This is a genomic window from Pseudomonas sp. CC6-YY-74, from assembly GCF_002025205.1.
In the GTDB taxonomy this organism is placed as follows: Bacteria; Pseudomonadota; Gammaproteobacteria; order Pseudomonadales; family Pseudomonadaceae; genus Aquipseudomonas; species Aquipseudomonas paeninsulae.
This window is the reverse complement of the sequence record NZ_CP019947.1, coordinates 4,464,930-4,520,353: the sequence shown is the minus strand read 5'-3', so window position 1 is coordinate 4,520,353 and position 55,424 is coordinate 4,464,930. Positions and strand designations below refer to the sequence as shown.

The following is a 55,424-nucleotide window of genomic DNA, read 5'->3' as shown; positions in this document are numbered from 1 at the left end:
CACCGGGCCGGTGAACGGATGGAAAGTGCCGGCGCGCATCTCGGCTTCCAATTTATCCACCAGCGCTTTGACATCGGCCGGTACCGAGGGGTTGAGCGGCACGATCTCGATCATCTCGTCCTTGATCCCGCCCCAGGTGGAAGCCGGTTTCCAGGTGCCGTCCAGCACGCTTTGGGTGGTATCGGTATAGAACTTGCCCCACTGGTGGGTGGTGCCGGAGAGCTGCGCCTTGGCGCCGTACTTGCTCATGTCCGAGTGGTAGGAGAAGGCATTCACGCCCTTCTCTTCCGCAGCCTGGACCACGGCGGTCGAGTCGGTGTGGTGGGTGAGCATGTCGGCGCCCTGGGAGATCAGGGTCAGCGTGGCTTCGCGTTCCTTGCCTGGGTCGTACCAGCTGTTGACCCAGATCACCCGCACTTCGGCATCCGGGTTGACGCTGCGCGCGCCACGGGCGAAGGCGTTGATGCCCATCACCACTTCGGGGATGGGGAAGGCGGCGACATAGCCCAGCACGTTGGACTTGCTCATCTTGCCGGCGACCACGCCATTCAGGTAGCGGCCCTCATAGAAGCGCGCGTTGTAGTTGCCGAAGTTCTTGCCCGTCTTGTAGCCAGTGGCATGCATCAGGGTCACGTTGGGGAACTGCTTGGCGACCCGCTCGACGTAGTTCATATAACCGAAGCTGGTGGCGTAGATCAGGTTGTAGCCGCTACTGGCCAGCTCGCGGATGACCCGTTCGGCGTCGGCGCCTTCGGGTACGTTCTCGATGTATTTGGTTTCGACCTTATCGCCCAGGGCCTTTTCCATCTGCAAGCGCCCTAGATCATGCTGGTAGGTCCAGCCGGCGTCGCCGATCGGGCTGATATAGACGAAGCCAACCTTGAGCGGGTCGGCCGCCTGCGCCGCACCCAGCAGGCCAAAGCCCAACGCGGTTGCCATTGCCACACCACTTGCAGCCTTGATGAAATATCTGCGATTAGCCATCAGTTCCTCTCCTAGCGTTCATGCTCTGGTTGTTTTTGTTGTCGGGGGAAATAAATGCAGCGGACCCTTCCCCCTAAGCGCCCGCCAACGGATCAGGCGTCCGGCCGGTAAGGCTGGCCGAGCGACATCGGCGAGTTCAGCCGGATGGTCTGTTGATTACGCGAAATCAGTACCAGCACGAAAATAGTCGCCAGATAAGGCAGCGCCGAGAGCAACTGCGACGGCACCTCGATCTGCAGGCCCGAGCCCTGGATAAACAACTGGCTGATCATCACCCCGCCGAACAGGTAGGCCCCGGCCATCACCCGCAGCGGCCGCCAGGTGGCGAACACCACCAGCGCCAGGGCGATCCAGCCGCGGCCCGAGACCATGCCCTCGACCCACAGCGGGGTGTAGAACACCGACAGGAAGGCGCCACCGATACCGGCCATGGCGCCGCCGAAGATGGTGGCCAGGTAGCGGATGCCGATCACCGAATAGCCGATCGAATGGGCCGACGAGGGCGACTCGCCGACGGCGCGCAAGATCAGGCCGGCGCGACTCTTGTAGAGGAACCAGATCACCCCGCCGAGCAGGGCCCAGGAGAAATAGACCAGGGACTGCTGGTTGAACAGCGCCGGCCCGAGCAGCGGAATATCGGCCAGCAGTGGAATGCGGATCGCCGGCACGGCCGGCAGGGTCAGCGACTCGAAGGGTTTGCCGATAAAGGCCGAGAGGCCGACGCCGAAGATCGTCAGCGCCAGACCGGAGGCCACCTGGTTGGCCATCAGCGTCAGGGTCAGCAGGCCAAACAGCAGGCTCATCAGCGCACCGGCTGCCATGCCGGCCAACACACCGAGATAGGGGTTGCCGGTGTAGTAGGTGGCGGCGAAGCCGGCCACCGCGCCCATCGCCATGGTGCCTTCGGCGCCCAGGTTGAGCACCCCGGATTTTTCGGTGATCAGTTCGCCCAGGGCCACGATAATCAGCGGCGTGCCCGCCACCAGGGTGGCGAACAGTATCGAGGTAATCAGACTCTGCTCCATGTCAGTCTCCCGCCTTGGCCAGGGTCAGCCGCACGCGCAGCCGGTAGTTGATAAACAGGTCCGAACCGAGCAGGAAGAACAGCAACATGCCCTGGAACACCTTGGAGATCGACGCGGGCAGGCTCAGATACAACTGCGCCTGCTCGCCGCCGAGAAACAGCAGCGCCATCAACAGGCTGGCAAAGAAGATCCCGATGGGATTCAGCCGCCCGACGAAGGCCACGATGATGGCGGCGAAGCCGTAGCCGCTGGCGACCTTGTCGGTCAGCTGGCCCATGGGCCCCGCCACCTCGGCCATGCCGGCCAGGCCCGCGCAGGCACCGCCCACCAGCAGGCCGATCCAGATCATCCGTTTGGCCGAGAAGCCGGCATAGCGCGCCGCATCTGCCGCCTCGCCGGCCACGCGCATCTTGAAGCCCAGGTAGCTCTTGTGCATAAACACATAGCCGATCAACAGCACCCCCAGCGCCATCACGAAGGCCAGGTTGAGCCGCGTGCCCTCGAACAGGATCGGCAACAGCGCCGAATCGGCGAACATCTTGCTCTGCGGGAAATTGAAACCATCTGGGTCCATCAAGGGGCCGAACACCAGCCAGGACACCAGCAATTGAGCGACATACACCAGCATCAGCGAGACTAGGATCTCGTTAGCGTTGAAGCGGGTGCGCAGCAATGCCGGGATCGCCGCCCAGGCGGCACCGCCCAGCGCCCCGGCGGCGACCATCGCCGGCAGCACCAGCGGGCCGCTGTAGTCGCCAAAGGCCAGCGCGACCCCAGTCGCGGCACAGGCGCCGAGGATGAACTGGCCTTCTGCGCCGATATTCCACACATTGGCCCGGAAACCGATGGCCAAGCCCACCGCGATGAGCATCAGCGGGACGGCCTTGAGCAGCAATTCGGCCACGCCGTACCAGTAGCGCAGTGGATTGAGGAAGAACACCTGAAAGCCTTCCAGTGGGTCTTTACCCAAGGCGGAGAACAACAGCAGCCCTCCGAGCATGGTCAGTACCACCGCAATCAGCGGCGACAGATAGCTCATGGCGCGCGAGGCTTCGGGGCGGGTTTCAAGCTTGAATGACAGCATGGTGCGCGTTCCCTTGTTATTGGTTGCTGGTCGATGTGGCAGCGCTCTCGCTGCCGGGCCACATGCCGCTCATCCACACGCCGATATCCTCCACCGAGGTCTCGGCCAAGGGCCGCATCGGCGACAAACGCCCATCGGCGATCACCGCGATACGGTCGCAAATCTCGAACAGCTCATCGAGTTCCTCGGACACCACCAGCACCGCGCAACCGGCGTTTCTCAGGTCGATAATCTGCTGGCGGATAAAGGCCGACGCGCCCACGTCCACACCCCAGGTGGGCTGGGCAGCCACCAGCAGTTTGGGGGCCTGCATGATTTCGCGACCCATGATGTACTTCTGCAGATTGCCACCGGACAGCGAGCGGGCCTGCGCCGCCGACCCACCGCACTTGACGTTGAAGCGCTCGATGCATTCGCTGGCAAAGGCCTTGGCCGCGCGAAAATCGATCAGGCCACGCCTGACCAGGCCTTTCGACACGGCGGCGGTGAGAAGCGCGTTGTCGCTGAGCGACATGCTCGGCACCGCGCCACGGCCCAGACGCTCTTCCGGCACGAAGCACAGGCCGATCTGCCGGCGCTGGTCGGGCGACAAGCGTCCCGCCGCGTTGCCGCAGATCTGCACCGGGCCTTTCTCGCTCAGCGGGGTCTCCCCGGAAATAGCCGCCAACAGCTCGGCCTGACCGTTACCCGAGACCCCGGCGATGCCGACGATCTCGCCGGAGCGCACCTCCAGCTGGATGTCCTTGAGATCGGTGCTGAACGGATCAGGCGAGACATGCGACAGGCCGTCCAACTTCAAGCGAATCTCGCCGTCAGTCGGCGCGGCGCTGTGCTCGCAGGCCGGCAGGTCCTTGCCGATCATCAGCCGTGCCATGCTCTTGGGGTTTCCTCGGCAGGAATGCAGGCGCCCGTGACCTTGCCACTACGCAACACGGTGGCGCTGTGGCACAGCTCCTGGATTTCGTCGAGTTTGTGACTGATGTAGAGGATCGAGCAGCCTTCGCTGGCCAGCCGGCGCAGGGTCTCGAACAGGACGCGTACCGCCTGCGGGGTGAGCACCGAGGTCGGTTCGTCCATGATCAGCAGCCGAGGGTTTTGCAGCAGACAGCGGACGATTTCGACCCGCTGGCGCTCGCCGACGGACAGCGCATGCACATGCCGACGCGGGTCGACCGGCAAGCCGTAGCGCGTGGACACCGACTCGATGCGCCGCGCCAGATCCATCAGGTCGGGCTTGCCCGGCAGGGCCAGGGCGACGTTTTCCAGCACGGTCAGGGTCTCGAACAGCGAGAAGTGCTGGAACACCATACCGATGCCCAGGCTACGGGCATGGGCGGGGTTTTCCACCGTGACCGGCTGGCCCTCCCAGAACATCTCGCCGGCGGTTTGTCGGGTCACCCCATAGATGATCTTCATCAGGGTCGACTTGCCGGCGCCGTTCTCCCCCAGCACGGCATGAATCTCGCCGGGCATGACGCGCAGGTCGATGCCATCGTTGGCGACTACCGCGGGGTAGACCTTGCAGATGCCCTTCAAGACCAAGCGTGGCTGGGCATCTGAGGCGGCTGTGGCCTGCTCTTGCTGCATTGGCTTTTCTCCTATCTTCCGATGACCTTAGCAGCTCAAGCGAGCGGGTATCGGCGTTTTATTATTGGAGAGGAGCAGCGCCTTGCGGGGCCTTGCACCCTTCTGGTTAGCCACCCGCAAGACGGCAAGTCAGGGCGGATGCGGAGTCTTGTGTACTACGTTTCTACAAGGCTGCGCAACACAATGTGAACAATCCTATAAATATATGTAAACAATACTGTCGACAGACGAAAGCCCTGCTGCTAGCCGAGCCGCTCTAAATTGATGCTGTTGTTTGCGCGCTAATGGGCAATGGGCCACTAGCGCTCAACATGCCAGGCAAGCACTTAGCGCGCGACTGCGTCTGCCTGAGCAAGATATAGGCCGGGTCGCGCAAAACCCAAGCCACCGGCGCTTACGCTGGCCAGAAAAGCCAACAGCCCCAGACAACCTGTAGGGCTGCCCGGGGCTGGACGCGGGATGGCGCCTGGGTTGGCGCGGAAGGCGAGCGGCGATCAGGGCGTCAATTTATGCCGTGCGGCGTACAGGCAAAGCATTTCCATGGCCAGGGTGGCGCCGGCCAAGGCGGTGACTTCTGCATTGTCATAGGGCGGCGCCACCTCTACCACGTCCATGCCGACCAGATTGATGCCGCGCAGGCCACGGAGGATTTCCAGCGCTTGGTGGCTGGACAGGCCACCGCACACCGGGGTGCCAGTGCCGGGGGCGAAGGCCGGGTCGAGGCAGTCGATGTCGAATGTCAGGTACACCGGATGGTCGCCGACCCGCGCGCGGATCAGTTCGGCGATCTGCTCCGGGCTGCTGCGGTGCACCTGGCGGGCGTCGAGCACCTGGAAACCCATCACGTCGTCGTTGCTGGTGCGCAGGCCGATTTGCACCGAGCGCGCCGGGTCGACCAGGCCCTCGCGGGCGGCGTGGTAGAACATGGTGCCGTGGTCGATGCGCGCCCCCTCCTCGTCCGGCCAGGTGTCGCTGTGCGCGTCGAAGTGGATCAGCGCCAGCGCGCCATGTTTCTTCGCATGGGCCTTGAGCAGCGGGTAGCTGATGAAGTGGTCACCGCCCAGGGTGAGCATGGCGCAGCCGGCCGCGAGGATCTTGTCGGCATGCGCCTCGATCAGCGCCGGGGTGTCCTGCGGGGTGCCGTGGTCGAAGTAGCAGTCGCCATAGTCGATGCAGGCCAGCAGGTCGAACGGGTCGAACTCCCAGGGAAAGTGCCGCGCCCAGGCCGACTGCACCGAGGCGGCGCGAATCGCCCGCGGACCGAAGCGGCTGCCCGGTCGATTGGTGGTGGCGGTGTCGAACGGCACCCCGCTGACCACCAGGTCGACACCGCGCAGGTCGCGGGTATAGCGGCGGCGCATAAAGCTGGTGATGCCGGCGTAGGTCGGCTCGGCGCAGGTGCCGTACAGGCTGTCGCGGGTGATGGCCTGGTCGTTGTCGAAGGCGTGATCCATGGTCGGGTCCTCAAGGATGGCGAGCGTGAGTTCAATACTGGCTACGGAAGGCGGTCCACAGGCGGTTGCGCTTGCGCTGGTCCTTGAGCGTCATGGTCTGCTCGGGAAACAGCAGGGCGCGCACCGCGGCGCCCGGGTAAATGTCCGGATCGCTGCTGACCGCCTCATCGAGCAGCGGGGCCGAAGCGGCGTTGGCATTGGCGAAATACAGTTCGTTGGTCAGCTCGGCAATCGACTCGGGCTTGAGCATGTAGTCGATAAAGGCGCGGGCGGCCTCTGGATGCGGCGCGTCCTTGGGGATGGCCATGGTGTCGAACCAGATCAGGGTGCCCTCGCGGGGGATGCGATAGACCACCTCGAACGGCTGCGGGGTTTCAGCCGCCCGCGCCGCGGCCATGCCGACATCACCGGTGTAGGCCAGCGCCAGGCATACGGTGCCGCTAGCCAGGTCGTTGATCTGCCGGGCGGAATTTACATACAGCAGGTTCGGCTGCAGTTTCGCCAGCAACTGCTGCGCGGCCTCCAGGTCCTCGGCCGCGGCACTGTAGGGCGCCTTGCCCAGGTAGTTGAGGGCCACGGCAATCACTTCCTGCGGCGAATCCAGCACGGCGATGCCGCAATCCTTGAGCTTGCTGGCGTACTCCGGCTTGAACAGCAGGTCGAGACTGTCCAGCGCCACGCCCGGCAGCCGCTGCTCGACCGCCTGCCGGTTGATGCCCAGGCCGACGGTGCCCCAGGTATAGGGCACACCGTACTGGTTACCGGGATCGACACCGGCCAGTTTTGCCAGCAGCTCGGGATCGAGATTGACGGCGTTGCTCAGCGCGCCGATCGGCTGCAGGGCCTGGGCCTGGATCGCCCGGGCCAGGCCACTGGAGGCTGGAAACACGACGTCGTAGCCGCTGCCACCGGTGAGCAGCTTGCTGTCGAGCACCTCGCCACTGTCGAAGGTGTCGTACTTGACCCGTATCCCGTTCTCGCTCTGGAAGCGCTTGAGCGCTTGCGGCGCCACATAATCGGCCCAATTGTAGATGTTCAGCACGCGCTCCTCGGCCTGCAGCGGCAGGGCGAAGACGATCATTAACACACTCGTGGCGAGACGCATGGCGATACCCTCATTCAAATTGGCTCGGCAATGACCCCTGTAGCAGCGGGTTAGGTAGAGCCATGCTGCGCTGCGACTTGCTTCGGATAAATATGAAGTAATCTACCCTGGCATCTACTTTCATCAATGTTTGGAGCCGCCATGCTCAGCCAAGTCCGCGACCTCGACCTGCAACTGCTGCGCCTGTTCATCACCGTGGTGGAGAGCGGCGGCTTCAGTGCCGCGCAGGGCGAACTGGGGGTCGGTCAGTCGACCATCAGCACGCAGATGGCCAAACTGGAGACGCGTCTGGGTTTTCGCCTGTGCGAGCGCGGCCGGGCTGGCTTCCGCCTGACGCCCAAGGGCGAGCAGGTGCTGCTGGCCACGCGCAAGCTGTTCGCCGCCCTCGAAACCTTCAAGGGCGAAGCCCAGGGCATGGCCGACAAACTGCTGGGCACGCTCAGCATCGGCCTCTCCAAAGCCCTCGACGCGCAGGTGCTGAGTCGCGTCGGCGCAGCCATCGGCCACTTTCGCCGGCGCAACCAGGCAGTGCAGATCGAACTGCTCAGCGCCATGCCGGCCGAACTGGAACGACGCCTGCTGCAGGATCAACTGCACCTGGCGATCGGCTACTTCTCCGGCGCCCAGGCCGCGCTCGACTACGTCCCGCTATTCGAGGAGGCACAAGCGTTGTACTGCGGCGTCGGGCATCATTTATTCGCTCGAACCGAAGTGAGCCTGGAACAGTTGCAGGGCGAAGACAGCGTGCTCCACCCCTACCGTTTCATCCAACGCGACGAACCCTGGCAAACCACCGCCAGCAGCGCCCACAGCGAACAGGTCGAAGGCACTCTGGCCTTTGTCCTGTCCGGCGCCCATATCGGCTACCTGCCCCGACATATCGCCGCCCCCTGGCAAGCTAGCGGCCTGCTGCGCGCGCTGTTGCCGGAACAGCTCGGCTTCAGCGTGCAGTTTCACCTGGCCAACCACCGCGGCCGTCAACCGAGTGAGGCGCAGCTGGCCATGGTCGAGGATTTGCTCACGACCTTCAGCTGAGCAAGGCCCGCCAAGACCTTCGGCGCCGGGGCGGTCTATAGTTTCAGTTCACCCCGCTACCCGCTCTCACTGGCAAGGAGTCGTCATGAGCAAGGTTCACCACGTCGCCGTCCTCGTCGGCAGCCTGCGCAAGGCATCGATCAACCGCAAGCTGGCCCTGGCGCTGGCCGAACTGGCGCCCGCCTCGCTGAAGCTGGAAATCATCGAGATCGGCGACCTGCCGCTGTACAACGAGGATATCGACCAGCAACAGCCGCCCGAGGCCTACCTGCGCTTTCGCGCCAAGCTCAAGGCCGCCGACGCGCTGCTGTTCGTCACCCCGGAATACAACCGCTCGGTGCCGGCACCGATGAAGAACGCCATCGACGTCGGCTCGCGTCCCTACGGCCAGAGCGCCTTTAGCGGCAAGCCGGGGGCCGTGCTGAGCGCCTCGCCGGGTGCCATCGGCGGCTTCGGCGCCAACCAGCACCTGCGCCAGTCCATGGTGTTTCTCGATGTGCCGATGATGCAGCAGCCGGAGGCTTATCTGGGCGGTGCCGGCAGCTTCTTCGAGGAGGCCGGCATGCTCGGCGACGGCATCAAACCGTTCCTGCAGAAGTTCATCAACGCCTATGCCGAGTGGGTGGAGCAGCAGATAAAAGGCTGACCCGCGCGAGCCAGCGCGCCTCCACCACCAGCCGAGCAGGAAGTCCCGAGAGGGTTGCCCGATGGCCGCAGCGCACGGCGCGGCAGCCTGCTGGCAGGATGCCGCCGTGGACAAACGCCGGATCGGCTGAGAGGTGGTGGAAAAACCCGCCTGCTGCGACCAATGACCTCGCGCAACCCACGATCCGCAGGCTGTCTCGCGGCGCCTCGCGATATGCTCAGCACCTCTGACGCCTTGGCTTACAGCCCGTATTTCGCCTTCAGCGCAGCGACCGCCTGCCGCTCGCTGCGCAGGAAGGCATCGAAGCGCTGGATCAGCTCGGGATGGCGGATGCTCGACAGGTAATAGTGGCTGTCGCTGGACTGCAACAAGCTGGGCTCTGCCACCAGGGCGTGCGGCCGCTCAAGTTGGCCCAGGTGGTAGCGCGCAACCTGGCGGGCCATGTTGGCACCGTCGATGTAGCCGGCCAGGGTCATCCGGATCAGGCCCTCCGGGCTCGGCGCCCGGTGGATCTCCACGGCGCCTGCGGCAATCTCGGCGTGAAACTTCCAGGGAGTGAAGCCGCGGACGAAGCCGAGCTTGCGAAAACGCTCACGCGGCTGGCCCACCCGTGCCGGCAGCACCAGCACCACGTCCTGGAAGGTCAGCAGCGGCTGCGAGTAGGTAATCACACCGTGCGGTTTACCGGCCTCATGCCAGCGCGGACTGTCGGGAAAAACCAGGTCGAGCCGACCCGCCCAGTACTCGTGATAGAGCCGGCGTACCGGCAACGGCACATAACGCAGTTGGATATCCGCGTGGGCGGCGAACAGGTCGAGCAAGTCGCGGGCGTAACCGCGGTACTGGTGGTCCGCCGACACCGCAAAAATGGGGTAGTAATCGACGTCTTCCACACCCACGCGGTATAGCTGCGCGCCGGCCACTGGCTGGATAGTGCTCAGGCCCAACGCCGCGAGCAGCAGCCAGACGGAGCGGAGCGATGGTGGAAAACACTGGGCAAGCTGGATCGGCATGGCGAGGCTCGACGCGTACAAAGTCGTTACAGTTTACTGCAGGTCGCCATCGACTCGACTGACCCGCCCCCGTCGACGTCTGGATGCCGTGGCGGCTGCCCCGCGGTGAACCATCACGCTAGTGAAGATTGACGCGGCAGAAGTGCCGCACTGGGCGAACGCCCAATAAAAGAAAGCCCCGCTGATGCGGGGCCTTTGCAGACTGTGTACTGACATCCGTGTTGCGCGCACCATCCTGGCGGCTATCCTGCGTGTCCCTTTTAGTTTTTTGCGCTTCCTGCGCTACGTCCATGGCCAGAAGATTAGCCGCCCAGCGCCGATCACAGTAGTGGCGATCGACGGCACGCCATGTAAGCCAAAGCTTACATGGCGCCAATCTTTCGGCTTGCTCATGTGCCGCGGGTCTTGTTAGATGCGGCCACTCTAAAAAAACAACAGACCCCGAACACGGCGGTCAACGGAGTCTTATCATGCGAGCAGTCGTTATTGCCCTCGGTTGCCTGGCAGCCAGTTTCAGCCTGCCGATTCTGGCCAATGGTCAGAGTCAGATTGACGACCCGCAAGTCCGCGACCACTTGTTCTGGGATGAGCTGTATGGCGCCGGCGGCACCTCGCTGTATTGCGCCAAGGCCTTCACCGGCGAAGGTGGCGGCGGACTGCTCAGCATCAGCCCGATCTACAGCAGCAAGCAGCTGAAAAGCGCCCTGCGCTGCATCACCGATCGCCAGTGCAGCATCATGAGCCCACGCTATGCCTATATGGCCGCCGACCTGCATAACCTCTATCCGGCGCTGACCCGCGCCGAACAGGTGCGGCGCAACGCGCAGTTCGGTTTGCTGGACGCCAGCGAGGAGAGCACGCTCGCCGACATCGGCTGCGACCTCAAGAGCCACCTCAAAGTGCTGGAGCCGCGCGACGCCGCCAAAGGCAATATCGCCCGGGCGATCTTCTACATGCACATCGAGTACGGCCTGCCCATCGGCGGCGACGCGCGGATGTACAAGCAGTGGCACCGGATGGACCCGCCGGATGGCGAAGAAAACGCCCGCAACGAAAAGATCGGCAGCCTACAGGGCACACGCAATCGCTTTATCGACGACCCGGCCCTGGTCGACCAACTGATCGCCGACTGACAACCCCGCGCCGCGCCAGTGAGCCATGCTGCACTGCCTGCGGGTAGGGCGGCCTCGGAGCGCAGCGACAGCCCGCCAGCTTTTGTGCCGCGCCAGCGAACCAATGGTGCACTGCCTAAGGCGAGTGTCACCCTACGGCTCGCGGCTTGCTCGAGGTAATGGGTCCGAGCGCAGGGTGCCTGGAGGCGGCTGCAGTAGCCGAGCGTCAGTCCAGCGCGCGGGCCAGCTGGATCAGCTCGGCGCGCCATTCGACGGCCGCCGGCAAGGCGAGGAAGGAGGGGTTGAGCAAGGATTCGCGCGCTTCATAGGTCAGCACGGCGCCCTGCAGGGTCAGCACTTCGCCGCCGGCGCCTTCCAGCACGCCTTGGGCGGCGGCGGTGTCCCACTGCGAGGTCGGCGCCAGGCGCGGGTAGCAATCGGCATTGCCTTCGGCCAGTTGGCAGAACTTCAACGAGCTGCCGACGCTGGCCAGTTGCAGGTCGCCAAAGCGTTCGCTCAGGCCCTCCAGCAGACGCTCCTGCGCCGGGCTGGTGTGGCGCCGGCTGGCGACCACGGTAAACGCTTCGTCCGGGTTCAGACGCACGCTGATCGGCTGCTCCGCACCATCGGCCTCGGCGCGCCAGGCACCCAGGCCGGCGCCGCCGTAGTAGCAGCGACCATTGGCGGGAATCCCGACCACGCCGAACACCACCCGGCCCTGCTCGATCAGCGCGACGTTGACGGTGAATTCTTCACTGCCGGAAATGAATTCCTTGGTGCCATCCAGCGGGTCGACCAGCCACCAGCGACTCCATTTCGCGCGCTCGTCGAAGGCGATATCGGCGGCCTCCTCGGACAGCACCGCAATGCTCGGATCGAGCGCGACCAGGCCATCGTTGAGGATGTGATGGGCGGCCATGTCGGCGGCGGTCACCGGCGAGGCGTCGGCCTTCTCGGTCACCAGCACACCGGCGCGCCAATGCGGCAGAATCGCCGCGCCGGCTTCGCGCACCAACTGGATTACCGCCGGAATCAGGGGATGGCTCATAGCACGAAGTCTCCACGCTGGGTCAGCAGGTCGCGCGCCAGGTAGAGCGCGGCCAGGGCCCGGCCCTCGCTGAATTGCGGATGCTGCACCAGGCTCGAGAGCTCGCGCAGGTTAACCTTGTCGACCCGCATCGACTCCGGTTCGTCGCCGGGCAGGCGCTCCGGGTACAGGTCCGTGGCCAGCACCACCTGGATTTTCTGGCTCATATAGCCGGGCGACAGGCTCAACTCGGTCAGGTGCTCGAGTTGCCGCGCGCCGAAACCGGCTTCCTCCTTGAGTTCACGGTCAGCCGCCGCCAGTACGTCCTCGCCCGGTTCGATCAGCCCCTTGGGCAGCGACAACTGGTAGTCGTCGGTGCCGGCGCAGTACTCCTCGACCAGCAGCACATGCTCGGCATCGACCAGCGCCACAATCATCACCGCACCGTAACCGACACCCTTGCCGACCAGGCGCTCATAGGTCCGTTCCACACCGTTGGCGAAGCGCAACTGCAGCTCCTCGATACGAAACAAGCGACTGCTGGCGACTATCTCACGGGCGAGTACGGTGGGTTTCTGAGGCATGGTGCGGCTCCTGAGAGTGGCGGGGCGAGTTATCATACCGCGCCTTTTCCGATTAGCCCCGCCGGAGATTGCGCGATCACGACGTCAGTCGGCAGATTCGCGACACCCTCCGCACTCAGCACACAAGAAGCCACCATGCCGTCATTGCCCTGGAGCGAGATCGATACCGTACTGCTGGACATGGACGGCACCCTGCTCGACCTGCATTTCGATAACCACTTCTGGCTGGAGCACCTGCCGCAGCGCTATGCCGAGCTGCACGGCATCAGCCGGGCGTTGGCCGACGCCGAGTTGCTGCCGCTGTTCCATGCACATGCCGGCCAGCTCAACTGGTACTGCACGGACTTCTGGAGCCGCGAACTGAACCTGTCGATTCGCGACCTCAAGCGCGAGGTGGCCCACCTGATTGCCCTGCGCCCGGACGCCGACACCTTCCTCGCCGCGGTGCGCGCCGCCGGCAAGCGCGTGGTGCTGATCACCAATGCCCATCGCGACTCGCTGTCGCTGAAGCTGGAACGCATCGAACTGGCGCCCTACTTCGACCGTTTGATCAGCTCCCACGACTACGGCTTCGCCAAGGAAGCTCAGCAGTTCTGGTTCGCCCTGCAGCAGGACCTCGGCTTCGCTGCGGCGCGCAGCCTGTTCATCGACGACAGCCTGCCCGTGCTGCGCAGCGCCCACGCCTATGGCATCGGCCACCTGCTGGCGGTGCGCCAGCCGGACAGCCGCAAAGGCCCGAAGGACACCGAGGAGTTCGCCGCGGTCGGTGATTACCGGGAGCTGATCGAGGGGCTGTAACGGCTTCGCGGTCAAGACCGCAGCCACGCTAGCGCGCCGGGCTGTATACCCGTGGTGCGCTGTGATGCGGCAGGTGGATCAGGTTGAGGCGATGCTCGCGCGCCCAGCGCACGCTGAGGTTGGTCGGTGCCGAGAGGCTGACCAGGGTGGCAAATTCGCCGCGCACCGCCTTGTGAATCAGCTCCAGGCTGCAGCGACTGGTGATCACCACGAAGCCTTGGTTCGCGCTACGACCCTGCTGACGCAGCGCGCCGATCAGCTTGTCCAGCGCGTTGTGCCGCCCGATATCCTCGCGGCACAGGTTGATCTCGCCGTGCTGGTCGACGAATAACGCGGCATGCAGGGCACCGCTGTAGCGCGCCAGGCTCTGCGCGCTGGCGATGCGCGTGCGCAAGTCATGCAAGTGTTCGGCGGGCGGCAACGGGCTGGACGGCAGAACCGCGAGTTGCGGCAGCGCCTGCTCCAGCGCCGCCACGCCACACAGGCCACAACCGCTGGTGCCGGCCAACTGGCGACGTTGCTGCTTGAGCGCCCAGAAGGCGCGATTGCTGATCTGCACCTCGGCGTTGAGGGTGTCGCCATTGCGCTGAACGCGCACGTCATAAATTTCTTCGACGCCGCTGACCACCGCACTGCTCAGGCTGAAGCCGATAACGAAGTCTTCCACGGCCGAGGGCGACACCATCATCACCGCATGGCTGATGCCGTTGTAGGCAATCGCCAGGGCACACTCCTCGGCCAACATGGCGCTGCCGCGCACCGCCGCGTCATCCAGCTCGACATAGGCATAAGCATCCTGCGCCTGGCTGGTTGATGGCTCGCCCGAGACAGGGGTGGCGGCGTTGCGTGACATGGGCGAAGACTCCAAGGGATCAGGCCCCAGCTTAAGCCGGTCGGGCCAGCGGTTCGATCTGCTCACGCAGACCCTGCATCGCCTCCAGGGCAAAGGCGCTGAGGTCTTCGCCGGCGGTGGCATCGATATGGGCATAGAGCGCGATGCGCATCTGCGGGTCCCATTGTTTCTTCAGATGCAGGGCGAAATCCGCACGGGCCTGCTCAGGGTTGGGTTGCGAGGCGAAGAAGGCGCCGATCTGGTTGGCCATCTTAATCAATTGTGTGGCGTTCATGCCCATCTGCGAACCTCTGGCAGTCGAGGAGCTGAAAAACAATGGCGCCGAGCGATCACACGGATCGCCCGCCGCCAGCGGCGCTTAGAGCTGGGTCAGCTTGATCCGCGGCAGCAGGTCGAGTTGCTCCTTGGTAAAGGCATGGAACTCGTCCTGCCATTGCGAAGGTGTTTCGACCTTGCTGATCTGCACGGCGGTGACCTTGTACTCGGGGCAGTTGGTCGCCCAGTCCGAGTTGTCAGTGGTGATCACGTTGGCGCCGGACTCCGGGTGGTGGAAGGTGGTGTAGACCACCCCCGGCTGCATCCGCTCGGTTACCACCGCGCGCATCACCGTCTCGCCTGCGCGGCTGTTGATCGCCACCCAGTCGCCGTCGTTGATTCCGCGATCCTCGGCATCCACCGGGTGCAACTCGAGGACATCCTCGGAATGCCAGGCACTGTTTTCGGTACGCCTGGTCTGCGCGCCGACGTTGTACTGCGAGAGGATCCGCCCGGTGGTCAGAATCAGCGGACGCTTGCGCGAGGTGCGCTCCTCGGTGGGAATGTACTCGGTGATCATGAAGCGACCCTTGCCGCGCACGAAGGCATCCTCGTGCATGATCGGCGTGCCTTCCGGCGCGGCGTCGTTGCATGGCCACTGGATGCTGCCCAAACGCTCCAGCTTGGCGTAGCTGACCCCGGTGAAGGTCGGCGTCAAGCTGGCGATTTCATCCATGATCTGCGACGGATGACTGTAGATCATCGGGTAGCCGAGGGCATTGGACAGCGCCACCGTCACTTCCCAATCTTCCTTGCCGGCCAGCGCCGGCATCACCTTGCGCACCGGCGAGATACGCCGCTCGGCGTTGGTGAAGGTGCCGTTCTTCTCAAGGAAGGAGGCGCCGGGCAGGAACACATGGGCAAACTTGGCGGTTTCATTGAGGAACAGGTCCTGCACCACCACGCACTCCATGGCCCGCAGCGCGTCGGTGACGTGCTGGGTATCCGGATCGGATTGCGCCGGGTCTTCGCCCTGGATGTAGATGCCCTTGAAGGTGCCGGCATGCGCCGCAGCGAGCATGTTGGGAATACGCAGGCCCGGCTCGTCGAGCAGGCTGACGCCCCAGGCCTGTTCGAACTGCCCCCGCGCCAGCGGATCGGAGACGTGGCGGTAGCCGGGCAGCTCATGGGGGAAGGAGCCCATGTCGCAGGAGCCCTGCACGTTGTTCTGTCCACGCAGCGGGTTGACCCCGACGCCGGCGCGACCGATGTTGCCGGTGGCCATGGCCAGGTTGGCAATCGCCATCACGGTCGAGGAGCCCTGGCTGTGTTCGGTCACACCCAGGCCGTAGTAGATCGCCGCGTTACCGCCGGTGGCGTACAGCCGCGCGGCGCCGCGTACTACGGCGGCCGGCACGCCGGTCAATTCTTCCATGGCCTCGGGGCTGTGCCGCGCCTCGGCGACGAAGGTGCGCCACTGCTCGAAGGCTTCGCCCTCGCAACGCTCGGCGACGAAGGCCTCGTCCACCAGGCTCTCGCTGACGATGACATGGGCCAGGCTGTTGAGCAGGGCGACGTTGCTGCCGGGACGCAGTTGCAGGTGGTAGTCGGCCTTGACGTGCGGGCCGCGCACCAGATCGATGCCGCGCGGGTCGGCAACGATCAGCTTGGCGCCCTCGCGCAGACGACGCTTGAGCTGCGAGCCGAACACCGGATGGCCGTCGGTAGGGTTGGCGCCGATCACCAGCACCACGTCGGCAGCCAGCACCGAGTCGAAGTCCTGGGTCCCGGCGGATTCGCCGAGGGTGACCTTGAGGCCGTAACCGGTCGGCGAATGGCAAACCCGTGCGCAGGTGTCGACGTTGTTGTTGCCGAAGGCGGCGCGCACCAGCTTCTGGACCAGATAGGCTTCTTCGTTGGTGCAGCGTGAGGAGGTCAGGCCGCCGACCGAGTCGCGGCCGTACTGCGCCTGGATGTCCTTGAAGCGCTTGGCGGTGTAGCTGATCGCCTCGTCCCAATCGACCGTGCGCCAAGGCTGGTCAATGCTGTCGCGGATCATCGGCGCGGCAATGCGATCCGGGTGGGTGGCGTAGCCCCAGGCGAAGCGGCCCTTGACGCAGGAGTGACCGTGGTTGGCGTGGCCGTCCTTGTTCGGCACCATGCGCACCACTTCATTACCCTTGATCTCGGCCTTGAACGAGCAGCCGACACCGCAATAGGCGCAGGTGGTGGTCACGCTGCGTTCAGCCTGGCCCATCTCGATCACCGACTTTTCCATCAAGGTGGCAGTCGGGCAGGCCTGCACGCAGGCGCCGCAGGACACACACTCGGAATCGAGGAAGTCTTCGTTCTGCCCGGCGCTGACCTGCGAATCGAAGCCACGCCCGGTGATGGTCAGGGCGAAGGTGCCCTGCACTTCTTCGCAGGCACGCACGCAACGATTGCAGACGATGCACTTGGCCGGGTCGAAGCTGAAATAGGGGTTGGACTCGTCCTTGGTCTCGGCCAGGTGGGTCTTCACCGGGTCGTAGCGCACCTCGCGCAGGCCGACCACACCAGCCATATCCTGCAGCTCGCAGTTGCCGTTGGCCGAGCAGGTCAGGCAGTCCAGCGGGTGATCGGAGATGTACAGCTCCATGGTGCCACGGCGCAGATCGGCCAATTTCGGGCTCTGCGTGCGCACCTTCATGCCGGTTTCCACCGGGGTGGTGCAGGACGCCGGGAAGCCGCGGCGGCCTTCGATTTCCACCACACACAGGCGGCACGAGCCGAAGGCTTCCAGGCTGTCGCTGGCGCACAACTTGGGCACGGCGATGCCGGCCTCCTGGGCCGCGCGCATCAGCGAGGTGCCGGCCGGCACGGTGATCGCCTGACCGTCGATTTCCACCGTTACCGGGGCGCCGGTACGGGCGGGGGTGCCATAGTCGAGTTCACGAAACAGGGCCATGTCGGTGTCTCCGGTTCAGCGGGCTGCGGCGGTGTCTGGCGACACCCCGAAGTCTTCAGGAAAGTGATTGAGGGCGCTCAGCACCGGATAGGGTGTCATGCCGCCGAGGGCGCACAGCGAACCGCCGAGCATGGTGTCGCACAGGCTCTTGAGCAGTTCAATGCGCCCCGGCTGCGGACCTTCCGAGCGGGCGACGATGATCTGCTCGAGCAGCTCTTCGCCGCGAGTCGAACCGATCCGGCAGGGCGTGCACTTGCCGCAGGATTCGATGGCGCAGAATTCCATGGCGTAGCGGGCCATCTCGGCCAGGTCGACCGTATCGTCGAACACCACGATGCCGCCGTGGCCGAGCACCGCGCCGAGGGCGGCGAAGGTCTCGTAGTCCAGCGGCGTGTCGAACTGCGATTCCGGCAGGTAGGCGCCCAGCGGGCCGCCGACCTGCACCGCGCGGATCGGCCGCCCGGTGGCCGAACCGCCGCCGTAGTCATAGAGCAGTTCGCGCAGGGTGATGCCGAAGGCCTTCTCGACCAGGCCGCCGCGGGCGATGTTGCCGGTCAGCTGGATCGGCAGGGTGCCGAGCGAACGGCCCATGCCGTAGTCCTTGTAGTAGGCGCCGCCCTTGTCGAGGATGATCGGCACCGAGGCCAGCGAGATCACGTTGTTGATCACCGTCGGCATGCCGAACAGGCCCTCGATCGCCGGCAGCGGCGGCTTGGGTCGCACTTCACCGCGCCGGCCTTCGAGGCTTTCCATCAGCGAGGTTTCCTCACCGCAGACATAGGCGCCGGCGCCGCGGCGCAGGTGCAAATGGAAACGCTGGCCGCTGCCGAGAATGTCATCGCCCAGGTAGCCCTCGGCATAGGCCGTGGCCATGGCCGCGGTGAGCGCCGCCTCGGCGTGCGGGTATTCCGAACGCAGGTAGATGTAGCCCTCGGTGGCGCCGACGGCCAGGGCGGCGATGGTCATGCCCTCGATCAGCACGAAGGGGTCGTCCTCCATCACCATGCGGTCGGAGAAGGTGCCCGAGTCGCCCTCATCGGCGTTGCACACGATGTACTTCTGTGCGGCCGCGCAGCCGGCCACGGTGCGCCACTTGATCCCGGTGGGAAAGGCCGCGCCGCCACGCCCGCGCAGGCCGGAGTCGAGCACCTCGGCGATAATCTCCTCGGCGCCGATTTCCAGTGCGCGTTTAAGGCCGCGGTAGCCGTCATGCTCGATGTAGTCAGCCAGCGACAGCGGATCGGTGATCCCGGCGCGGGCGAAGGTCAGGCGCTCCTGGCGCTTGAGGTAGTCGATTTCTTCGGTCAGACCGAGTGCCTTCGGGTGCTCGCCTGCGCCGAGGAAGCCGGCATCGAACAGCCCGGCGACATCGCGCGCCTTGACCGGGCCATAGGCTACGCGCCCGGCCGGGGTGGCGACCTCGACCAGCGGCTCCAGCCAGAACAGCCCGCGCGAACCGTTGCGCACCAGGCGCACCTCGAGATTGCGCGCCTTGGCTTCGGCAACGATGGCCCGTGCTACCGCGTCGGCGCCCAGGCTCAGGGCGCTGGCGTCACGCGGGACGTAGACGGTGATGGCTTGGTTCAACTGGCTCATGCGCGCGCCTCCTGTTCTTCCAGCAGGGCCAGCAGGCCCTCGACATCGACCCGACCGTGCAGCTCGCCGTTGAGCATGGCACTCGGCGCACAGGCGCAGTTGCCCAGGCAATACACCGCCTCCAGGGTCAGGCTGCCGTCGGCGCGGGTCTCGCCCAGTTCGAGGCCAAGCTTGCTCTGCAGCTCGCCGGTCAGCGCCTTGGCGCCCATCGACTGGCAGGCTTCGGCCTGGCACAGCTTAAGGTGCAGGCGGCCGGCCGGGCTGGCGCGGAAATCGTGGTAGAAGCTGACCACCCCGTGCACCTCCGCGCGCGACAGGCAGAGGTCTTCGGCGATCATTGGCAGCACCTCGGGCGGTACCGCGCCGAGACGCTCCTGGATGTCGTGAAGAATGGGCAGCAGGGCGCCGGGTTCGTCCCGGTGCGCCGCCAGCACCGCGCGGGTGACGGCCTGGTACTGCGGGAAATCGGCATGCTGGGCAAGCTTGGCCATGTTCGAGGCTCCGGCCGCTGTGCGTGGTGGTGGCCGCCAGCAATCGCCGAAACTATCCGGCGAACGGCTGGGCGACTTCTTTGCCGCACAACATATGAAATTGAGTTCTTATTTGCGGATCATGAAAACCGCGTAAAGCAAGCTAACATGGCGTAACGCCGCATCAAATATGAAGTAGAGGACATATGATCCGTATCGAGATCCAACCGCGCTGGCGCTTTCACCAGACCGATGGCAGCAGCCTCGACCCGCAGGGCCTGAGCCTGCTGCAAAACGTCCACGATACCGGCAAGCTGACCGAGGCCGCAGCCCGCAGTGGCTACTCCTACCGGCACGCGTGGAACCTGCTGGGCAAGTGGGAAGCCTTTTTCGGCAGCCCGCTGATCGCCCTGGAGCGCGGCAAGGGTGCGCACCTCACCAGCCTCGGGGAAAAACTGCTGCGCGCCGACCAACGGATCCGCGCGCGCCTGAGCCCGCAACTGGATAACCTCGCCGGCGAACTGGAGATCGAGCTGAACCGCGCGCTGCAGGAAACCCGCCCCGGCCTGCGCATCCATGCCAGCCATGGCTTCGCGGTGGCGGCGCTGCGCGAGTGGCTGGAACTGGATGGCCGCTGGCAGTGGGAGTTGCAGTTTCGCAGTGGAGTCGAGGCGATGCTTTCACTGCACCGCCGCGACTGCGACCTGGCGGGCCTGCATGTACCTGCCGGTCCGCTGGGCAGCCTGAGCATGGCGCGCATCCAGCCCTGGCTACGTACCGAGCATCGGGTGATCACCTTCGTCGTGCGCACCCAGGGGCTGATCCTCGCCCCCGGCAACCCGCTGGGCATCACCGGCCTGGCCGATCTGCAGCGCAGCGGCCGACGCTTCGTCAACCGCGAACAGGGCTCGGGCACGCGCATGCTCCTGGAAAGCCTGCTGCAACAGGCGGCGATCGATAGCGTCGACATCGACGGCTTCTATAACGAGGAATACACCCACGCGGCCGTGGCCGCCTACGTCGCCAGCGGCATGGCCGATGCCGGTTTCGGCGTGGAGGCGGCGGCGCGCCTGTTCGGCCTGGCCTTCATCCCCATGGCCCGCGAGCACTACTGCCTGCTCTGCCATCAAGACAGCCTGGCCCTGCCGGCCATGGGCGCGCTGCTCGAGGTGCTGCAGAACCCCGAGTTCCAGGCGCGCATCGCCGAGTTACCCGGCTACGCCCTGAGCCGCCCCGGCGAGGTGCTGCCACTGGCCCAGGCGCTGGAACAGTGGAGCCGCGAGAGCCTGCTGGAGTAGGCCCCACGCGCGGAACGCCCGATCCCGCCGCCGTCGCCGACCGGCGCCGGCAGGGCCGGGCGTGCTCTCAGCGGTGGTGAAAAGATCGAGCACCGCAGCGGGCGTTGGCAGGCGGCCGCAGTAGGCGAGTTTTTCACAAGCGCTCACGGCATGGGCGCTGGCATTGCCGACTCCGGCGCGCCTTGCGCCCAACGCAGGCGTTTGCGACCGGGCATCTCGACCTTGGCCAGGCTGTCCTGGTCGAGCACGGCGGTCGCGTCCAGCAAGCCATTCAGGTGCAGGATATAGGCTGTGAGGGCATACACCTGATCATCGCTCAGGCTCTTCGGCGCGTAGTGCGGCATGGCCCGGCGGGTGTAGTCGAAAATGCTGGTGGCGTACGGCCATTGACCGCCGACCGAAAACAACAGCAGTGGATGCTCGCTGATTCGCAGGATACGCAGCGGGTCATCGACGCTGAAAAAGCCGTCGCGACCAACCAGGCGTGCAGCTGGGCCTTGTTTGCCGTTGGCGCTGTGGCAGCTGGCGCAGCGCTCGGCATAGAGTTCGCCACCGCCGCGCACACTGCCCTGGCCAGGGGGCAGGTTGCGGCCATCGGGGAATACGCTGATGGCATAGCGCTGGATAGTCTGCGCCGCTAACGGCAGGCCGAACCCGATCACCGGCTGCGCCGCCGCACTGCTTGCCAGCGCGAGCAGCAGCCACAGGCTACGCATAGACATTCTCCACCTCGCCGCTGCTGCGCACGCGCCAGGCCTGGATGGCGTTGTAGTGGTTGAACGAGTGAGCCGCATAGCGGCTGCGCCATTCGCTGCGGGTCGGTTGGGTGTTGCCCAGTTCGTCGGTGGCGCGACTGAGCAGAGTGCTGGCCGCACCTGTCCACTGCCAGGGGATGCTGAAGCGGGTCAGCGCCTTGTCCAGCACCGGCGCCTGCAACTGCGCCAGCGCCCAGGTGCGACCGTTGTCGGCGGAAACCTCGACCTTGGCGATGCGCCCCATGCCGGACCAGGCCAGCCCGGATACCTCGTAAAAGCCTTTGAGTTCGGGCAGTTGCTGCTGTCCACTGGGATGGCTGATCACCGACTTGACCTCCATGGGGAAGCCGAACGCGAGAATGTCACCGTCGCTGAGAATGCGCGTATAGAGGCCTGACTCGTCCTTGCTGAAGACCGGGCTGTCGCTGACTTCCAGGCGGTGCAGCCACTTGACGCTGACATTGCCTTCCCAACCCGGCACGAACAGGCGCAGCGGATAACCCTGGGAGGGTCGCAGGCGCTCGCCGTTCTGGTAGAAGGCGATGATGGCGTCATCCAGCAACTTGGCCAGCGGCAGGCTGCGGCTGTGCGAGCCGCCATCGGCACCCTCGCAGATCACCCAGCGCGCCGCCGCCTTGACCCCCGCCTCGCGCAGCAGGTAGGACAGCGGCACGCCGGTCCATTCCGAGCCCGATACCTGGCCGAACAATTCCTGACAATCGGCATTGCGCGCGGTCGGCGAGATGGCATTGGCGGCGGTGTTGCCCGCGCATTCGAGAAACTGGATGCGCGAGACCATGGGGTAGCGCAGCAAGCGCTCCAGGTCGAACTGCAGCGGCCGCTCGACCAGACCATGAAGCAGCACCTGATGGCGCTCGGGGTCGATGGCCGGAATGCCGTTGTGGTGCACCGCGTAGTGCAAGCCGCTGGGGGTGATGCTGCCGCGCTGGTGCTGTAATGGCGAATGCCAGCTGCTGAAGCCAGCGGTTTGCGGAGTAGAGGGCTGGAGCTGGCGCAACACCTGCCGTTCATGGCTCGCGGGGCTGCCGTACTCGGTGTCGGCGCCGCCCAGGCGGGTCATCCAGGCGGGCATGGGCGGCTCGCTTTCGGCCAGTACCCGGCCTGCCGGCGACAAACCGATGGCAGTGGCAAGCGTGAGGCCGTAACCGCTCTTGAGAAAGGCGCGGCGATCGAGCAGGCCGTTACCGGCGACGAAACGCAAAGCTGACTTATTCACGACAGGCTCCCGGACGGCAGGCGCCGTCGCTTCACTTAATGACGACATAACTAGACATCTAGTTATATCGTTGCATGCCGTTGATCGCTTGTCTATTCTCCGCGCCATGGAACTCAATGAAGTCGCATCTTGCCTCGAGGCGCTGGGAAATCCGCTGCGCCTGCAGGTCTTTCGTACGCTGGTCCGCAGTGGCCCGGACGGGCTCAACTTCGGCCAACTGCAGGAGCGCATCGGCATTCCCCGCTCGACCCTCGCCCATCACCTCAACACCATGGTGCAGGCCGGCGTGCTAACCCAGCAGCGCGATGGCCGCGAAGTATTCAACCGGGTCGACTTCGCTCGGTTGCAGCAGGCCCTGAGTTTCGTGATGGCCGAGTGTTGCCAGGACGGCGGACCCGCCTGACCACCCCGGTAGCGGCCCGCCCCATCCTGCGGTTTCCCTGAGCGCCTCAGTTTGCGGCGCGACAGCGCTTCGTCGAAGACGGCGGGCGAACGCCTAGCGACTTGCCTGGAACCTGCCAGGCCAGGGAAGCCTTCTTCACCAGCGCGCCTGGCTGCTGGAGCCCGCGTGCTACGGTCCGGCGACCCGGCGTCCCGCTGATCTATGGCTCAACCTGCCCCCGGGCATTGGCTATTCCCCGCGCCTCTGGGGCCACCAACAGCGCCGGCATAAGCCGCCGAAGGTGCCCTCGAAAGGCCTGAAAAACGCCCTGACTTGCCTGGAGCAATGAGCTATGACCGCCCGATTCCGTAAAAGTTCTCCATTCAAAACAGCTACTTACACAACCTTTACATAAGCACACCGCTCGTCGGCAGATGCTTGCCAGGCCTGCTCGCCAACCCCAGCATCGCCACCGACTTAACCACTGAGAGAACTTCTCCATGAAGTACATTTCAATGTTGCTACTGAGCCTCGGCCTCGCCGCAGGACAGACAATGGCAGGCGATAACATGAGGGCCGGTGTCGGCGGCGCGCTGGGCGGGGTATTGGGCTCGGTGGTCGGCCAGCAGATCGGCGGCAGCACCGGCGCGGCTATCGGCGCCGGCGTCGGTGGCGCCGCGGGCGGCTCGGTCGCCGCACGCCGCGGCAACAAGACCGAAGCAGCCATCGGTGGCGGCCTGGGTGCGGCCGGTGGCAACGTCCTCGGCCAGCAAATGGGCGGCACCACCGGCGGCCTGATCGGCGCGGCGCTCGGCGGCGGTGCCGGCGGCGCCATCGGCAACAACTATGGCGATGCCAGCCGGGATGACGACCGCTACGATCGTCGCGACCGCGGTTATTACCGTGACGACCGCCACCACGGTCATCGCCGCCACCACGGCAAGCGCCACAAGCGTAAGCACCACGGTCACGGCTGGCGCGACTGACAGACAGGACGAGCCGGCAAGCGCTGAAGCCCTCGCAGAGGCATGCGGCGGGCTAAAACCTAGCCTGATATGGATTGCGAATTGTTCCAAATTCTGCGACTTGTCCGTAGGGCGGCTTCGGAGCGCAGCGACAACCCGCCAGCTTGGCGTTGCGCCGATAAACCATGGTGCACTGCCTGCGGCGAGTGACACCCTACAGAACGGTGAACGCTGCGCGCTTTAGCCGGGGATAGCGCAACGAACATTTGCGCGGCAGGGAACCAAAGCCCGCCATGCGCCTCTACATCTGTGCGATGTAGCGAAAAGCCATCAGTTGCAATGCAGTATGCTCGCCCCCTTATTCAGCAGGACTCAAACCATGCGCAAAACCCTCGTAGCGTTCGCTCTCAGCAGCCTTATCGCCGCACCATATGCCTTGGCTGGCGACTCCGGAAAAGTCGCCATAGGCAGCGGTGTTGGCGGTGTCCTGGGCAACGTCATCGGCCAGCAGGTCGGCGGTAGCACCGGCGCGGCGATTGGTGCCGGGGTCGGTGGCGCAGCCGGCGGAGTAATTACCGCCCGCGACGGCAACAAGACCGGCGCTGCCCTTGGCGGCGGCCTGGGCGCGGCGGGCGGTTCGGTGCTCGGCGGCCAAGTCGGCGGCAGCACCGGTTCGACCATAGGCGCAGGCCTGGGTGGCGCAGCCGGCGGCGCGCTCGGCAATGAAATAAGCAACGACAACCGCTATGACAATCGCTATGACGGCGATGGCCACTCCCATGGCCACAAGCACAAGCACAAGAAGCACAAGAAACATCGCCACCATTGAGTAATGGTGCGCCATGCGCACCTGCCGCCCAGCGCCTTGACCCACGACACCAGCCGCTCACTTAGCCAAGTGAGCGGCTTTTTTCCAGGCTCAATCCAGGTGACCTTCGCGGATAACGGTTAGGCGCGCCCTCTTCGCGCCTACCGGGCTCGATACCCATGCGACACCTGACCGGGACGCCGAACTGTTGCTGGCCCGGATGCAATCCGGGAGGATCTGCCGCCGACCAACCCTTCCCGGATTTCGCTGGGCCTCTTGGACTAGGGTCGCTGATTGCAGCGATTACACGCCAGCACTTGTCGGATGCGATTGAGCCTGGCACTACCCATCGACGAGCAACGAAACAGCGCTTTCCAGGTTCGCCAGCGCCCCCTCAGCCCGCCAGCAGCAGCCGATCCGGTTCGCCCAGGCGTTGCAGCAACTCGGCCCGCGCCTGGTCGCGCAACTTGATTGCATCCAGCCAATCGTGGCTCTGCGCCAGCAGTTGGGCGCAGATGTGCAGGTGGATTTGGCCACGATGGGCAAACCACTGACCGTCACGCAGCACCATGCGCGAACCAGCGATGGCCACCGGCACCAGCGCCACGTCGGCGCGCGCGGCGAGGACGAAGGCGCCCATGCGAAATGGCAGCAACCCCGGTTCGCGGCTCAGCGTGCCTTCGGGAAACAACACCAGCGACTGCCCGGCCTGCAAGGCCGCCGCCAGGCGTTCGGCATCGGCGGCACTGCGCTGCAGGTCGAAGCGCTCGACGAAGCAGGTGCCGATCTTGCGCAGGAAGTGCCCGGCGATACGCTGTCCGGCCAACTCGCGTTTGGCGACGAAGCTGAACTCGGGCGGCAGAGCCGCGCAGAGCAGCAAACCGTCCAGGTAGCTGGCATGGTTGGCGACCAGCACGCGCACGTCCTGCCGGCGCAGCCTGTCCAGGCCCTCTATCTGCAAGGAGATGCCCGCCAGACGCAGGAACAGGCGGGCCGCGGCCCCGCTCAAGCGGCGCCGCCAAATCAGGCGCGGCAGCAGTGCCACGGCCGTCCAGGTCAGGCTGCCGAGCAGCCCGAGCAAGGCCCAGAAATACCCGGCATAGAGTGCGGCCCGAACGCTGCGCCAGACGCGGCCGAGTTGCGCCCGCGCCGCCGACTGCAGCAGCCGCAGCAGTTGCCGCCACACCGGCCGCCCCGGCCGACCCACTTCGCCGCGCTCGTACAGTTCGCGACTGGCGGCGCGACGGATCTTGCCACTGGAGGTTTTCAGCACGCTGTGCGGCGGCGCCAGGACGATATCGTCCGGCGGTACCCCGGTCAGGTCGATGGCCACCCGGGCAATCTGTTGTTGCAGGCGTTGCCGCACGCGGGGTCCTTTTCGCTGGTCTCCGCCAGCACCACCAGACGCTCGCTGGCGCTGGCCGGTTCGCCACTGCCGAACACCGCGACGCAGCCTTTGCGCAGGCCCGGCAGGCTGCCGACCGCGGTCTCCACGTCATAGGGGTAGATGTTGCGCCCGCCGCGAATGATCAGGTCCTTGGCCCGCCCGCTGAGGTAGACCTCGCCGGCGGCCATGTACGCCAGATCGAGCGAGTCGAGCCATTCGCCATGGCGCACCCGCTGGCTCTCCTGCGGGTTATGGAAATAGCCACTGCTGGTCGACGGCCCCTTGAATTGCAGATGGCCCTCGCTACGTTCGGGCAGCTCGATGTCGTGATCATCGACGATGCGTACCTGATGCCCCGGCAGCGGCTGACCGCAACTGACGAAACGCAGCGCATCGGTACTCCCCGGCTCGGCGCGCAGGGCCTGGCCCCGGGCCTGGAACGACTCGCGCTGGACCCAGTCGAGCAGCGGCGCGCGGCCGATCGGCGGGAAGACTACGCCCAGGGTCGCCTCGGCCAGGCCGTACACCGGGGCCAGCGCACCTGGCTGCAGGCCATAGCGGCCGAAGCGCTCGGCGAAGCGTTGCAGGGTGTCCGGGCTGACCGGTTCGGCGCCGTTGCAGGCCAGGCGCCAACTGCTCAGGTCGAGGCCCTGGAGCTCGCTGTCGGCGAGCTTGCTCAGGCACAGCTCGTAGGCGAAGTTCGGTGCCGCCGACAGCGTGCCGCGGTAGCGCTGGATGGTCTCCAGCCAGTGCGCCGGCCGGGCGAGAAAGGCCAACGGCGACATCAGCACCAGGACGAAACCGTAATACAGGCTGCCGAGCCAGGCGCCGATCAGGCCCATGTCGTGGTACATCGGCAGCCAGCTGACAAACACATCGTCGGCGCTGACGCGCAGCGCCGTACCCATCGCCCGCAGGTTGGCCAACACATTGGCATGGCTGACCATCACTCCCTTGGGCTGACCGGTACTGCCCGAGGTGTATTGCAGGAAGGCCAGGTCCTGGGGCTGCCGCTGCGTCGCCAGGAAGCTGCCTGGCTCGGCGCACAACTCGGCCACTGTAGCGATCTCGCGCAGGCTCGGGATTTGCGGCTTGAGCAAGCGGGCGAGCAGCTTGGCTTCGCTGACGGTGAGCAGCATCGTCGCCTCGGCATTGGCGAGAATGCCGGCCTGACGGCGCAGGTGCTCCTCGATCTGCGACAAGCGCATGGGCGGATAGATCGGCACCGGCACGCCGCCGGCGAGGAGGATGCCGAAGAAGCCGAAGAGGAAATCCAGGCCGGTCGGCAGCATCAGCGCCACCCGCTGCCCGGCCTGCAGGCCGCGTCGCTGCAACCCGCAGGCAACCGCCCTGGCCCCCTGCTGCAAGGCCAGGTAGCTGATGTCTTCGGGGATATCGCTTTCGCCCAGCAGGCGCACATGAATGCGCTGCGGATGGCGCTGCACATGCCAGTCGAGCACCTCGATCAGGGTCTGCGCGGCGTCCGGCGTGAGCCGCTCCTGCGGGCCGACGGGCAAGCGCTCGACGCTACCGCGCGGCCCCGCCGCAAGTGTCGGCCCGCATGCCAGCAGCGCCTCAAGCACATCGCCCGGAGTCTCCGCCGAGGCGAACAGCGCCTGGGGCAGACGCACGCCGAACTCGCGCTCGACCCGTGACCACAGCTCGACCCGAGCCAGGCTGTCCAGCCCCAGATCGCTGTCGAGTACGCTGTGCAAGCTGACGGACGAATCCTGCGCCGCATAGGGGCGCAATTCGGCAACCGTCTGGCGAACGATCCGGAGCAGGCGCTGCGCCGCAGCCGCTGCAGCGGGCTGGGCGCTTGGTGCATGAGGCAGACGACTCATCGGCGACCCTCAGCGGCTGGGCAGTCTCGACCACCACCCTCGCTGAAAAACAATAAGCCTTTGCCGCCACTGGCGATAATAACCTCTAGCCCATAGCAGGCCGGCGGTTATAGCCCGGACGTCTCTAGCCGAGCGGACTGCTAGGCTTGCGTGAGCATCATTGCGCGCCGCCAACCGGCGCGCGCCAACGGAGTGCTCGCCATGCCCCCCAGCCTCGCCCCCGGAGTCACGCGCCGCGAAGCCTGGGCCTGGGCGATGTACGACTTCGCCAACTCCGGCTACACCACGGTGGTGATCACCGCGGTATTCAACGCCTACTTCGTCGCGGTAGTGGCCGGCGGCGCGACCTGGGGCACCCTGGCATGGACCAGTGCCATCGCCCTGTCCTATGCCTTGATCATCGTCAGCGCACCAGTGCTCGGCGCCTATGCCGATGCCTATGCCTGCAAGAAGCGCCTGCTGCTGCTCTGCACCCTCGGCTGCGTGCTGTTCACCGCCGGTTTGGCATTGGCCGGACCGGGCGCGCTGGTCATCGCCATCGTCTTCATCGTGCTGTCCAACTTTTGCTTCGGTAGCGGCGAAAACCTGATCGCCGCGTTCCTCCCGGAAATCGCCCGCGAGGATGCCATCGGCCGGGTCTCCGGCTGGGGCTGGGGCTTCGGTTATATCGGCGGCCTGCTCAGCCTCGGCGCCAGCCTGGCCTATGTCAGCTGGGCGCAGGCCCAGGGCCACACGGCGGCGCAGTTCGTGCCGGTGTGTATGTTGCTCACCGCGATCCTGTTCGCCCTGGCCAGCCTGCCGACCTTCCTGTTCCTGCGCGAGCGCAGTCAGCCGCAGCTGCAACCTAACGCCCGCCACGGCGTGCGGCTGGCGTTCGCCCGCTTCGCCCGGACGGTCCGCGAGGCCAGGCGTTATCGCGACCTGCTGCGCTTTCTCGCCTGCACCCTGTGCTACCAGGCCGGGATCGCCGCGGTGGTCACCCTGGCCGCCATCTACGCCGACCAGGCCATGGGCTTCACCACCCAGGACACCCTCAAGCTGATCCTGCTGGTGAATGTCACCGCCTCGATTGGCGCCGTGTTGTTCGGCTATGTGCAGGATCGCCTCGGACATATCGTCACCCTGGCCCTGACTCTGCTCGGCTGGCTGCTGATGATCGGTCTGACCTGGGCCGCCGAGGGGCCGCCGCTGTTCTGGCTGGCAGCCAACATCGCCGGGCTGTGCATGGGCGCCAGCCAGTCGGCCGGGCGCGCCATCGTCGGTCTGCTCGCGCCGCCGGCGCGGCGGGCGGAGTTCTATGGCCTGTGGGGCCAGGCGGTAAAGCTGTCGTCGATCATCGGCCCGATGACCTACGGCCTGACCAGCTGGCTGACCGATGGCGACCATCGCCTGGCGATACTGCTCACCGGCAGCTACTTCGTGCTTGGCCTGCTGATCCTCGCCAGCGTCGACCTCAAACGCGGCCGCCGCGCGGCGCTGGCCGATCGGTAAGACTCGCTGCCGCGTGGCGGTGGTAAGTCAACGCGGAAAAGGGCCTGGGCAGCGATCCGCCCTACAGGCCGCCCTTACTCGACCAGCAAGACCGCCAGCGCCATGCGCAAGCGCTCGGGAATCGGCAGCGGCCGGTTGCTCTGCCGGTCAACGAACACATGGACGAAACGCCCGGCGGCGCAGGCCTGTTCCTCGTCCTGCTTGAACACCGCCAGCTCGTACTGCACCGAGCTGTTGCCCAGCTTGCCGACCCGCAGGCCGATCTCGATACGCTCGGGAAAGGCGATGGAGGCGAAGTAATCACAGCTGGAACTGACGACGAAACCGACCACCTCGCCGGTGTGGATATCCAGACCACCAACCTCGATCAGATAGCTGTTCACCGCGCTGTCGAAGTAGCTGTAGTAGGTGACGTTATTCACATGGCCGTAGATGTCGTTGTCGTGCCAGCGCGTGCTGATCGGCTGCAAGTGCCGGTAGTCACTGCGCAGGTGTTGGGGTGGGTTCATGGGTTGTCCTTGGGTGGCTGGGGGGCGCCTCAATAGGCCGACTGGTAGATCGCCAAGGCGTGCGCCTCGGTCATCTCGCGCGGGTTATTGAGCAGCAGGCGTTGTTGCAGCATGGCGTCGGCCGCCAGTTGCGCGAGCATCTCCTGCGGCACACCGACTTCACGCAAACGTGTGGGCAGGCCGCTGCGTTCGCTGCAATCGGCCAGTTCGAGGATGAACTGCTCGGTCTGCTGCATGGCACTGCCAGGGCGCAACTTGGCGCCCAGTACCAGCGGCGCCAGCTCGGCATACAGCGGCGCGGCCACCGCGGCGTTGAAACCGAGTACGTGCGGCAGCACCAGCGCGTTGCTCAGGCCGTGGGGAATATGAAAGTGCCCACCGAGCGGATAGGCCAGCGCATGCACCGCCGCCACCGGCGCGTTGGCGAATGCCTGACCGGCCAGGCAGGCGCCGAGCAACATGGCCTGGCGCGCTTCGCGGTTAGCGCCGTTGTGCACCGCCTCGTCGAGATTGGCGGCGAGCAGACGCAGCGCCTCGCGCGCCAGCAAGTCGGACAGCGGGTTCTTCTTCTGCACGCTGGTGTAGGCCTCGATCGCATGCACCATGGCGTCGATGCCGGTGGCGGCGGTTACCGCCGGCGGCAGGCCAAGGGTCAGGTCGGCGTCGAGTAGCGCCAGGTCCGGCAGCAACAGCGGCGAGACCACGCCCAGCTTGGTCGTGGCGCCGGTGGTGACGATCGCCACCGGGGTCACTTCCGAGCCGGTGCCGGCGGTGGTCGGCACCTGGATCAACGACAGGCGCCGGCCCTTGGCATTGCCAACGCCGTAGATGTCGGCCAGCTCCTGGCTGCAGTCGGGGTGGGCGAGCAGCGCGACCAGTTTGGCCACGTCCATCGAACTGCCGCCGCCGAAGCCGACAATCAGCTCGGCCTTGAGCGCCCTGGCCTGCGCCACCGCGCTCTGCACTATGGCCTCCGGCGGATCGGCAACCACCTGATCGAACACCTGGGCGGTCAGCCCTTCTAGGAGAAAACCGGGCAACACCTCGGCGAGCAGACCGAGCTGGGTAATGCCCGGGTCGGTGACGATAAACACCGACCGGGCACCGCGCTCGACGCACAAGGCCGCCAGCCGGCGGGCGGAACCGCTTTCGCAGATGATCTGCGCGGTGGTGGCAAAGCTGAACGGATGCATGCTTGATCCTCTTGAGGTTGGCCGCGCCAAAGCAGCGATACTGCAGCTTACCCTGACCGAATGGTCTTTCCTCTACGCCTGGATCGACAGCGGCTGCCCGCAGTCATTGCCAGCGCCACTCTAACCCTTGACCCCTGCGCGAGCTAATTGCCCGTATTCAGTACGCACGTCCAAGAGCCGACTATCATTTTGTGTGGCCTCTTAATTCATAGGGATACTGTTAATGCCCAAATCACTTCTTCGTCTGCTATCGCTGGCTTCAGCCTTCCTCCTCTTACACTTGCCCCTGGCCAGCCTGGCTGCTGAAGGCCAATTGGTGATCCTCAACTGGTCGGATTACTTGGACCCGGCGCTGATCAAAAAATTCGAGCAGCACTATGACGCCCAGGTCATCCAGAGCTACTACAGCTCTGACGACGACCGCACCCAGAAACTGATGGAGAACAACGCCAGTGGTTATGATCTCATCCTGGTGGCCGGCTTCGACCTGAGGCTGTACGCCAAACGACGCTGGATTGCCCCGCTGGATTACACCCGGTTGCCCAACGTTCAGCATACTGCGCCTGCGTTGAAGGGGGTCTTTGAGGCTGCCGATGTATACGGCGCCCCCTATACTTGGGGCACGGTCGGCATCGCCTACCGCAGTGACCTGGTGCAAACGCCTATCACCAGTTGGTTGCAGCTGTTCAGGCCGGCCGCCGAACTGCAGGGCAAAGTAGCCATGATCGAAGACGCCAGGGAATTAATTGGCATGAGCCTCAAGGCCTTGAACTACTCCGCCAACAGCTCCGACCCCGATCAACTTCGAGCGGCGGAGACCCTGTTGCTGGAGCAGAAGCCCTATGTCCGCACCTATGACTACATCGCCCTCGATGAGACCTCCCCACTCCTCAATGGCGACATCGTGGCCGCCCTGCTGTACAGCGGGGATGCCCTCATGCTGAAAGAATTCAACGAAAACCTGCGCTATGTCGTTCCGCAAGAAGGCAGCGCTATCTGGATCGACTATTTCGCGCTAGCCCAGCAGGCGCCAGATCCGGATCTGGCTTATGCCTTTCTCAACTTCATCAACGAACCAAGCAATGCCGCCCAGCAGGCGCAGTTCATCCATTACGCGACGCCCAACCTTGCAGCCGAAGCACTGTTGCCCCCAGAGTTTTTGCGTGACCCGATCATCTATCCTGATCAGGCAAGCCTGAAATCCTCCGAGTTCTACAGGCCCCAGCCGGCTAAAGCCCAGCGTTTACGCAACGCGATCAATGCTAGGGTGTTGCGTTAAGGGTTCGGCAACCATGCCTGCGCAGGCCGACCGTATCGAGGGGCTGACATGAAGTTGCGCACCCACTTGCCATTGCTGGTCATCCCGCTGATTGCCGGCCCGTTACTGCTGGCGGGACTTTTGGCCTTCATCGCGCTCCAGCAAAGCGCCGAACAGAAAAGCACTGATCAAATCAGTGCGCTGGTGGCACGCCTGGATGACCAGCTGCAACTACTCAGCATGGTAGCCACAGCCAATATCGATATTTTCTCGGATGATCCCCTGGTCAAAAGCTACCTACTGACCGGTGATGCAGAAGAGCGCTATGCCTTGTTACAACGCCCTTTGCTGCAGAAGCTCGCCAGCATTCAACGGGTTTATCCCGACTATTATGAGATTCGGATTCTGCAACCCGATGGCTTTGAAGACCTGCGCCTGCAAAACCGGGATCAGCCCAACCTGACTGAAGAGGAGGCGGACAACCCCGGGTTTCTGGCCATGCGTCACGCCGACCAGGACACCTTGGTGCGCATCGGCATCAACCCGGATAACCAAGAGTTGGCCCTGTACGTCTCTCGGCGCATCAGCTTGATCAACCCGGCATTCGAGTCCTTCAGTAGCCCGCCCCAGCTGCGCGGCTACCTGAGTCTGACCATCAGCCTGCAATCGTTGCTGGACAATCTGAGCCCCTCCCCCTGGCCCCAGGGCAGCATTCTTCTGACTGACGCCAAGGGCACTTTGCTTGCTGCCTCCCAGGAGAGCGATGCCGCGCGTGTGCCCGGCGACTACGACCTGGCGCAAGGCATCACGGCGCAGCAGAGCAAAAGCCAGATCGAGCTGAATGGCCAGTCTTACCAGCACCATGCCAAGCGCCTGCTGGAAGGCTTATGGCTGCACCTATTGATTCCCGAAGCGGACTTGTTCAAAGAGTCGCGCAATGTTGGCCTGCTGGTGCTGTTGATCTGCCTGGCCGCCATTAGCATTTCGGTACCGCTGCTCCTGGTATTGATCCGCAATCGCTTTCTGAAACCGGTCGAGCGCCTCAATCAGGCTCTGGCGGCCATGGGCAAGCAGTCACACTTGATCCAGGTGCCCGTGCAGAACGAGGATGAGCTCGGCGAGCTGAGTCGCTCCTTCAACCGAATGAGCCTTGACCTGCATCACTCCAGTGAGCAAATCCATAACCTGGCCTTCAGGGACAGTCTCACCGGGCTGCCCAATCGGCTGATGTTCATCAAAACCCTGCGCCGTGAAATCGAGTCCGCCCGCCAGCGCCAGGGCCGTTTCGCCTTGCTGTTTCTCGACCTGGATAACTTCAAACACGTTAACGACACCCTGGGCCACCCTGCCGGAGACCAGCTGCTGATCAAGGTGACTGAGATCTTCCAGGCCAACCTGCGCGGTTATGACTACCTGAGCCGCCCCGTCGATATCGATGTCGACCGGGATATGGCGCGCCTGGGCGGCGATGAATTTACCCTGCTGCTCAACCATCCAGAAGCCGAGCACCTGGCCGGCCCCGTAGCCGCACGGGTGATCAAGGCGCTGGCTGAACCTATCGACATCAATGGCACGGCTTGTTACGTGGGCTGCAGCATCGGCATTGCCATCTATCCCGATGACGGTAGAACGATGGAGGACCTCGTCAAACATGCCGACCTGGCGATGTATCAGGCGAAAGCGACAGGCAGGAACACCTATCAGTTTTTCTCCAGCGCCATTGCTGCGCACTCCCAACAACGTGTGCTTCTGGACCAACGCTTACACACCGCCGTCGAAACGCTGAACTTCCAGCTTTACTATCAACCGATTATCGATAGCCGAACCATGCGAGTGGTGTCCGTTGAGGCGTTAATCCGCTGGAACGATCCTGAGCTGGGCCAGGTGCCCCCGGATCAGTTCATTCCTCTGGCCGAGGAAAACGGTCTGATTTTGCCCATTGGCGCCTGGGTAATCGAGGAGGCGGCCCGCCAGCTGGCGGCATGGAAGAAGGCGGGTCTTGCCCCTCTGCGGGTTGCCATCAACGTTTCCAGCCTGCAACTGGGCCAACCGGGCTTCGCTCAACAGATCACCCGGGTCTTGAACAAGCACCAGCTTTGCGCCGATGACCTTTATGTGGAGTTGACCGAGACCGCCGTACTACAAGGGCGCGAACAGGTACTGGAGAACCTCTACGCGTTGCGTGCACTCGGCATACAGATTGCGCTCGACGACTTCGGCACCGGCTACTCCTCGCTTAGTTATCTGCAGACGCTGCCTATCGATATCCTGAAAATCGACCGTAGCTTCATTCTCGACCTGCAAGAAAACAGCAACGGCGTGATTCTCTCGGCCATCATCACCATGGCTCACTCGCTGGGAATGAAAGTGGTGGCCGAGGGGGTCGAGGATCACGACCATCTAGCCTTCCTGATTGCCAAGGGCTGCGACCTGTTACAAGGCTATCTGTTCAGTACACCCCGCCCGCGGGCGAGATTGAACGACTTATCAACGTACCGCTGCCCGAAGCCATATAGCCAACGGTTCGATCTACCGCCCACACCCCGCTGCACCTACTACTACTGACTTAGCGCGGGAGCCCGGAGGAAACACGGGGCGGATTTCCGGATTGCATCCGGGCAATCGACTGGTTTGCGACCGCTGTCATAGGGCTGTTTGCTCAAAGCACAGCGCGGAGCCATTGCAGGTACTCGGGGCTCTTGGCTATCGAATTATGGTCCTGGTCCGCGCTGAACTTGAGCGAACCCCTGCAACTGGCGCTACGCCACGCCCATAGTCGCCAGCAGCGAACTGGCGGCGGTGCTGCCGTCTCAACTGGTCCGCCACTTCGCCGCGCTCTTGCCGCTGCAACGGTTCGATCTGCCCTTCCACCTCGGGCCCTTCCACCTGGAAGTCGTCAGCCTGGCGCAGCGCCAATGCGACGCGGCGTCGCAGTGGTTGATCGAACAGATAATTGCCAGCGGCCAGGGCTGACGCCAGGCAGACCGCTGCCATCAACCAGCAGCTGCAGCCAGCTCCAGCTCGAACCAGTCGGTATTTTCCAGCGATGCCTGTTGCGGGTGACGGGCCGCGGCAGGCCGCCCGGTCTCGGCATAGTTCCAGAGCGGGCCTTCGCTGATCAGCATGCCGTGCATGACCAGGCAAGTCCTGCCCTGGCACTGCAACTTCAGCGGGTTGCGCTGAGCGATGGCCCAGCCCTCGCGCAGCAGTTGCTCGATGTGCGCGCGTAGCGCAGGGAGGTAGCGTTGTTCTTGCATGGACGAGTCCTTTCATGCCTACAGATAACGGCTTTGGCACCAGCCCTAGGGCCGCCGTGCTCATCCGTGAAATACGCCGTGAATAATAGTGGCCTTGTGCCCGTCAGAAAAGCGCTATTTGCCCTGGCGCTGTAGCCGATAGCCCCCATTCAGCTATGGCGTTTGGCTTACACAAGGCTATGTTCCCCCCTACGTATTGCCATCAGCCTCCGGCAAGCACCACGCAGGACGGCACAGTCCCTAGGATGGGTTAGGCCCCGCACATTGACCTGCCGTCAGCAGAGCACACGCGCCGTAACCCATCATCGACAGCCGCCCTGACACCGGCTACAGGCATAACCCGTTTGATGGCTATCGCTGCGCTCAGCCTGCGCGGCCCGACGGATCGCCGCCCGCCCCATCCTACGCTCGGGTTGCGGTTGGGCTGAGCCTCACACGACCGTGCCGAGCGCCTCGGCATCCTCGCTACGTTGCGGCGAGCTGAACTCCAGGTAGCCGTCCTCCAGCTTGCCGTAGCGCAGCAACGCCAGGTCGAGCAGGTAATTCTGGTAGAGCTTCCAGGGTACGCGATCGCCCTGCTTGGGAATCCGCTCGGCGGCGCGCTGGATGTAGCCGGAGGTCAGATCGAGAAACGGCGCTTCCCCGACCTGACGCGCCGGGTCGCGCGGGGTGCACTGGCGCATGCCGGTGGCGTCCATATGCTTGATCAGGCGGCAGAAGTACTCGCTGGACAGATCCGCCTTGAGCGTCCAGCTGGCGTTGGTGTAACCGAGTACCACCGCGGCATTGGGCAGATCGCGCAGCATGATGCCGCGATAGCCCATGCTCTTGGCCGCGTCGAACGGCTGGCCGTCCACCGCCACCGCGATACCGCCGAACAACTGCAGGTCCAGACCGGTGGCGCTGACGATCACGTCGGCCGGCAGCACTTGGCCGGTTTTCAGGCGGATGCCGGTTTCGCTAAAGCTGTCGATCTGCTCGGTCACCAGCGACGCCTTGCCCGCGCGCAGCACCTTGAACAGGTCGCCGTCCGGCACCACGCACAGACGCTGATCCCACGGCTGGTAGCCCGGGCTGAAGTGGCGCATGTCGAAACCCTCGCCCAGTTGGCGGCGGGCCTGGCCCAGCAGCAGCTTGCGCACCAACGTCGGCAAACCCCTGGCCAGCGTGTAGAAACCCAACTGCATGACCACGTTGCGCGAGCGCACCAGCCGGTAGACCAGGGCCGGCGGCAGCCAACGGCGCAGCAGGCTGGCCAGCCTATCGCGCTGCGGCAGGCTGACCACATAGCTCGGCGAGCGCTGCAGCATGGTCACGTGCCGAGCCTTGTCGGTCAGCGCCGGCACCAGGGTAATGGCGGTGGCGCCACTGCCGATCACCACCACGTTCTTGCCGCTGTAGTCGAAGTCCTGCGGCCACTGCTGCGGGTGGATGAACGCGCCGCGGAACAGCTCGCGGCCCTTGTACGGTGGGGTATAACCGGCTTCGTAGCGGTAGTAGCCGGTGCACATCAGCAACTGATTGCAGCTCAGCAGGCTCGGTTCGGCCGCCTCGCCGCACTGCACCTGCAAGGTCCAGCGCGCCGTCTCACTGCACCAATCGGCCTTGAGCACCTTATGTTGGTAGCGGATCTTGGCGTCGATGCCGTTCTCCCGCGCGGTCTCCTCGATATAGCGGCGGATCGACGGGCCATCGGCAATCGCCTGCGGGTCGGTCCAGGGCTTGAAGTTGTAGCCGAGGGTGTACATGTCCGAGTCGGAACGAATGCCCGGGTAGCGAAACAGATCCCAGGTGCCGCCAAGGGCATGCCGGCCTTCGAGGATCGCGAAGCGCTTGTGTGGGCACTGCTGCATCAGGTGATACGCCGCGCCGATGCCGGACAGGCCGGCACCAATGATCAGTACGTCCAGGTGTTCCACAGTCATGGGCTGCCTCGCTGTCGTGATGCCTGACCCGGTCGACGACCTCGGCCAGGTGGGTTCGCCAGATACAGGGTAGACGCTGGCAGCGCCAGCCAGCCGTTACCCTGCCCAATAGCCTTATGTCTCAACTGCGTAACAGGCGCAGCAAGCATGCCGCCTCCCATTCTCCAGCCAGACCGGCCCTGGCCGTACCTTGGCCACGAAAGCACCGCCCTAGACACCTACTGCCGTGCAACCAAGGTCCAAGATCGGCGCTCGCCGAATGCTGGCAAACTGCCGTCAGCGGGTTTACCCTCCTGCAGAGTTACGAGCCAGCTGAGACCACCTCAGCCCAGGCTCGCCATGGACAGGCGAAGGGATGCCATGAAACACCAGGATTGGCAACGCGACAGCCGCGACGAGCGCCTTAATGCCGACAGCGACGACGCCTCGCTCAGCGTGCAAGCCTGGCTGCATGAGCGCCAACGCACGCGTACCCATCCCCTGCGGCGCTTGGCCAAGGTGTGCGGCCTACTCGCGGTATTCGCCTTCAGCCTCTACCTGCTGACCGAGCACAGCGGCCTTGGCAACCTGCTCAAGGCCAAGACCCACGGCCTGCTCAACCCCGCCGCGTCGGCCACCCTCCGGCAACCCCTCGACCTGGACACGCCGACGCGCCGGCCAATAGCCGACCCATACCGCATTCCCCAGCACCTCGACCCGATCCAGACCAGCACCCTGAGCAGCGCCCCGCCCCCGAGCCACAACCGCTGGCCGACTGCATCAAATCCGCCAACCTCATCGACGAAAACGTCGTCACTTGCCGCTACGGCGCCCTGCCCCGCGACCACCGCCCGGCCCCGAACAGCGGCATGGTCTCGACGCAATACCTCGCCCAATACCAGACCGAGCAAGCCAGCCGCAGCCGCGCACCGCCCCGGCGCAGCGCCAGCCGTGAGGTGGATCAGGTCTGGATTGAACGCTGGAACGGCGGCGGTCCCTACCTTGCCGAATGGCACGCCCTGGATAACCGCATCGACAGCAGCAGCGTATGCCGCAACCACCGCCGAGGCTCGATCGACTACCGCGAATGCCGCAAGGCGGCCAAGGTGCATTTTCGCGAGCAGTGCCGAGGCTGGGAAAAGAGCTGGGAGCGGGATCGTCAAGAGTTGAGCAAGCGGATGGAGCAGCGGTATTGCAGTGCGGCGAATGGGTTTAGTCCGATGGGGTGAGGTTGTTTCATTGGCTGCTAACGGCTGTGGATTCAACCGGTCAATGCAACACACTAGCCTGACTTACTCGCCAATAGTTACGCGCAACAACGACCATCGATGATTGGCGCTTCAGTTGGATTATTGCTGCACGTAACCAAGCCCTTTAAGCCTTAATTGTGAGCGTGCCCATCCATGTCAGACGCGGCGCCATGCTCACCGCCACCGCATGCGGCAAGCAGACCTAGCAGGCAAACCAACAGCAGAGAGCCCCAGAGATATCGTGTTTGTCATCGTCGAATCCTTCACTAAAAACAAAGTATGCCGGAGCCCCTTCCACCGCATGGCGGAAGGGCTGAAAGCCTTAAATCACTCGTTTAACGCTCAAGTATTCGCCTTTGGTCTTTAGCGTGATCGTCACGTCGCGGTTGCTGCGGTTACGCCAGAACCAGCCGTGGGTACCATCGAAGATGGCGGTGAACTCACCTTTATCGCCTTTCACCTGCTGGGCCTTGCTATAGCTGTGGTAATAGCCGTTGGGCCCGTTATAAGGCTCGCCGTGGGTGTCGTGATTGACCGGCGCGCCATTGGTTGCCCACTCGTAGCTGACCGTGGCTTGATTCAGCATCTCCAGTTTTATCTCGCTGCTCTCGCCTGGTTTCAGCGTGAGTGTCACTTCATCGGACTTCAGGGCTGGCTTGGTTTCAGCTGCCGGCTCAGCAGCAGGCGTGGATGCGATCTGTTCTTGGGGTACCGACTGAACCGTCGCGGGAGCTTGAACGACAGGGGCCGCCACTGGCTGAACAGCCGCATCAGCCGCTGCCTCCACGGCCAGGGTGGTCTTCATTTCACCCATCTGTGTCAGGCCGAGTAGGCGACCTGCACCCGTTGGGTCGATGGCGTATTCAGAAGGCATGACCACAGTGACCAGCAATGCAGCAGCAACAACCACCGCAATCATGGTGGAGCGCAGCAGTTGGCGACTGGTAGGCAGTTCGTTGTGGGTCGGGAGCTTGGTATTGAACATGCTGGAAATTCCTTACTGAGACACGATGAGGCCGGTGAGCTGGTAACCCATCAGCAGGAAACCGGCGCTCATCATGGCGACGTTGGCGGTGTAGGCATGACGCCAGAAGCTGGCGGTGCGCCGCCAGTAGCCCATGACAATCAAAATGGCGCTCAAGGCCAGGAGCTGGCCGATCTCGACGCCGACGTTGAAAGCGATCAGGTTAGGGATCAGGCCATCTACCGATATCTCGTATTCCTGGATTTTGCTGGCTAGACCAAAACCGTGGAGAAGACCGAAGAGCAGAGTTGCAGCCTTGGTGTTTGGTTGGTAGCCGAACCAGCGCTGGAATGCCCCAAGGTTATCGAGCGCCTTGTACACCACCGAGAAACCGATGATCGCGTCGATCACATAGGAGCTGATGCTGATTTCCGTCAGTACGCCCAGGAGCAAGGTCACCGAGTGACCCACCGCGAACAACGTGACGTAGAGGCCCACGTCTTTCAGTCGATAGAGAAAGAAGATCACCCCGAACAAAAACAGCAGGTGGTCGTACCCGGTCATCATGTGTTTCGCGCCCATGTAGATGAACGGCAGCAACATCACCCCGGAGCTTTCCTGGATAAAGCCTTTGTCGCCTTCTGCCACGGCGTGCGCCAATGCGTCAGGCATGCCGAGAAAGAACAGTGCTGTGAACAGCAGCAATAGTAATAGCGAGCGGTTTGGGCGCACGGCAGATGCGCCCATTGCGCTCATAGATAGCGAATGCATGGTTGAGTCCTAGGTTGCAGTGGTCTTGGGCCGTATAGCGGCCTGCGTCAGAGCACGTACGTTGAACGTGGTGGCCGTTCGATCAGAAAGATCGGGCTAGCGGGAACGAAATAACGTGGGGTTGCTATTGCCAGCGCACGTTCTGGCTGGGCTGCGAGGCTCAGCAGCGCGGTCAGGTGCGGTGTTTCATGCAGGTGGTCTACTGTCAGGGACGAATGGTAATGATCCGCGCACACCGCACAAGCTATTGCGCCATCACCATGCGCATGTGTGTGAGCGCCGCCACCACTACTCACAGCCGTCTGGCTAGAGCCCACCAGCACCGCAGAAGCATGCCCGGCCCAGGCCATGAATATGGCAAGAGCAAGGGCAAAAATCACCTTGGCATTGATGGGCTTACCGCGCATTTCGACCCTCTTTAATTGCCTATAACGCTTCGATTTATGGCGGGCCAATGCGTTTGACCATATCCCCCCCAGGGGGATAGCATGCGAGCGTAATTCATCGAGGCATGAGACTCAAGACATGAGCGACCACGAACACGGCCACCAGCACCAAAGTCATAGCGATATCATCAAAAGGTTGAAGCGGGCGGAGGGGCATCTGCGCAGCATCACCACCATGATCGAAGACGGACGCGCCTGCGTCGATATCGCGCAACAATTGCATGCGGTGGAAAAAGCTGTCTGCCAGGCCAAGCGCACCCTTATCCAAGATCACATCGATCACTGCCTGGAACACACAGTCGAGGCACTCGCTACTGGCGAGCGCGCATCACTCGAAGATTTCAAGCAAATCACCAAGTACCTCTGAGGGCGACTCAAAGTAAAAGGCATCAACAATAGCGTTCTAGGAGATGCAAGATGGCTTGGGTTATCAGCAAATATTTCCTGACAGCAATCGTGGTCGTCGTGGTGTCGGAGGTCGCCAAGCGTAGTGACAAGTTTGGCGGCCTGATTGCCGCATTGCCCTTGATCACCATACTGACGCTGATCTGGCTAAACGTTGAAAACCAATCACCCGAAAAGATCGCCAATCATGCGTGGTATACCTTCTGGTATGTGTTGCCCACCCTGCCGACGCTACTTGCGTTCCCCGTGCTTTTATCCCGGTTCGGTTTCTGGCCAGCTCTGCTGACCTACATCGTTGTCACCGCCGGCTGTTTCGGCTTATTTGCTCTGTGCGTTCGCCGTTTCGGTATCGAGTTGCTCTGATCAGTCCGAGTGAATCCTTAACGACCTTGCCCGCGCTACGCTACGACTGCGCTCTGCTTAATCGAGTTGCGTGGGGCCGACCCCGTACGACATGCAAGGCTCCAGGTCTATCTGAACACTGCCCCTTCCACAGCGGGTTCACGCCTGGCCGAAGGGGCTCATTCAATTCATTCATGACTCGTCAGTTCCGCTCGCACGCGCTCCAGCCCTGCGCGCACTTCTTGCGCGACTTCGGCGACCTCGGGGTTGCTGGTCATCTGCAGTACGGCCACCGGATCCATGAATGCGACCACCAGGCGACCGTCCGCCTCCTCGCGCACCACCACGTTGCAGGGCAACAGCAAGCCGATGTCGGGCTCGGCGGTCAAAGCGCGGTGGGCGAGCGGCGGGTTGCAGGCGCCGAGGATCCGATACGGGCGGACTTCGAGCCCGAGCTTGGCCTTCATGGTGGCCTGGATGTCGATTTCGGTGAGAACACCGAAGCCTTCGACCTTGAGTGCCTCGGTAACGCGAGTGACGGCTTGGTCGAATCCCAAGCCGGTGAGCTCGCAGTGAAATTCGTAGGCGGGTGAGGAGGATGAGTTCATGACGTACTCCGACAAGTTGCAGTTAGGCACTGAACCAGGCCATCCGCCTCGGGTCAGTGCCGCGTTTCGTCCGAAACGGCCCGCGCAGAGCCCTGCGCGCGGGAAGGCCCGAACACGGCATTGATGCGCCCGATGCGCATCGCGACCAAGACCTATGATGGTTGCGCCACGCCGTGAAGTCCGTGCGGTGGCGAACATAGGTTCGGGCGGCAAACGAAGCAAGAATTGGGGCCAAGCTCGCCAACGGTGCGCTGTCGAACAGACCGCAACAGCATCGTGGCCCACAGTGGGTCCGACCGATACCCCCCTACCGGATCATCAAGGCCGGCACCAATGCGGTGCAGGCCGACCCCAGCGCCCGAGTCAACTGGTGTTGATCGAAAGCACACGAACAGCGGGCAAGAGACATTCGTTTGAAGCACCCAGATTCCATCTTGAGGCGCTGACCGATGAGCGAACATGAACACACCGCCGAGGACGAGCCGGGGAACAACTCGACTCCGGACGCGTCCGGCGCACAACGTGTAGCCGACTTGCAGGCTTGGCTGAAGACAGCCGAGGCAAGCGGTAGCGCGACACTCCACGAGTTCGCGGCGATGCTGCGCGCGGTCCGTGCATGAGATGCCGTGCCCCCCTGAAAGCAAAGCTTGGAACCGATGACGGAGGACGAGCAGCGCGCTTCGGTTCGAGAACTTACACTGTAGTGACGGCCCGTTCAGCGCCAGCTTGGGCGCTTCGTTTGAGGCTGACGAGTTGAAGTGAGGCTGCATGAAAACACTGCTGCTGAAGTACTGGTATCGACTGCGATCGAGTTTCTGGTTCGTGCCAGCGGCCATGGCGTGCCTGGCCGTGGCACTGGCCTTCTGCGCCGTCGAGCTCGACAAGGCCGTTACTGACGACTGGCTGCAGTTCCTGGGCTGGAGCTATTCGGGTGGTGCCGAGGGTGCCAGCCTGCTGCTGGGCACCGTAGCCGGGTCGATGATCGCCATTGCCGGGACCGTGTTTTCGATGACGCTGGTGGCGCTGTCGCTCGCCTCATCCCAGCTGGGCCCGCGCCTGCTGCGCAACTTCATGCGCGACACCGCCAACCAGGTGGTGCTGGGCACCTTCGTGGCCACGTTTGTGTACTGCCTGCTCGTGCTGCGCACCATCCGCCGCGCCGACGAGGGGGCATTCGTGCCTCATCTCTCCGTCAGCATTGGCGTGTTGCTGGCCATTGTCAGCGTTGGCGTACTGATCTACTTCATCCACCACATTTCGGTCTCGATCCAGGCGGATCAGGTCGTGGCACGGGTCGGCAGGGAGCTCGATGAGGGGATCGACAGGTTGTTTCCCGGCGACCTTGGCAAGCCTGGGTCCGCAGCCTCAAGAGCCTCAAGCGAAGCCAGCCTGCCAGCGGCGTTCGCGCGCGAGGCATGTCCTGTGGGTGCCCTTGAAGACGGCTATCTCCAGCTGATCGATGCTGACGCCCTGATGGCGTTGGCCAGCCAGGAAGATCTGCTGCTGCGGCTGGAGCGCCGGCCTGGGCACTACCTCACCAAGGGCCGGGCGATGGTGATGGTCTGGCCTGGGGATCGTGTCACTGAAACCCTGGCGGGAAAATTGAACGCCGCCTTCGTGTTGGGCAACCAGCGCACTGCAGCCCAGGATGTCGAGTTCTCCTTCCAGCAGTTGGTCGAGATCGCCGTGCGGGCGCTGTCACCGGGCATCAACGACCCGTTCACGGCGGTCGCCTGCGTGGATCGGCTGGGATCGGCCCTGTGCCGCCTGGCCCGACGCGACATGCCATCACACCTTCGCTTCGACAGTCACGGCCGGCTGCGGCTGGTGGCGCTGGGATCCACGTTTGCAGGCATCGTGGACACCGCGTTCAACCAGATCAGGCAAAGCGCTCGGTCGAACCCGGCTGTGGCGATCCGCATGCTCGATGCCATCACCCAGATCGCCGGCCACGTGCAATGCACGCAGGACGCGGCCTGCCTCCAGCGCCACGCCGGCATGATCGTCAACGGGGCACGAGAAGCTGTGCCGGAAGCGGGCGATGTGCTCGCCGTCGAGGCGAGCTTCACTGCGGCGACACTGGCGCTGCGCGACGTTCGCAGCTAACGCACGACGCGCCTCGCAGCCAATCACTCACTGCGGGTCGGGCGCCTGCGTCGGCTTCGATGTCAGCAAAATGCCGATACCGACCGCTGCGGCCAGCAACGAACCGACCAAGATGGCCAGTTGAGCCTCGCGCTCGAAATGCGTGTCGGCAAAGGCCAGGCCACTGATGAACAGCGCCATGGTGAAGCCGATGCCGGCCAGGAAGGCTGTGCCGATCAGCAGCCGCCAGGTCGTCCCTTCGGGCAGTGCCGCCAGCCCGGTCTTCACCGCCAGCCAACTGGCCAGGCTGATGCCGATCGATTTGCCGAGCACTAGCCCGACCATGATGCCCAGCGGCACGGCGGTCGGCAGCGTGCGCAACACCCCGGCGTCGATCACCACCCCCGCATTGAACAAACCAAAAATCGGCAGGATGCCGTAGGTGATCCACGGCTGCACCATGTGTTCGATACGCTGCAGCGGTGCGGTGGCGGCGTCGAGGCTGCCACCGATCGCGCCAATGACGGCGACACGATCAGGGTCCATAGCATCGGGCTCGCTGTCGAGGGCCTGCGCTTCGATGTCGTCGGCGCCGCGGCGAATCACCTTCGGCACGGCGTCCGGCACGATCTTCACGCGCGCAGGCACGAACAGCGCCGTCAGCACGCCGGCCAGTGTCGCGTGCAGCCCGGACATGAAGAAACCGGCCCACAAACCTAGCCCGAGCAGCAGGTAGATTGATCCCCGACGGGCCCCGAAGCGGTTGGCCACCCACAGCGCCAGCAGCACGGCGGCGATCACGGCGACGCCGCGCCAATCGATCGACACGGTGTAGAAGATCGCAATGACCAGCAACGCGCCGAGGTCGTCGACAATGGCCAGTGCGACCAGGAAGACCTTCAGGGCGTCGGGAATGCGCGACCCCAGAACGGCCAGCGCACCGAGCGCAAAGGCGATGTCGGTCGCCATCGGAATGCCCCAACCCTTGGCACCGGGGCCATTGAAGTTGAACCCGGCATAGATCAGCGCCGGTATCACCATGCCGCCCACAGCGGCCACGATCGGCAGCATCGCCTTGCGGCGTTCGGCCAACTCACCGACCAGGAACTCGCGTTTTATTTCAAGCCCGACGCCGAAGAAGAAGATCGCCATCAGGCCGTCGTTGATCCAATGGCGAAGGTCCAGACGCAACACCTGATCGCCGAGGGCAATGCTAAGCGGGACGTGCAACATCTGCTCGTAGGCCCATGCCCACGGCGAGTTGGCCCAGGCCAGCGCCAGGATGGCGCAGCCCAGCAGGACCAGGCCACCGGAAGCCTGCCGTTGTGCGAACAGCTGGAACGGCCGCACCACGCGGTCACCCGCGCGCTCGGCGGTCGTCCGCTCGAGCAGTTCCTCGTCACGTGCCAGATCGTCCGGCTTCATGGTCGGAGGGGCACGTGAAGACTGCCTGTCGGCCGACTTCGCGGAGGTGGTGGCGGCCAATTAACTCGCATGGTGATCATTCGCTCAGCGTACCGCGATGCCCGCCCGCGGCACTGTGCGCTGCCGTACAGACGAGGTCATACGCGCGGGACAGACTGCAGAGTGCCCGGAAACGCCTGTTGGGTGCAGTCCTAGTCAGGGTGTTTGTTGCATGCCGCGCTCGACATCGCAAGTGTGCGACCCGCCGAACCCGGCCTCTCCCAGCGCCGGGCCGCAGACACCATCGAAGGAATCGACATGAAGACCACTAAGATCCAACTCAATACCGACGTCCTGTGACGCTGTCCGGCCTGCCCGCCTCATGGTGGGGCCTGATCAAGCAGGTCGGGATCTCTTGGCTCGACGACTACGTGCCGAGCATGGGTGCAGCGCTGGCCTACTACACAATATTCTCGCTGGCACCGCTGCTGCTGATCGTGGTTTCAGTGGCCGGGCTGGTGTTCGGTGAAGACGCCGCCCGCGGCGAGATCCAGGCGCAGCTGCAGGACCTGATGGGTGACCGCGGCGCGAGCTCGCTGCAGGATCTGCTGGCCAGCGTGCGCGAGCCCGCCGAGGGCCTGACGGCCACCGCCGTGGGTCTGGTGCTCCTGTTCGTCGGCGCGACCACCGTGTTTGCCGAGCTGCAGGACGCGCTCGACCGGATCTGGCGAGTACCGGGGCGGCTGCGCAAGGGCGGGTGGCTCACGCTCGTTCGCGCCCGCCTGATGGCGTTCGCCATGGTCCTCGCAGTAGGCTTCCTGCTTATCGTGTCGCTGGCCACCAGTGCGCTGCTCGCTGCCGTGAGTCGTCGACTGGACCCTGTCTTCGGCGACTGGCAGGCCGTGGTGGAGGCTGGCGATGCCATCGGTGGCTTCCTGCTCGTGGCGTTCATGTTCGGCCTGATCTACAAGGTCATACCGCGCCAGCGTGTCCTGGCGGCCGACGTGTGGCTCGGCGCATTGCTCGCGGCTTTGCTCTTCACCGGGGGCAAGGTGGTGATCGGCGCCTACATCGGCCGCAGCGACGTCGCGTCGGGCTTTGGCGCGGCCGGTTCGCTGGTGGTGCTGCTGCTCTGGGTGTACTTTTCGGCACAGATCCTGCTGGTGGGCGCAGAGTTCACCTGCGTCTACGCCCGGACATTTGGATCCCGAAAAGCCATCGACTGATAATAATAGGGGACAGCAGGCCGGCAGCGGCGCTGTGTTTGCAAGAGAGTGGTTACTTGGTTGGCTTGTGCCGAGACGGGATGCGCAACCTTAGAGGGGTTGCCATGCACGCATGGCAACCCCTCATGGCATCACTCAATAATCAACGAATCTGAACGCCTTAATCCCGGCCGAGGGCTTCTTCTTTAGCCAGGAATTCTTCCTGCAACAGGGCATCGGTGACTTGCTCAGGATCTTCGCTCAGGCGCGGGTCGTCGATATGCCCGGTGGATACGGCCCTGACCTCAAGCTTGCCGACCAGGTGATCGAGGGCATGGCGCATTTTTTCGGTAGCGCCATCCACGGCCTGATCCAGCGATGCGGCTTTGTGGGTGACTGAGACGGCTTGGTGACCTTTGGGCCGCGCTTCGATCTGGCAGCGCTTGTCGTCGGCACCGGCCTTGTTGCCATTCTCGTCGCTGAGATGAACTTCAACCCGAGTGAGTAAATCTTCGAAACGGTCCAGCCGCTCAGTCACTGTCGCGCTTACCCACTCCTGAAGCCGGACACTTCCTTCAATATGGTTACTTCTCACATGAATTTTCATGGTGTTCCTCGCTTCTGACGGGTCTGTACTTTCGAGGGCCGGCTAGCGCCGAGGTTCCTGACTTTGTCGCTACGCGCTGACAAAGACCACAAATCGCGACGCTGCAACTGCGTACGCGGGGCCCTGTATTGCGTTGAGCCTGCATAGGGACGCTGAGTACGCGCCCTCACATAGCCACGTGACAGTTATGACAATGGCGGGCGTGGAAGGCAACCCTTATCGCCTTCGCGACGGGGTAAATGATGCCGAGCAATAGCGCCGCGCCGCCACGCCTGCGAAAAATGGGCTTTGCTTGCTCTACTGGCCATTACCAAGGGCATGGATATGACACTCGAAACCTGGGAGCTGCTGTCCTACATCGTCACGGTGGTGGCCTTGCCATTCGCGATTGGCGTGTTCCTCGTCGAACAGCGTAAGGAACGCGCGAATGAACAGGAAGCCACCTGGCAGCAGATTTCCGATGCTTATATCGACTTCCTCGAGGTGGTGCTGGCCAACCCGGACCTGAAGCTGCGCAGCCAGCTTGCGACCCCGGATTTGACCGACGAGCAGCGCGAACGCATGTTGCTGATCTTCGACATGCTCATGTCCCTGTTCGAGCGTGACTATCTGCTGATCTACGCGCCCAATCTGGACGAGAAGAAACAGCGCCGCTGGCATTCCTGGGATGACTACATGCGCGAGTGGAGCCGACGCGAGGACTTCCGCGAACGGCTGCCACAGCTACTGCGCGGGGAAGGCCCGGATTTCGCCGTCTACCTGCAGCGCTTGGCGGATGAGGAAGCGAGCGCGTCCGGAGCTCCGTAGGATGGGATTGAGCGCAGCGATGCTCATCGCCAGCAAAGGCAAACAAACAGCACACAGACAAGCTGCTTAGGCTGGTAAGCCTTCATTGGGTATCGCTGCACTCAACGCCAACCTACCTATGCGACTGGCTTCGCGGCAGCGATTGTCAGGCGAAGACGAAGTACTTGCGCACCGTCTCGACCACTTCCCAGGTACCTTGCATACCCGATTCGACGATGAATATATCGCCAGCCTTGAGGTGAATCGGCGCCTGACCGTCCGGGGTGATGATGCAGTAGCCTTCCTGGAAGTGGCAGTACTCCCATTTTTCGTAGGCGACCCGCCATTTACCGGGGGTGCAGATCCAGGTGCCCATGATCTTGCTGCCGTCTTCCGAGGTGTAGGCGTTGAGGTTGACGGTGTGCGGGTCGCCGGCAAGCTTTTCCCATTTGCAGGCGTCGAGCATCGGCATGGGGGTGGTATCGCGGAGAACGGTGATCGGGTTAGGCATGTCTGCTCCAAGTTTTTCGGCTGAAATAACACCTGCCTAACCTAGAACGTCTGGCGCCTGCACGGATGTCTGTAGTCGACCCCAAAATGCCTGGAAACGCGCCGTTTGCGGTGTGGTGGATCGGCCGTTACTCATCGCGCCATCTCGGACTGCGCGGAGCTTAACCTGGCACACGGCCCTGCTGGCGCATAAAGCCAATTCATGAGCGGGCACAAGCTGGATTCTCGACAGGGCAAACCGGCCCGCCCAGGGAATACGGTGCTGTTGGTGGGGTATATGCGCGTTAATTCCTGAAGTCTCAGGTTTTATCGCCACTCGGACTAAACCCCGCGGAGCAATTCGGGCTACCTTGTGACTCAGGACAGTAACAAAGGAGGGCTTAAGCGAATGACGACACGCCGTATCATTTGTCCCCCAATCAGCCCCCGCGTGATTCTGCACGCTGGCCACATTGCCAAAGTACAGAGTGCACGTGTAACCATGGAGTCGATAAGCCCGACCCTGGGTGCAGGTCACCACATATAGAGACATAACTCCGCGCTTAGCGCGTACAGCCGCAGCTCGCGCATGGGCAAATCGCATTAGGCGAAAAAGTCGAACGGTATAACCCGACCAAAGGTCAGGATTGATAGCCATAGCGCTAACGAAGATCCGTTCAACTGCATAGCATGGCGATCCAACGCAGCACCCTGGCACTCGTCCAGGCGGTTAGCGACACAGATCCAGCGCCCTACACGGGGCGTGAAGCAGCGAAATCCGAGACGGCTGCAGGCCCTCACCCGCGCCGCCTCGGCTCTGATCTACCCCATCCCCTGACACATTTCATCCCGATCCAGCATCGGGATGAAATGTGTCGTTCGCGGTCACGATTTTGGCTCTGTACCCAAGCCCCCTTCAGGTGAGTCCAGAATCATTAGGCCACTTCAGTACGACACACAATCCAGCGGGCTGATGCTTCACTCCGAACGGATCGCCGTCCGGACCGCCCGACGGTCTGGAGCAAGCCGCGAGCTGGGGTAATCCGCGGTCCGTAGGGTCTCACTCGCCGCAGGCAGTGCACCACTGGTTCACCAGCGCGGCACAAAACCTGGCGGGCTGTCGCTACGCTCCGAAACCGCCCTACGCGCTACTCCGAACGGAACCCAGCGCGTCTTGCCGCGAATACCTGGAGGCCGCCCCGCGAGTGCCGCAAGGCGGCCAAGGTGCATTTCGGCGAACAGTGTCGTACCTGGCAAGCACGCTGACAGAGCGACCGTAATGACTTGAGCAAGCGGCTATTGCAGCGCGACGAATGGCGTTAGCTCGATGGATTGAGGTTGCGGTTTGAGGGCTAGCGGTCGAGCGTGGATTGGCGAACCCAACCGCTCACTGTCGGGGTGTCAGCGCTTGCCAGCAGGCAGTCCGCGAGCACCTTACAAACCAGCCGGAGTAAAGTCCGCGGGCCAGGGCTGCTGTCTGGCGACCGCTTCCAAGCACAGCGTTGAGTCGCCCTCGACCCAGCAGACGAAGTGGCCGCCAGACGGCAGCAAATGGTGCTCGAAGGGCAAGCTTAGCTCCTGCAGCGGCTGGATCTGCTCGAGGCCGCGGGGGTATTTAATGATTGAATAGAAGCCGACCGCCGTCTTCGAGCGCTCCAGCACCTCGAAACTATGGCGCGCGCCAGCCAAGCAGTAGGGCTCAGCGCCAGCCTGGCCAAACAAGCGCTCCAGCGCAAAAAACTCAACCCTATCAAGTTCCATAGCTACCACCCGCGTTAAGGTTCACGCTGTTGCGAAGACCAGGCTCGCCGCCGCAAGGCGGCGACGAGCGGACTCAATCAGTCACCGTAGATGTCAAAGTCGAAGTACTTCTTGCGGATCTGGTCGTAGGTGCCGTTGGCGCGGATGGCGGCCAGGGCCTTGTTCAGCTCGGCGGCCAGTGGGTCATTTTTGCGCACCGCGATGCCGGCGCCTGTGCCGAAATATTGCTGTTCGGTGAAGCTTGGGCCAACGAACTGAAAGGGGCTGCCTTCCGGTTTCTTCAGCAGGCCTTCTTCGATGGCGATGGAGCCGGCCAGGCTGGCATCCAGGCGGCCAGCCAGCAGGTCGAGGAACACCTCGTTCTGGGTGCCATAGCGGATCACCTCGGCGCCGGCGGGCACGAAGTATTCGCTGGCATAGCGGTCGAAGTTGGTGGCGCGCTGCACGCCGATGCGCTTGCCCTTGAGGTCCGCCGGGATGCTGTCGATGCCAGTGTCTTTGCGGGCGACCAGCTTGGCCGGGACGCGGTAGTAGCTGTGGCTGAAGTCCACCGACTTCAGGCGTTCCTCGGTGATCGACACCGACGACAGAGCGGCGTCGATCTTGCGCACCTTGAGCGAGGGAATCAGGCCGTCGAACTCGACCTCTTTCCATTCGCAGGTGACCTTCATCTCGGCGCACAGCGCCTGGCCGATGTCGTAGTCGAAACCCTGGATCTGATTGTCCGGGGTCTTGTAGGCGAAGGGCGGGTAGGCCGCCTCGATGCCCAGGCGCAGGGGCTTGTCGGCGGCCTGGGCGGTGCAGGCAAATGCGACCAGCGCCGTCAGGCAGAGGGTCTTGAGAGTGTTGTAGCTATTCATAGATGGCTCCAATTACGTTGTTGTTGTAATCCGGATGCTCCAGGAAATGAAGTCACCCGTTATCGGCAGCAGCACGTCGAATGACTGCTGTGCATGGCGCTTGGTTGGCCACTCTGGCCATACCTCCGGGCGGGCCCGGCGGGTTGGGGTAAAGCTGTGCTCAGACCGCCGCGGTGACGATCAGCTCGAGGCGGATGTCGGCATCGTCGAAGGTCACCTGGGCGGTGGCGCGGGCCGGCGTCTCGCCGGGGGCGAACCAGGCGCTCCACTGCTGGTTCATCGCCGAGAAGTCGCTGAGCATGTCCTTCATCCAGATCTGCACGCTGAGCAGGCGACTTTTGTCGCTGCCGACCTCCGTGAGTAATTCCTCCAGGCGTTGCAGCACCTGGCGGGTTTGCCCGCGAATATCCTGACTGCAATCGGCGGCGACTATGCCGCTGAGCCAGGCCACGCCGTTGTGCACCACCACGCGGCTGAGGCGGGGATTGCTGTCGATGCGTTGGATGCGGTTCATACGAACTCCTGAGGGGCGCTGGCCGTGGGCTCGTTGGCCAATTGCGCGAGGGTGATGGGTTTCAAGGGCGAACGGATGCGGTAGTAGCCGACCTGCTCGGGGGGGACGCCACGCCGTTCGGCGATCACTTCGGTCACGCTCAGGCCGCACAGGCGTCCCTGGCAGGGGCCCATGCCGCAGCGACCGAAGGCCTTGGTCTGGTTGGGGCCGAGGCAACCGAGGTCGACATGCTGGCGTATGTCGCTGGCGCTGACTTCCTCGCAGCGGCAGACAATGACGGCATCCGCCGGTACGCGGTGTTCCAGTGGTGGGCGGTACAGGGCGTCGATCAAGGGCCGCGCGGCGAGTTGCCGGGCCAGGGCGCGGCGGTAGGGCTTGGCGAGTGCCTCGATGGCAGGCGCAGGGAGGCGTTGCAACTGCCCGGCGATGGCCAGGGCGGCGATCCGGCCCTGCTGCTGCGCCGCCAGCGCACCGCCAATGGCACCGCCGTCACCGGCGATGAAAATGCCCGCCAGGCTGGTTTCGCCCCAGGCGTCGCGCTCGGCGCTCCAGCACAGTTGTTGGTTGCTCCAGTGGTGCTGCAGGCGCAGCGACCAGCTGATCTGGGTGTTCGGCACCACCCCTTGGTGCAACAGGATCAAGCTCGCCGGAATGCGTCGCTCGCTGCCGCCACTGCTGAAACGCAAGGCCGCGGCCTGCTCTTCGCCCTCAATCGCCAGATGACGCGCGCCGCGGTAATGCGCCACGCCGGCGCGGCGCAGGCTGGCCAGCAACGACAGGCCCTTGAGCAGGTCACGCCAGCCGCGCAAGGCGCCCGGCAGCTGGCGCCAGGCGCGTAGCGCAGCGGCGTGGCTGCTGGTATCGACCAGCGCCGCCAGCGCAACGCCGGCGCGCAGGTACTGCACGGCCAACAGATAGAGCAGTGGGCCGCAGCCGGCCAGCACCACCGGGCCGCTGGGTAACAGCGCGGCATTTTTCAGCAGGATCTGCCCGGCACCGGCGGTCATCACTCCGGGCAGGGTCCAACCGGGAATCGGCATGGGCCGCTCATAGGCGCCGGTGGCGATCAGCAAGCGCCGCGCCTGCAGCACATAGGCGCGGCCGTCGAGCAGGTAGTGCACCTGCTTCTGCGCGGTGACTTGCCACACCGCGGCGCCGCCGATGTAGCGCGCGCCGCAGGCCATGAAGGCAGCGCTCAGGCTCGCGCCGGCCTGGTAATCCGCACCGAGTATCGCCAGGCGCGGCGGGTCGCTGCCGTCGATGTTGCGGTAGATCTGTCCGCCGGGTGAGCGTTGCTCGTCCAGCAGCGTCACGCTCAGGCCATGGCGGCGCGCCTCGAGCGCCGCACTCATGCCGGCCGGGCCGGCGCCGATGATCAGCAGGTCGACGGATTCAAGCGTCATCGTGGTGCTCCTCCAGCGCGGGCGCCGGGCTCAGGCTACGGGCCCCGCGCTGGCTGCGCACACGCATGCCGGGTGAGACTGGCAATAGGCAGGCCTGGCAGTTGGGCATGCCGTCCACCTCGACCAGGCATTCGAAGCACACGCCCATCATGCAGTAGGCCGCGCGCGGGCTGCCGCTCACCGGGGTGCTGCGGGTATGGCGCACGCCGCCGGCGAGCAAGGCGGCCGCCAGCGAGACGCCGGCCGGCACCTGTAAGGCTTGGCCATCGAACTCGATACTGAGCAACCCAGCGGCGGTGGGCAGTTGGCGGAACAGGCTGTCAGCTGGCATGACGCACCTCGGCAGAGGCGGCGAAACGGTGCAGACCGAAGGGGCTGATCTCCGCCAATGCCTGTTCACCGGCGATCCAGGGCGCCAAGCGCAGGGCGTGCGCGGCGGCCAGGGTCACGCCGCTGTGGCAGGACAGCACGCTGGCGCCCGGTGCGCCGGGCAGGGCCTGATAGATAGGCGCGCCATCCGGGCTCAACACCCGCAACGCGCCCCAGGCGCGCACCAGACGCACATTCGCCAGGCGCGGGAAACAGCGCACCGCCCGCCCGGCAATATCGGCCATGACCGCGCTACTGGTGCCGTCGTCGAAGCCCACCGACTCCGCCGAATCGCCCAGCTGCACGGTGCCTTCGTCGGTCTGGCGGACGGTACTGGTGGGGTAGTGCAGGAACGGCTCGAGGCGTTCGGTCACCAGGATCTGCCCGCGACTGGGCTGCACCGGTACCGGCTGGCCCAGCAAAGCGCCGAGCTCGCGGTTGCCCAGTCCGGCCGCCAGCACCAGGCGCTCGCTGTGCCAACGCTGATCGCCGCTGGCAACCTCGAAGCCCTCGCCGTGTGGCGCGATGCCACTGACTCGGCGGCCATTGAGTAGCTGCACGCCGCGCTGGTGACAGCCAGCATGCAGGGCACGCAACAACTTGAGCGGATTAACGTGGCCATCCAGCGGCGAATAGCAGGCGCCCACCACCTGCGCACCGACACCGGGCAGGCGCTTGCGCAGGGCGGCAGGGTCGAGCAGTTCGAAGGGATAGTCGCCCTCCAGTGCCTCGTTGAGCCAGCACAGACGACGGCTTTCTTCGGCCATTTCCGCATCGGACAGGCACAGCTGAAAGCCGCCGGGCTGGCGCAGTTGCACCTCGATGCCGGTGTCGTCCAGCAGCATGCGCGCCAGCTGCGGCCACAGCGCCACCGATTGCAGGGTCCACTGCGCATAAGCCGGCATGCCGTAGCCTTTGCCTTGTACCCAGAGCAGGCCGAAGTTGCCGCGTGCCGCGCGCAAGGCCGTGTCGCCCTCGTCCAGCACGCTGACCTGGCGCCCCAGGCGAGCCAGGCCGTAGGCGATGGCCATGCCGAGCAAACCGCCGCCAACGACCATGATCTCAGTTTTCTGCATAGGGTGCGCCTCAGTCAGGATTACTCCCGCGCTTGTGTCGGGATTCAGTCAGACTGCCTTGTCGCTGAAGATGAGATTGATCCTAGGGCGCTTATGCGGCGATGAAAAATGCTTTATTTTGGCAAGACTATGTCTTTTTGTTATGGGGTTGCGGCGGATGAATCTGCGTCAATTGGAAGCCTTTCGTGCGGTCATCCTCGGGCAGACCGTCACCCG

The 55,424-nt window shown here is 64.0% G+C and carries 54 protein-coding genes and 2 pseudogenes (2 of these 56 cut by a window edge); 20 read left to right on the top strand and 36 right to left on the bottom strand.

Annotated elements, in window-relative coordinates:
• The 6 genes and pseudogenes from B2D37_RS20470 to B2D37_RS20445 all read right to left on the bottom strand — a co-directional run.
• Positions 1-984, bottom strand: the 5' portion of a protein-coding gene (locus B2D37_RS20470) for a BMP family ABC transporter substrate-binding protein (protein ID WP_079204434.1). Its footprint begins 114 nt before the window's first position; only the first 984 of its 1,098 coding nucleotides appear in the window; the start codon lies at positions 982-984; its stop codon lies beyond the left edge, outside the window.
• 92 nt (positions 985-1,076) lie between these two features.
• Entirely contained in the window at positions 1,077-2,009 is a 933-nt protein-coding gene (locus B2D37_RS20465; RefSeq protein WP_079204433.1) for an ABC transporter permease, read from the bottom strand.
• 1 nt (position 2,010) lies between these two features.
• Complete coding sequence (locus tag B2D37_RS20460) at positions 2,011-3,090, bottom strand: ABC transporter permease (RefSeq protein WP_218190400.1); 1,080 nt, start codon at positions 3,088-3,090, stop codon at positions 2,011-2,013.
• A 19-nt stretch (positions 3,091-3,109) separates the two neighbouring features.
• Positions 3,110-4,680: pseudogene (locus B2D37_RS20455) on the bottom strand (ABC transporter ATP-binding protein).
• Positions 4,681-5,174: 494 nt separating this feature from the next.
• Positions 5,175-6,134, bottom strand: a complete 960-nt coding sequence (gene speB / locus B2D37_RS20450; RefSeq protein ID WP_079204432.1) for an agmatinase — start codon at positions 6,132-6,134, stop codon at positions 5,175-5,177.
• Between the two features lie 31 nt (positions 6,135-6,165).
• Positions 6,166-7,239: a polyamine ABC transporter substrate-binding protein gene (locus tag B2D37_RS20445; protein ID WP_079204431.1), complete on the bottom strand. Its 1,074-nt coding sequence runs from the start codon at positions 7,237-7,239 to the stop codon at positions 6,166-6,168.
• Positions 7,240-7,380: 141 nt separating this feature from the next.
• Here B2D37_RS20445 and B2D37_RS20440 point away from each other — a divergent pair, with 141 nt between their 5' ends.
• A complete protein-coding gene (locus tag B2D37_RS20440; RefSeq protein WP_079204430.1) occupies positions 7,381-8,274 on the top strand; it encodes a LysR family transcriptional regulator in 894 nt (297 codons plus the stop codon).
• A gap of 85 nt (positions 8,275-8,359) precedes the next feature.
• A complete protein-coding gene (locus B2D37_RS20435) occupies positions 8,360-8,920 on the top strand; it encodes an NADPH-dependent FMN reductase (protein WP_079204429.1) in 561 nt (186 codons plus the stop codon).
• 239 nt (positions 8,921-9,159) lie between these two features.
• Here B2D37_RS20435 and B2D37_RS20430 read toward each other — a convergent pair whose 3' ends face one another.
• Positions 9,160-9,933: an ABC transporter substrate-binding protein gene (locus tag B2D37_RS20430; RefSeq protein ID WP_079204428.1), complete on the bottom strand. Its 774-nt coding sequence runs from the start codon at positions 9,931-9,933 to the stop codon at positions 9,160-9,162.
• Between the two features lie 470 nt (positions 9,934-10,403).
• Between B2D37_RS20430 and B2D37_RS20425 the strand changes: the two genes are divergently transcribed.
• A complete protein-coding gene (locus tag B2D37_RS20425; protein ID WP_079204427.1) occupies positions 10,404-11,066 on the top strand; it encodes an endonuclease in 663 nt (220 codons plus the stop codon).
• A 205-nt stretch (positions 11,067-11,271) separates the two neighbouring features.
• Here the strand turns inward: B2D37_RS20425 and cysQ are convergent, their stop codons facing one another.
• Both cysQ and nudE read right to left on the bottom strand, forming a co-directional pair.
• On the bottom strand, positions 11,272-12,093 hold the full coding sequence (gene cysQ / locus B2D37_RS20420) for a 3'(2'),5'-bisphosphate nucleotidase CysQ (RefSeq protein ID WP_079204426.1): 822 nt from the start codon (positions 12,091-12,093) through the stop codon (positions 11,272-11,274).
• The gene (nudE, locus tag B2D37_RS20415) at positions 12,090-12,656 is read right to left on the bottom strand and encodes an ADP compounds hydrolase NudE (protein ID WP_079204425.1); all 567 of its coding nucleotides are present in this window, start codon (positions 12,654-12,656) and stop codon (positions 12,090-12,092) included. Before nudE ends, cysQ begins: the two co-directional genes overlap by 4 nt.
• 135 nt (positions 12,657-12,791) lie before the next feature.
• Here nudE and yrfG point away from each other — a divergent pair, with 135 nt between their 5' ends.
• Positions 12,792-13,454, top strand: coding sequence for a GMP/IMP nucleotidase (gene yrfG, locus B2D37_RS20410; protein WP_079204424.1), 663 nt, complete (start codon positions 12,792-12,794; stop codon positions 13,452-13,454).
• Positions 13,455-13,482: 28 nt separating this feature from the next.
• On the opposite strand, the gene fdhD is transcribed toward yrfG, so the two are convergent.
• The 5 genes from fdhD to B2D37_RS20385 all read right to left on the bottom strand — a co-directional run bounded on the left by fdhD (position 13,483) and on the right by B2D37_RS20385 (position 19,596).
• The gene (fdhD, locus tag B2D37_RS20405) at positions 13,483-14,307 is read right to left on the bottom strand and encodes a formate dehydrogenase accessory sulfurtransferase FdhD (protein ID WP_079204423.1); all 825 of its coding nucleotides are present in this window, start codon (positions 14,305-14,307) and stop codon (positions 13,483-13,485) included.
• Between the two features lie 31 nt (positions 14,308-14,338).
• Positions 14,339-14,581 carry a formate dehydrogenase subunit delta gene (locus B2D37_RS20400; protein WP_256573107.1) on the bottom strand — a complete coding sequence of 81 codons (243 nt, stop codon included), beginning with the start codon at positions 14,579-14,581 and terminating at the stop codon, positions 14,339-14,341.
• An 84-nt stretch (positions 14,582-14,665) separates the two neighbouring features.
• Positions 14,666-17,509 carry a formate dehydrogenase subunit alpha gene (gene fdhF, locus B2D37_RS20395; protein WP_079204421.1) on the bottom strand — a complete coding sequence of 948 codons (2,844 nt, stop codon included), beginning with the start codon at positions 17,507-17,509 and terminating at the stop codon, positions 14,666-14,668.
• Positions 17,510-17,524: 15 nt separating this feature from the next.
• A complete protein-coding gene (locus tag B2D37_RS20390) occupies positions 17,525-19,105 on the bottom strand; it encodes an NADH-quinone oxidoreductase subunit NuoF (protein ID WP_218190347.1) in 1,581 nt (526 codons plus the stop codon).
• Positions 19,102-19,596, bottom strand: a complete 495-nt coding sequence (locus B2D37_RS20385) for a formate dehydrogenase subunit gamma (protein ID WP_079204420.1) — start codon at positions 19,594-19,596, stop codon at positions 19,102-19,104. Before B2D37_RS20385 ends, B2D37_RS20390 begins: the two co-directional genes overlap by 4 nt.
• 185 nt (positions 19,597-19,781) lie before the next feature.
• Between B2D37_RS20385 and B2D37_RS20380 the strand changes: the two genes are divergently transcribed.
• Entirely contained in the window at positions 19,782-20,873 is a 1,092-nt protein-coding gene (locus tag B2D37_RS20380) for a substrate-binding domain-containing protein (protein WP_079204419.1), read from the top strand.
• Between the two features lie 143 nt (positions 20,874-21,016).
• On the opposite strand, the gene B2D37_RS20375 is transcribed toward B2D37_RS20380, so the two are convergent.
• On the bottom strand, positions 21,017-21,589 hold the full coding sequence (locus B2D37_RS20375) for a c-type cytochrome (RefSeq protein WP_218190346.1): 573 nt from the start codon (positions 21,587-21,589) through the stop codon (positions 21,017-21,019).
• Complete coding sequence (gene soxC / locus B2D37_RS20370) at positions 21,582-22,865, bottom strand: sulfite dehydrogenase (RefSeq protein WP_218190345.1); 1,284 nt, start codon at positions 22,863-22,865, stop codon at positions 21,582-21,584. Before soxC ends, B2D37_RS20375 begins: the two co-directional genes overlap by 8 nt.
• 88 nt (positions 22,866-22,953) lie before the next feature.
• Between soxC and B2D37_RS20365 the strand changes: the two genes are divergently transcribed.
• From B2D37_RS20365 to B2D37_RS20355, 3 genes are all read left to right on the top strand, one after another.
• Entirely contained in the window at positions 22,954-23,268 is a 315-nt protein-coding gene (locus B2D37_RS20365) for a helix-turn-helix transcriptional regulator (protein ID WP_218190344.1), read from the top strand.
• A gap of 479 nt (positions 23,269-23,747) precedes the next feature.
• Positions 23,748-24,233 (top strand): hypothetical protein, encoded by a 486-nt coding sequence (locus B2D37_RS20360; RefSeq protein WP_079204415.1) that lies wholly within the window; start codon positions 23,748-23,750, stop codon positions 24,231-24,233.
• Between the two features lie 358 nt (positions 24,234-24,591).
• Entirely contained in the window at positions 24,592-25,041 is a 450-nt protein-coding gene (locus B2D37_RS20355; RefSeq protein WP_079204414.1) for a glycine zipper domain-containing protein, read from the top strand.
• A 373-nt stretch (positions 25,042-25,414) separates the two neighbouring features.
• On the opposite strand, the gene B2D37_RS23890 is transcribed toward B2D37_RS20355, so the two are convergent.
• Both B2D37_RS23890 and B2D37_RS23885 read right to left on the bottom strand, forming a co-directional pair.
• On the bottom strand, positions 25,415-26,386 hold the full coding sequence (locus B2D37_RS23890; RefSeq protein ID WP_256573106.1) for a lysophospholipid acyltransferase family protein: 972 nt from the start codon (positions 26,384-26,386) through the stop codon (positions 25,415-25,417).
• Complete coding sequence (locus B2D37_RS23885) at positions 26,338-28,251, bottom strand: AMP-binding protein (protein ID WP_256573105.1); 1,914 nt, start codon at positions 28,249-28,251, stop codon at positions 26,338-26,340. The genes B2D37_RS23890 and B2D37_RS23885 overlap by 49 nt, the downstream gene beginning before the upstream one ends.
• A gap of 201 nt (positions 28,252-28,452) precedes the next feature.
• On the opposite strand from B2D37_RS23885, the gene B2D37_RS20345 reads away from it, so the two are divergent.
• Entirely contained in the window at positions 28,453-29,742 is a 1,290-nt protein-coding gene (locus tag B2D37_RS20345) for an MFS transporter (RefSeq protein WP_079204413.1), read from the top strand.
• A gap of 74 nt (positions 29,743-29,816) precedes the next feature.
• Here the strand turns inward: B2D37_RS20345 and B2D37_RS20340 are convergent, their stop codons facing one another.
• Complete coding sequence (locus B2D37_RS20340) at positions 29,817-30,251, bottom strand: thioesterase family protein (RefSeq protein ID WP_079204412.1); 435 nt, start codon at positions 30,249-30,251, stop codon at positions 29,817-29,819.
• A gap of 29 nt (positions 30,252-30,280) precedes the next feature.
• Positions 30,281-31,444, bottom strand: coding sequence for an iron-containing alcohol dehydrogenase (locus tag B2D37_RS20335; RefSeq protein WP_079204411.1), 1,164 nt, complete (start codon positions 31,442-31,444; stop codon positions 30,281-30,283).
• 316 nt (positions 31,445-31,760) lie between these two features.
• Here B2D37_RS20335 and B2D37_RS20330 point away from each other — a divergent pair, with 316 nt between their 5' ends.
• From B2D37_RS20330 to B2D37_RS20320, 3 genes and pseudogenes are all read left to right on the top strand, one after another.
• Positions 31,761-32,723, top strand: coding sequence for a spermidine/putrescine ABC transporter substrate-binding protein (locus B2D37_RS20330; protein WP_256573216.1), 963 nt, complete (start codon positions 31,761-31,763; stop codon positions 32,721-32,723).
• Positions 32,724-32,771: 48 nt separating this feature from the next.
• Positions 32,772-35,267 (top strand): bifunctional diguanylate cyclase/phosphodiesterase, encoded by a 2,496-nt coding sequence (locus B2D37_RS20325; RefSeq protein WP_079204409.1) that lies wholly within the window; start codon positions 32,772-32,774, stop codon positions 35,265-35,267.
• Positions 35,268-35,465: 198 nt separating this feature from the next.
• Positions 35,466-35,675 (top strand): annotated as a pseudogene (locus B2D37_RS20320) (LysR family transcriptional regulator); the annotation flags it as partial.
• 20 nt (positions 35,676-35,695) lie between these two features.
• On the opposite strand, the gene B2D37_RS20315 reads toward B2D37_RS20320, so the two are convergent.
• The 3 genes from B2D37_RS20315 to B2D37_RS20305 form a co-directional block, all read right to left on the bottom strand.
• Positions 35,696-35,959 carry a hypothetical protein gene (locus B2D37_RS20315; protein ID WP_079204408.1) on the bottom strand — a complete coding sequence of 88 codons (264 nt, stop codon included), beginning with the start codon at positions 35,957-35,959 and terminating at the stop codon, positions 35,696-35,698.
• A gap of 431 nt (positions 35,960-36,390) precedes the next feature.
• Complete coding sequence (locus B2D37_RS20310) at positions 36,391-37,884, bottom strand: NAD(P)/FAD-dependent oxidoreductase (RefSeq protein ID WP_079204407.1); 1,494 nt, start codon at positions 37,882-37,884, stop codon at positions 36,391-36,393.
• A 507-nt stretch (positions 37,885-38,391) separates the two neighbouring features.
• Positions 38,392-38,574, bottom strand: a complete 183-nt coding sequence (locus tag B2D37_RS20305; protein WP_154067132.1) for a hypothetical protein — start codon at positions 38,572-38,574, stop codon at positions 38,392-38,394.
• Between the two features lie 158 nt (positions 38,575-38,732).
• Here B2D37_RS20305 and B2D37_RS20300 point away from each other — a divergent pair, with 158 nt between their 5' ends.
• Positions 38,733-39,092 (top strand): hypothetical protein, encoded by a 360-nt coding sequence (locus tag B2D37_RS20300; RefSeq protein ID WP_079204405.1) that lies wholly within the window; start codon positions 38,733-38,735, stop codon positions 39,090-39,092.
• A gap of 343 nt (positions 39,093-39,435) precedes the next feature.
• On the opposite strand, the gene B2D37_RS20295 is transcribed toward B2D37_RS20300, so the two are convergent.
• The 3 genes from B2D37_RS20295 to B2D37_RS20285 are packed head-to-tail and all read right to left on the bottom strand — an operon-like array spanning position 39,436 to position 41,255.
• On the bottom strand, positions 39,436-40,098 hold the full coding sequence (locus B2D37_RS20295) for a transmembrane anchor protein (RefSeq protein ID WP_079204404.1): 663 nt from the start codon (positions 40,096-40,098) through the stop codon (positions 39,436-39,438).
• A 12-nt stretch (positions 40,099-40,110) separates the two neighbouring features.
• Entirely contained in the window at positions 40,111-40,848 is a 738-nt protein-coding gene (locus B2D37_RS20290) for a HupE/UreJ family protein (protein WP_079204403.1), read from the bottom strand.
• Between the two features lie 47 nt (positions 40,849-40,895).
• Positions 40,896-41,255 carry a hypothetical protein gene (locus B2D37_RS20285; protein WP_079204402.1) on the bottom strand — a complete coding sequence of 120 codons (360 nt, stop codon included), beginning with the start codon at positions 41,253-41,255 and terminating at the stop codon, positions 40,896-40,898.
• A 118-nt stretch (positions 41,256-41,373) separates the two neighbouring features.
• Between B2D37_RS20285 and mreA the strand changes: the two genes are divergently transcribed.
• A complete protein-coding gene (gene mreA / locus B2D37_RS20280) occupies positions 41,374-41,661 on the top strand; it encodes a metal-sensing transcriptional repressor MreA (protein WP_079204401.1) in 288 nt (95 codons plus the stop codon).
• Between the two features lie 50 nt (positions 41,662-41,711).
• Positions 41,712-42,062, top strand: a complete 351-nt coding sequence (locus B2D37_RS20275) for a DUF3147 family protein (RefSeq protein WP_079204400.1) — start codon at positions 41,712-41,714, stop codon at positions 42,060-42,062.
• Between the two features lie 167 nt (positions 42,063-42,229).
• On the opposite strand, the gene B2D37_RS20270 is transcribed toward B2D37_RS20275, so the two are convergent.
• Positions 42,230-42,649 (bottom strand): DUF302 domain-containing protein, encoded by a 420-nt coding sequence (locus B2D37_RS20270; protein ID WP_079204399.1) that lies wholly within the window; start codon positions 42,647-42,649, stop codon positions 42,230-42,232.
• Between the two features lie 449 nt (positions 42,650-43,098).
• Here B2D37_RS20270 and B2D37_RS23235 point away from each other — a divergent pair, with 449 nt between their 5' ends.
• Positions 43,099-43,269 (top strand): hypothetical protein, encoded by a 171-nt coding sequence (locus tag B2D37_RS23235; RefSeq protein ID WP_154067131.1) that lies wholly within the window; start codon positions 43,099-43,101, stop codon positions 43,267-43,269.
• Positions 43,270-43,417: 148 nt separating this feature from the next.
• Entirely contained in the window at positions 43,418-44,755 is a 1,338-nt protein-coding gene (locus tag B2D37_RS20265; protein ID WP_079204398.1) for a DUF2254 domain-containing protein, read from the top strand.
• 27 nt (positions 44,756-44,782) lie between these two features.
• Here B2D37_RS20265 and nhaA read toward each other — a convergent pair whose 3' ends face one another.
• Entirely contained in the window at positions 44,783-46,159 is a 1,377-nt protein-coding gene (gene nhaA / locus B2D37_RS20260; RefSeq protein WP_218190343.1) for a Na+/H+ antiporter NhaA, read from the bottom strand.
• A gap of 335 nt (positions 46,160-46,494) precedes the next feature.
• Between nhaA and B2D37_RS20255 the strand changes: the two genes are divergently transcribed.
• On the top strand, positions 46,495-47,364 hold the full coding sequence (locus B2D37_RS20255; RefSeq protein WP_218190342.1) for a YihY/virulence factor BrkB family protein: 870 nt from the start codon (positions 46,495-46,497) through the stop codon (positions 47,362-47,364).
• A 160-nt stretch (positions 47,365-47,524) separates the two neighbouring features.
• Here the strand turns inward: B2D37_RS20255 and B2D37_RS20250 are convergent, their stop codons facing one another.
• A complete protein-coding gene (locus B2D37_RS20250) occupies positions 47,525-47,950 on the bottom strand; it encodes an HPF/RaiA family ribosome-associated protein (protein ID WP_079204397.1) in 426 nt (141 codons plus the stop codon).
• Positions 47,951-48,274: 324 nt separating this feature from the next.
• Here B2D37_RS20250 and B2D37_RS20245 point away from each other — a divergent pair, with 324 nt between their 5' ends.
• Positions 48,275-48,757, top strand: a complete 483-nt coding sequence (locus tag B2D37_RS20245; RefSeq protein ID WP_079204396.1) for a hypothetical protein — start codon at positions 48,275-48,277, stop codon at positions 48,755-48,757.
• Between the two features lie 145 nt (positions 48,758-48,902).
• On the opposite strand, the gene B2D37_RS20240 is transcribed toward B2D37_RS20245, so the two are convergent.
• From B2D37_RS20240 to B2D37_RS20210, 7 genes are all read right to left on the bottom strand, one after another.
• On the bottom strand, positions 48,903-49,247 hold the full coding sequence (locus B2D37_RS20240) for a cupin domain-containing protein (RefSeq protein WP_079204395.1): 345 nt from the start codon (positions 49,245-49,247) through the stop codon (positions 48,903-48,905).
• Positions 49,248-50,659: 1,412 nt separating this feature from the next.
• A complete protein-coding gene (locus tag B2D37_RS20235) occupies positions 50,660-50,986 on the bottom strand; it encodes a hypothetical protein (RefSeq protein WP_079204394.1) in 327 nt (108 codons plus the stop codon).
• Positions 50,987-51,063: 77 nt separating this feature from the next.
• Positions 51,064-51,846 carry an ABC transporter substrate-binding protein gene (locus B2D37_RS20230; RefSeq protein WP_079204393.1) on the bottom strand — a complete coding sequence of 261 codons (783 nt, stop codon included), beginning with the start codon at positions 51,844-51,846 and terminating at the stop codon, positions 51,064-51,066.
• A gap of 160 nt (positions 51,847-52,006) precedes the next feature.
• The gene (locus tag B2D37_RS20225; RefSeq protein ID WP_079204392.1) at positions 52,007-52,360 is read right to left on the bottom strand and encodes a RidA family protein; all 354 of its coding nucleotides are present in this window, start codon (positions 52,358-52,360) and stop codon (positions 52,007-52,009) included.
• Positions 52,357-53,763, bottom strand: coding sequence for an NAD(P)/FAD-dependent oxidoreductase (locus tag B2D37_RS20220; protein ID WP_079204391.1), 1,407 nt, complete (start codon positions 53,761-53,763; stop codon positions 52,357-52,359). Before B2D37_RS20220 ends, B2D37_RS20225 begins: the two co-directional genes overlap by 4 nt.
• Entirely contained in the window at positions 53,753-54,094 is a 342-nt protein-coding gene (locus tag B2D37_RS20215) for a (2Fe-2S)-binding protein (protein ID WP_079204390.1), read from the bottom strand. The genes B2D37_RS20220 and B2D37_RS20215 overlap by 11 nt, the downstream gene beginning before the upstream one ends.
• On the bottom strand, positions 54,084-55,208 hold the full coding sequence (locus B2D37_RS20210; protein ID WP_079204389.1) for an FAD-binding oxidoreductase: 1,125 nt from the start codon (positions 55,206-55,208) through the stop codon (positions 54,084-54,086). Before B2D37_RS20210 ends, B2D37_RS20215 begins: the two co-directional genes overlap by 11 nt.
• Before the next feature lie 157 nt (positions 55,209-55,365).
• Between B2D37_RS20210 and B2D37_RS20205 the strand changes: the two genes are divergently transcribed.
• A protein-coding gene (locus tag B2D37_RS20205) for a LysR substrate-binding domain-containing protein (RefSeq protein WP_079204388.1) crosses the window boundary here: on the top strand, positions 55,366-55,424 show its start. Its footprint extends 850 nt past the window's final position; the window shows 59 of its 909 coding nt (coding positions 1-59); its start codon is at positions 55,366-55,368; its stop codon lies off the right edge, out of view.

Coding starts and splice junctions, on each gene's coding strand:
- B2D37_RS20225 (WP_079204392.1), bottom strand. CDS start 52,360: ATGAACCGCATCCAACGCATCGACAGCAATCCCCGCCTCAGCCGCGTG.
- B2D37_RS20250 (WP_079204397.1), bottom strand. CDS start 47,950: ATGAAAATTCATGTGAGAAGTAACCATATTGAAGGAAGTGTCCGGCTT.
- nhaA (WP_218190343.1), bottom strand. CDS start 46,159: ATGAAGCCGGACGATCTGGCACGTGACGAGGAACTGCTCGAGCGGACG.
- B2D37_RS20270 (WP_079204399.1), bottom strand. CDS start 42,649: ATGAACTCATCCTCCTCACCCGCCTACGAATTTCACTGCGAGCTCACC.
- B2D37_RS20425 (WP_079204427.1), top strand. CDS start 10,404: ATGCGAGCAGTCGTTATTGCCCTCGGTTGCCTGGCAGCCAGTTTCAGC.
- B2D37_RS20215 (WP_079204390.1), bottom strand. CDS start 54,094: ATGCCAGCTGACAGCCTGTTCCGCCAACTGCCCACCGCCGCTGGGTTG.
- B2D37_RS20345 (WP_079204413.1), top strand. CDS start 28,453: ATGCCCCCCAGCCTCGCCCCCGGAGTCACGCGCCGCGAAGCCTGGGCC.
- B2D37_RS20300 (WP_079204405.1), top strand. CDS start 38,733: ATGGTCTCGACGCAATACCTCGCCCAATACCAGACCGAGCAAGCCAGC.
- B2D37_RS20445 (WP_079204431.1), bottom strand. CDS start 7,239: ATGCGTCTCGCCACGAGTGTGTTAATGATCGTCTTCGCCCTGCCGCTG.
- B2D37_RS20245 (WP_079204396.1), top strand. CDS start 48,275: ATGACACTCGAAACCTGGGAGCTGCTGTCCTACATCGTCACGGTGGTG.
- B2D37_RS20240 (WP_079204395.1), bottom strand. CDS start 49,247: ATGCCTAACCCGATCACCGTTCTCCGCGATACCACCCCCATGCCGATG.
- B2D37_RS20285 (WP_079204402.1), bottom strand. CDS start 41,255: ATGCGCGGTAAGCCCATCAATGCCAAGGTGATTTTTGCCCTTGCTCTT.
- B2D37_RS20310 (WP_079204407.1), bottom strand. CDS start 37,884: ATGACTGTGGAACACCTGGACGTACTGATCATTGGTGCCGGCCTGTCC.
- B2D37_RS20385 (WP_079204420.1), bottom strand. CDS start 19,596: ATGGCCAAGCTTGCCCAGCATGCCGATTTCCCGCAGTACCAGGCCGTC.
- B2D37_RS20375 (WP_218190346.1), bottom strand. CDS start 21,589: ATGCGTAGCCTGTGGCTGCTGCTCGCGCTGGCAAGCAGTGCGGCGGCG.
- speB (WP_079204432.1), bottom strand. CDS start 6,134: ATGGATCACGCCTTCGACAACGACCAGGCCATCACCCGCGACAGCCTG.
- B2D37_RS20390 (WP_218190347.1), bottom strand. CDS start 19,105: ATGAGCCAGTTGAACCAAGCCATCACCGTCTACGTCCCGCGTGACGCC.
- B2D37_RS20235 (WP_079204394.1), bottom strand. CDS start 50,986: ATGGAACTTGATAGGGTTGAGTTTTTTGCGCTGGAGCGCTTGTTTGGC.
- B2D37_RS20315 (WP_079204408.1), bottom strand. CDS start 35,959: ATGCAAGAACAACGCTACCTCCCTGCGCTACGCGCGCACATCGAGCAA.
- nudE (WP_079204425.1), bottom strand. CDS start 12,656: ATGCCTCAGAAACCCACCGTACTCGCCCGTGAGATAGTCGCCAGCAGT.
- B2D37_RS20295 (WP_079204404.1), bottom strand. CDS start 40,098: ATGTTCAATACCAAGCTCCCGACCCACAACGAACTGCCTACCAGTCGC.
- B2D37_RS20465 (WP_079204433.1), bottom strand. CDS start 2,009: ATGGAGCAGAGTCTGATTACCTCGATACTGTTCGCCACCCTGGTGGCG.
- B2D37_RS20400 (WP_256573107.1), bottom strand. CDS start 14,581: ATGAACGCCACACAATTGATTAAGATGGCCAACCAGATCGGCGCCTTC.
- B2D37_RS20290 (WP_079204403.1), bottom strand. CDS start 40,848: ATGCATTCGCTATCTATGAGCGCAATGGGCGCATCTGCCGTGCGCCCA.
- fdhF (WP_079204421.1), bottom strand. CDS start 17,509: ATGGCCCTGTTTCGTGAACTCGACTATGGCACCCCCGCCCGTACCGGC.
- B2D37_RS20325 (WP_079204409.1), top strand. CDS start 32,772: ATGAAGTTGCGCACCCACTTGCCATTGCTGGTCATCCCGCTGATTGCC.
- B2D37_RS20355 (WP_079204414.1), top strand. CDS start 24,592: ATGCGCAAAACCCTCGTAGCGTTCGCTCTCAGCAGCCTTATCGCCGCA.
- cysQ (WP_079204426.1), bottom strand. CDS start 12,093: ATGAGCCATCCCCTGATTCCGGCGGTAATCCAGTTGGTGCGCGAAGCC.
- B2D37_RS20380 (WP_079204419.1), top strand. CDS start 19,782: ATGATCCGTATCGAGATCCAACCGCGCTGGCGCTTTCACCAGACCGAT.
- B2D37_RS20275 (WP_079204400.1), top strand. CDS start 41,712: ATGGCTTGGGTTATCAGCAAATATTTCCTGACAGCAATCGTGGTCGTC.
- B2D37_RS20430 (WP_079204428.1), bottom strand. CDS start 9,933: ATGCCGATCCAGCTTGCCCAGTGTTTTCCACCATCGCTCCGCTCCGTC.
- B2D37_RS20220 (WP_079204391.1), bottom strand. CDS start 53,763: ATGACGCTTGAATCCGTCGACCTGCTGATCATCGGCGCCGGCCCGGCC.
- B2D37_RS20230 (WP_079204393.1), bottom strand. CDS start 51,846: ATGAATAGCTACAACACTCTCAAGACCCTCTGCCTGACGGCGCTGGTC.
- B2D37_RS20435 (WP_079204429.1), top strand. CDS start 8,360: ATGAGCAAGGTTCACCACGTCGCCGTCCTCGTCGGCAGCCTGCGCAAG.
- B2D37_RS23235 (WP_154067131.1), top strand. CDS start 43,099: ATGAGCGAACATGAACACACCGCCGAGGACGAGCCGGGGAACAACTCG.
- B2D37_RS23885 (WP_256573105.1), bottom strand. CDS start 28,251: ATGAGTCGTCTGCCTCATGCACCAAGCGCCCAGCCCGCTGCAGCGGCT.
- fdhD (WP_079204423.1), bottom strand. CDS start 14,307: ATGTCACGCAACGCCGCCACCCCTGTCTCGGGCGAGCCATCAACCAGC.
- B2D37_RS20360 (WP_079204415.1), top strand. CDS start 23,748: ATGAAGTACATTTCAATGTTGCTACTGAGCCTCGGCCTCGCCGCAGGA.
- B2D37_RS20440 (WP_079204430.1), top strand. CDS start 7,381: ATGCTCAGCCAAGTCCGCGACCTCGACCTGCAACTGCTGCGCCTGTTC.
- yrfG (WP_079204424.1), top strand. CDS start 12,792: ATGCCGTCATTGCCCTGGAGCGAGATCGATACCGTACTGCTGGACATG.
- mreA (WP_079204401.1), top strand. CDS start 41,374: ATGAGCGACCACGAACACGGCCACCAGCACCAAAGTCATAGCGATATC.
- B2D37_RS20335 (WP_079204411.1), bottom strand. CDS start 31,444: ATGCATCCGTTCAGCTTTGCCACCACCGCGCAGATCATCTGCGAAAGC.
- B2D37_RS20210 (WP_079204389.1), bottom strand. CDS start 55,208: ATGCAGAAAACTGAGATCATGGTCGTTGGCGGCGGTTTGCTCGGCATG.
- B2D37_RS20340 (WP_079204412.1), bottom strand. CDS start 30,251: ATGAACCCACCCCAACACCTGCGCAGTGACTACCGGCACTTGCAGCCG.
- B2D37_RS20265 (WP_079204398.1), top strand. CDS start 43,418: ATGAAAACACTGCTGCTGAAGTACTGGTATCGACTGCGATCGAGTTTC.